Source organism: Salmonella sp. SSDFZ54, from assembly GCF_004010735.1.
Classification (GTDB): Bacteria; Pseudomonadota; Gammaproteobacteria; order Enterobacterales; family Enterobacteriaceae; genus Salmonella; species Salmonella enterica.
This window is the reverse complement of the sequence record NZ_CP034819.1, coordinates 346,029-403,084: the sequence shown is the minus strand read 5'-3', so window position 1 is coordinate 403,084 and position 57,056 is coordinate 346,029. Positions and strand designations below refer to the sequence as shown.

The window sequence follows — 57,056 nt, the reverse complement described above, 5'->3', positions numbered from 1 at the left end:
GAATCCACTCGATTAACGGATCGTGTTCCCGGGGTTCATGAACGAGTTTAAGCATTTCAACAGGGTTGGTAATGCCACTGAACGCGTCGATCGTTTTTCTGTTTTTCCGGATATATTCTTCCTGCTCTTGCCGATAGCGCGCCTGGACGCAGGGCATACAATAGCCCTCCGTGCGGGCAGCCGTTGCTGGCAGGATGAAGTGTGAGCATTGCGGGTTTTTACAAGGAATACGCTCGTCCATGCGGTAGTGCTCCACTGCAAATTCTACGAGTGCTTACTGTACTGTTTTACTAATGATAACGGCAGCGGGCGGTTATCCGAATTCTTTATCTACAATGAACTCGTTTATTTCTACGAGCCTGCTTTTATTCAACGGCCAACCGGATAGGCGATAAACAAACCGGCTATCGTCAAAATACATGACAGTAGGCATAGCAAGATACAGTTAACGCTTTTACGCGGAATATGAATAATAAAGCAGAGTAATGCTATCAGGGCCATGACCACAGGGATGGTCACCATATTGATAACCAGAAGCACGATCAGACCGAAGCTTACCCCTCCGCTATGAGGGATGAATATTCTTTCTTCAAAATATATTTCTAGCGTAATGGCAAGCAGGCAGCCAATAAAACTTATACCCAGATGGGGATGCCATTTGGCGTCACTGGTTACTACTTTCCGTGTATTTGTTTGCATTGTTTTACTTTATAAATAAGTTAAATCCAGTCGCGTACCTGAATAAACTCGCTCAGCGCCGCTTCCGGGCTACCCGCTTCTGGCTGCCAGTCGTATTCCCAGCGCACCAGCGGCGGCATCGACATCAGGATAGATTCAGTGCGCCCGCCGGTTTGCAGACCAAACAGGGTGCCTCTGTCCCACACCAGGTTGAACTCCACGTAGCGCCCGCGGCGATAAAGTTGAAAATTACGCTCCCGCTCTCCCCAGACCATCGCTTTGCGTCGTTCGACAATCGGTAAATACGCCTGGGTGTAGCCGTTACCGACCGCCTGCATAAAGGCGAAGCAGTGGTCGAAATCCGGCGTATTCAAATCGTCAAAAAACAGGCCGCCGATACCGCGCTGCTCGTTACGATGCTTGAGGAAAAAGTAGTCGTCGCACCACTTTTTATAGCGCGGATACACATCGTCGCCAAACGGCTGACACAGGTCGCGGGCGGTGCGGTGCCAGTGAACGGCATCCTCTTCAAAGCCGTAGTAGGGCGTTAAATCGAACCCGCCGCCAAACCACCACACCGGATCGGCGCCCGGTTTTTCGGCAATAAAAAAGCGCACGTTAGCATGGCTGGTGGGAATATACGGATTGTGCGGATGCACCACCAGCGATACGCCCATCGCTTCAAAGCTACGCCCGGCGAGTTCTGGCCGATGCGCGGTGGCGGACGCGGGCATTGCATCGCCGTGAACGTGAGAGAAATTAACGCCCGCCTGTTCGAAAATCCCGCCGTTGCGTAATACCCGGCTGCGTCCGCCGCCGCCCGCTTCGCGTCGCCAGCTATCTTCGACAAAGTTTGCGCCATCCACAGCGGATAACGTTTGGCAAATATCATCCTGCAGGCGTAGCAGAAACTGTTTTACGTGATGTGCATCGGGTTTCATGATTACCGTTTCTTCGTGTGTGCTTTCTGGTTATCAAACCAGTGAAAATAACTGATGATGCCGTTGGCGATCGCCGTAGCGATTTTCTGGCGAAACGCCGTCGTGCCCAGCAGGCGTTCTTCTTCCGGATTGGTAATAAACGAGGTTTCGACCAGTACCGACGGAATTGACGGTGATTTTAGCACCACGAAAGCCGCTTGTTCGGTAGTGCGGCTGTGTAATTTATGTATAGGTTTGATTTTCTTGAGAATATGCGAACCCAGCGTCAGACTGTTTTTAATCGTATCGGTTTGCACCAGATCAAACAAAACTTGTTGTAATAGATGATCCCGGTCAGTGGCTTTTTTACCCGCCACTTCGTCCGCGCGGTTTTCACGCTCGGAGAGATACTTCGCCATGGCGCTACTGGCCCCGCGGTTGGAAAGCGCAAAAACGGAAGCGCCCGCCGCTTTCGGGTTGGTAAAACCATCGGCATGAATGGACATAAACAGATCCGCGCCGTGCTTATGGGCGATTTCCACCCGATCGTACAGCGGAATAAAGGTATCCCCTGTCCGGGTTAAACGCGCATCGATTCCGTGATTTCGCAAAATAGCGCGTACGTTTTTGGCAATTGCCAGTACGACGTGTTTTTCCTGAGAACCGTTGCGGCCAATCGCGCCGGTATCGATGCCGCCGTGTCCGGGGTCGAGCATCACCAACCGTTTACTGCCGGTTTTTTTGGTTTTGGGTTTGCTGTGACCATTACTGGTTTTTAGCGTTTCTTCTTTGGCTATTGCGTGCGACATACCTGACAGCGTCAGGGCCGCCAGACCTGTTTTGAGTACCTGGCGGCGCGAAGTGAGAGTTTTTAGGAGTTTAAAAGTGCTCATACGGCCTGAGTTGTGAAAATTAAGTTCAAGATGTTATATCGTATCGCGTAATCCGTTACGACGGTTGGTGATGAGAATTGTTTTACTTTTCATTTCAATACGTGACACATCGCCATTATGCCATTTTTTCCGCTACATCGCGTCAGATATTGGCTGAATCAGATGTTTGCGCCATAATCTTGGTTTTTCCACCCGAAAAGGCAACGAATACCATGGAAATACGCGTTTTTCGCCAGGAAGATTTCGAAGAGGTGATTACCCTCTGGGAGCGTTGCGACCTGCTGCGTCCATGGAACGATCCTGAAATGGATATTGAACGCAAGGTGAATCACGATGTCAGCTTGTTCCTCGTTGCGGAAGTTAGCGGCGAAGTCGTCGGTACGGTAATGGGCGGTTATGACGGGCATCGCGGCTCGGCGTATTACCTGGGCGTTCACCCGGAGTTCCGCGGGCGCGGCATTGCGAATGCGTTGCTTAACCGGCTGGAAAAAAAACTCATCGCCCGCGGGTGTCCGAAAATCCAAATTATGGTGCGCGATGATAACGACGTTGTGCTGGGCATGTATGAACGTCTGGGGTATGAGCATTCTGACGCCCTAAGTTTGGGTAAACGCCTGATTGAAGATGAAGAGTACTGAGTTTCATCCAGCCGATTATGATGTACACGGACGTTTACGCCTGCCGTTTCTGTTCTGGTGCGTACTGCTACTTCAGGCGCGCGCCTGGGTACTCTTTGTCATTGCCGGTTCATCCCGTGGACAGGGTAATACTTTGTTAAACTTTTTTTATCCCGACCATGATAATTTTTGGCTGGGGCTGTTGCCCGGCGTTCCGGCGGTAGTGGCGTTTTTACTCAGCGGGCGGCGTGAAGCGTTTCCTGGTGTGTGGCGCTGGCTGCGCGGATTCCTGATCCTCGCTCAACTGGTGTCGTTGTGCTGGCTGCCGGTGATGTGGCTGGGTGGCGACCCGGTCAACGGCGTCGGGCTGGCGCTGCTGCTGGCGGACATCGTCGCGCTGATCTGGCTGTTAACCAATCAACGTTTGCGTGCCTGTTTTTCCCTTGAGAAAGAATAACGGCACTTTTTGGCGAACCCGTACTCCAACCAACGTTAATTAATAAAAGAAAGGAAGTGAGATGAAATCGCTGCGTTTGACTTTACTCGCACTGCCGCTGGCGCTGACCGGCTGCTCGACGCTCTCCTCGGTCAACTGGTCTGCCGCAAATCCATGGAACTGGTTTGGTTCCTCGACAGAAGTCACTGAGCAAGGCGTGGGAGCGCTGACCGCCGCCACGCCGCTGGAAGAACCGGCTATTGCAGAGGCATTAGATGGCGATTATCGCCTGCGTAGCGGTATGAAAACCGATAACGGCAACGTGGTGCGCTTTTTCGAAGCGATGAAGGGCGACAATGTCGCGATGGTGATCAACGGCGAGCAGGGAACCGTGAGCCGTATTGATGTGCTGGACAGCGATATCCCAACCGCCGCGGGGGGCAAAATCGGTACGCCGTTTAGCGACCTTTACAGCAAAGCGTTTGGTCACTGCGAGCCGGTTTCCAGCGATAGCCATACCAGCGTCGAATGTAAAGCCGAGGGAAGTCAGCATATTAGCTATGTTTTCTCCGGCGAGTGGAGCGGACCGGAAGGCTTAATGCCTCCTGATGACGTCTTAAAAAACTGGGACGTGCGCAAAATTATCTGGCGTCGTTAATTTGCGCCTGAACAAACCGCTTCGCTTAAAAACAAGGTAAAATAGCCTCCATTAATGCCACGACTGCGTGGCATTCTCATTTTCAGGAGGAATCATGTCTCAGGTTCAAAGTGGCATTTTGCCGGAACATTGCCGTGCGGCAATTTGGATTGAAGCCAATGTAAAAGGCGACCTGGACGCCCTGCGCGCGGCCAGCAGAACATTTGCCGATAAACTGGCGACCTTCGAAGTCAAATTTCCGGACGCCCATCTTGGGGCCGTTGTGGCGTTTGGCAACAATACCTGGCGTGCCCTGAGTGGCGGCGTCGGGGCGGAAGAACTGAAAGATTTTATTCCTTATGGTAAAGGACTGGCGCCAGCCACGCAGTATGACGTGCTGATCCATATCCTTTCCCTGCGCCACGATGTGAATTTTTCTGTTGCTCAGGCGGCGATGGAAGCCTTCGGCGACTGTATCGACGTGAAAGAAGAAGTTCACGGCTTCCGTTGGGTGGAAGAACGCGATCTGAGCGGCTTTGTCGACGGGACAGAGAACCCGGCGGGCGAAGAGACGCGCCGTGAAGTGGCGGTGATCAAAGATGGCGTGGATGCTGGCGGCAGTTATGTGTTCGTGCAGCGTTGGGAACACAATCTCAAGCAACTTAACCGGATGAGTATTCACGATCAGGAGATGATGATCGGGCGTACCAAAGAAGCCAATGAAGAGATTGACGGCGATGCGCGTCCGGCAACATCTCACCTGAGCCGCGTCGATCTCAAAGAAGATGGCAAAGGGCTGAAGATTGTGCGCCAGAGCCTGCCATACGGCACCGCCAGCGGTACTCATGGTCTCTATTTCTGCGCTTACTGCGCACGCCTGCACAATATCGAACAGCAGCTTCTGAGTATGTTCGGCGATACCGACGGTAAACGCGACGCGATGCTGCGCTTCACCAAGCCGGTGACTGGCGGCTACTATTTTGCGCCGTCGCTGGATCGCCTGTTAGCGCTATAAGGTAAAACCCTGTCGGATGGCAGCGCAAACGCTTTATTCGACCTACGATTGGTAGGCCTGATAAGCGCAGCGCCATCAGGCAGAACAGCATAAAAATGCCCATCCCCGCCTCCGCGGGGATTTTTTTACCTAATATTTACCTGAATTAGTGAGCTATTCCTCAGCACTTATTTGTTATTACTGTATTTTCAGTGTTAATGGAGTGTAAGACTCCATATTCAAAAGGAGACATTGAAAATGGGTAAACTCACGGGCAAGACAGCATTGATTACGGGCGCATCGCAGGGCATTGGCGAAGGGATCGCTCGCGTATTCGCACGCCACGGCGCGAACTTAATCTTGCTGGATATCTCCGATGAGATTGAAAAGCTGGCGGATGAGCTGGGCGGGCGCGGGCATCGCTGTACTGCCGTTAAGGCTGACGTCAGAGATTTTGCTTCGGTGCAGGCGGCGGTTGCGCGCGCCAAAGAGACTGAAGGTAGAATTGATATTTTGGTGAATAACGCTGGCGTGTGCCGTCTGGGCAACTTCCTCGATATGAGTGAAGAAGATCGCGATTTCCACATTGATATTAATATTAAAGGTGTCTGGAACGTCACCAAAGCCGTCCTGCCGGAGATGATTAAACGTAAAGATGGCCGCATTGTGATGATGTCTTCCGTCACGGGAGATATGGTGGCGGACCCGGGTGAAACGGCCTATGCGCTGTCAAAAGCCGCCATTGTCGGTTTAACCAAATCGCTGGCGGTAGAGTATGCGCAGTCCGGTATTCGCGTGAATGCCATTTGCCCCGGTTATGTAAGAACGCCGATGGCGGAAAGCATTGCCCGTCAGTCTAACCCTGACGATCCGGAATCGGTATTAACGGAAATGGCAAAAGCTATTCCGCTACGCCGTCTTGCCGATCCGCTGGAAGTAGGGGAACTGGCGGCATTTCTGGCTTCCGATGAGTCCAGCTATCTTACCGGAACGCAAAACGTCATTGATGGCGGCAGTACCCTGCCTGAAAGCGTAAGCGTAGGCGTCTGATTGATGCCGGTCTCCTCCCCGCGCCGCGTGGGGAGGGATTCTCTTATTCCCTTTTCAACTTTCAAATCATCAAACGGTATATAAAACCGTTACTCCTTTAGCGCTGGTTATAAATATGATGACCATAAGAAAGTCATTAAATTTATAAGGGTGCGCAATGGCCGTTAACTTACTGAAAAAGAGACCCCTGACGCTGGCAGCAATGCTGTTACTGGCAGGGCAGGCGCAGGCAACGGAGCTGCTGAACAGCTCATACGATGTCTCCCGCGAGCTGTTTGCCGCCCTTAACCCGCCGTTTGAGCAACAATGGGCGAAGGATAACGGCGGCGATAAGCTGACGATTAAGCAGTCTCATGCCGGGTCATCAAAACAGGCGCTGGCGATTTTGCAGGGACTGAAGGCAGACGTCGTGACCTACAATCAGGTGACCGACGTACAGATTCTCCATGATAAAGGCAAACTGATCCCTGCCGACTGGCAAAGCCGTCTGCCGAACAACAGTTCGCCATTCTATTCCACGATGGGCTTCCTGGTGCGCAAGGGGAACCCGAAAAATATTCACGACTGGAGCGATCTTGTACGTTCCGACGTGAAGCTGATTTTCCCTAACCCAAAAACCTCCGGCAACGCCCGTTACACGTATCTGGCGGCATGGGGCGCAGCGGATAACGCGGACGGCGGCGATAAAGCCAAAACCGAACAGTTTATGACCCAGTTCCTGAAAAACGTCGAAGTGTTTGATACCGGCGGTCGCGGCGCTACGACTACCTTTGCCGAGCGTGGTCTGGGCGATGTGCTGATTAGTTTTGAATCGGAAGTGAACAACATCCGCAAACAATATGAAGCCCAGGGATTTGAAGTGGTGATCCCGAAAACGAACATTCTTGCTGAATTCCCGGTTGCCTGGGTGGATAAAAACGTGCAGGCCAACGGCACAGAAAAAGCCGCCAAAGCTTACCTGAACTGGCTGTATAGCCCGCAGGCGCAGACCATCATTACCAATTACTACTACCGCGTGAGTAACCCGGAAATCATGGGCAAGCAAGCAGATAAATTCCCGCAGACCGAACTGTTCCGCGTGGAAGACAAGTTTGGCACGTGGCCTGAGGTGATGAAAACGCACTTTGCCAGCGGCGGCGAGCTGGACAAACTGTTGGCGGCGGGGCGTAAGTAATGCTTGCCGTTTCTTCCCGACGCGTGCTGCCCGGCTTTACGTTAAGCCTCGGCACCAGTTTGCTGTTTGTCTGCCTGATCCTACTGTTGCCGTTGAGCGCGCTGGTGATGCAGCTCTCACAGATGAGCTGGGCGCAATACTGGGATGTCGTGACCAACCCTCAGGTGGTGGCTGCCTATAAAGTGACGCTACTGGCGGCATTTGTAGCGTCGATTTTTAACGGCGTGTTTGGCCTGTTGATGGCGTGGATTTTGACCCGCTACCGTTTTCCAGGGCGCACGTTGCTGGATGCGCTGATGGATCTGCCGTTTGCGCTGCCGACAGCGGTGGCGGGGTTAACGCTGGCCTCGCTGTTCTCAGTGAACGGTTTCTACGGTCAGTTTCTAGCGCAGTTTGATATCAAAGTGACCTATACCTGGCTCGGTATTGCGGTGGCGATGGCCTTTACCAGCATTCCATTTGTGGTACGCACCGTCCAGCCGGTACTGGAAGAGCTGGGGCCGGAATATGAAGAAGCGGCACAAACGCTGGGGGCCACCCGCCTGCAAAGTTTTCGCAAAGTCGTGCTGCCTGAGCTGTCGCCTGCGCTGATTGCCGGCGTGGCGCTCTCTTTTACCCGTAGCCTTGGCGAGTTTGGCGCGGTGATTTTTATCGCTGGAAATATTGCCTGGAAAACAGAAGTGACCTCGCTGATGATTTTTGTGCGTTTGCAGGAGTTTGATTACCCCGCCGCCAGCGCCATTGCCTCGGTGATCCTTGCGGCGTCACTGCTGCTGCTGTTCTCAATTAACACTCTGCAAAGTCGCTTTGGTCGACGTGTGGTAGGTCATTAATGGCGGAAGTGACTCAATTGAAGCGATACGACGTCCCCCGTATTAACTGGGGAAAATGGTTTCTGATTGGCGTCGGGATGCTGGTTTCGGCGTTTATCCTGCTGGTGCCGATGATTTACATCTTCGTGCAGGCGTTCAGCAAAGGGTTAATGCCGGTACTGCAAAATCTGGCCGATCCGGACATGCTGCACGCCATCTGGCTGACGGTGTTGATTGCCTTGATCGCAGTGCCGGTGAATCTGGTGTTCGGTATTCTGCTGGCGTGGCTGGTGACGCGCTTTAACTTCCCCGGACGTCAGCTACTGCTGACCCTGCTGGATATTCCCTTTGCCGTCTCACCGGTGGTGGCTGGTCTGGTTTATCTGTTGTTTTATGGTTCCAACGGCCCGTTGGGCGGCTGGCTGGATGAGCATAATTTGCAAATGATGTTCTCCTGGCCGGGGATGGTACTGGTCACTATTTTTGTCACCTGCCCGTTTGTGGTGCGCGAACTGGTGCCAGTGATGCTCAGCCAGGGCAGTCAGGAAGATGAGGCGGCGATTTTACTGGGCGCATCCGGCTGGCAAATGTTTCGCCGCGTGACGTTGCCGAATATTCGCTGGGCGCTACTCTACGGCGTGGTGTTAACCAACGCCCGCGCGATTGGCGAGTTTGGCGCGGTGTCGGTGGTGTCCGGCTCGATTCGCGGCGAAACGTTATCGCTACCGTTACAGATTGAATTACTGGAGCAGGACTACAACACCGTCGGCTCCTTTACCGCCGCCGCATTGTTGACGCTAATGGCGATTATTACCCTGTTTTTGAAGAGCATGTTGCAATGGCGTCTGGAGAATCAGGAAAAACGCGCGCAACAGGAGGAAAATCATGAGCATTGAGATCGCCAGAATTAAGAAATCCTTTGGTCGCACTCAGGTACTGAATGATATCTCGCTGGATATTCCTTCCGGCCAGATGGTTGCCTTGTTGGGGCCGTCAGGTTCCGGCAAAACGACGCTGCTGCGCATTATTGCCGGGCTGGAGCATCAGTCCAGCGGTCATATTCGTTTCCACGGTACGGACGTTAGCCGCCTGCACGCGCGTGAGCGTAAAGTCGGTTTTGTGTTTCAGCACTATGCGCTGTTTCGCCATATGACGGTGTTTGACAACATCGCTTTTGGCCTGACGGTGCTGCCGCGACGCGACCGCCCAACTGCGGCGGCGATTAAAACGAAAGTGACGCAATTGCTGGAGATGGTGCAACTGGCGCACCTCGCGGATCGCTTCCCCGCCCAGCTTTCCGGCGGACAAAAACAGCGCGTGGCGCTGGCGCGCGCGCTTGCCGTAGAACCGCAAATTCTACTGTTGGATGAACCCTTTGGCGCGCTGGATGCCCAGGTACGTAAAGAGTTACGTCGCTGGTTGCGCCAGCTACATGAAGAACTGAAATTCACCAGCGTCTTTGTCACCCACGATCAGGAAGAGGCGACGGAAGTGGCGGATCGGGTGGTGGTGATGAGTCAGGGCAATATCGAACAGGCTGATGCGCCGGATCGAGTGTGGCGTGAACCGGCAACTCGCTTCGTACTGGAGTTTATGGGCGAGGTGAACCGCCTGACAGGCACCGTCCGCGGCGGGCAGTTTCACGTTGGCGCGCATCGCTGGCCGCTGGGTTATACGCCCGCGTACCAGGGGCCGGTCGATCTGTTCCTGCGTCCGTGGGAGGTGGATATTAGCCGCCGCACCAGCCTGGATTCTCCGCTACCAGTACAGGTCATTGAGGCCAGCCCGAAAGGTCACTATACACAGTTAGTGGTACAGCCGCTGGGGTGGTATCACGATCCGCTGACGGTGGTGATGGCGGGTGAGGATGTTCCGGTTCGCGGCGAGCGTTTGTTTGTTGGACTGCAAAAAGCGCGTCTGTATAACGGCGACCAGCGTATTGAAACGCGTGAAGAGGAACTTGCTCTGGCGCAATCGGCCTGATAGGTTAATTTGTATAGTTATCGCCCGGTGGCGCTACGCATACCGGGCTTTTTTACGAGCTGAAAACGTGAATACATTAGAACAAACCATCGGCAATACGCCGCTGGTCAAATTACAACGTCTGGGGCCGGATAACGGCAGTGAAATCTGGGTCAAGCTGGAAGGCAATAATCCGGCAGGATCGGTGAAAGATCGCGCGGCGCTATCGATGATTGTCGAGGCGGAAAAGCGCGGGGAAATTAAACCGGGCGATGTCCTGATTGAAGCGACCAGCGGCAACACTGGCATTGCGCTGGCGATGATCGCCGCGCTGAAAGGTTATCGCATGAAGCTGTTGATGCCGGACAACATGAGCCAGGAGCGTCGGGCGGCAATGCGGGCCTATGGCGCGGAACTGATTCTGGTCACTAAAGAGCAGGGAATGGAAGGGGCGCGCGATTTAGCGCTCGCTATGTCTGAACGAGGCGAGGGCAAACTGCTCGATCAGTTTAATAATCCTGATAATCCCTACGCTCACTACACCACCACCGGCCCGGAAATCTGGCGGCAAACGTCAGGTCGCATCACTCACTTTGTCTCCAGCATGGGCACGACCGGCACCATTACCGGCGTGTCGCGTTTTCTGCGCGAGCAGAAAAAGCCGGTGACGATTGTCGGTTTGCAGCCGGAAGAGGGCAGCAGTATTCCGGGCATTCGCCGCTGGCCTGCGGAATATATGCCGGGCATTTTTAACGCCTCGCTGGTAGATGAGGTGCTGGATATTCATCAGAATGATGCCGAAAACACCATGCGTGAACTGGCCGTTCGTGAAGGCATTTTCTGCGGCGTGAGTTCCGGCGGCGCGGTAGCGGGCGCGTTACGCGTCGCACGAGCCACGCCCGGCGCGATAGTGGTGGCGATCATCTGCGATCGCGGCGACCGTTACTTGTCTACCGGCGTGTTTGGTGAAGAGCATTTCAGCCAGGGGGCAGGGATTTAAACTACCAGATTATTCTGCGGACCGATTCGTATTATAGAAACAGGGCGAGCATACTTTGTTAAACGGGCTTAACAATGTCATGTTTACCGCATTTAAATGCGGTGGCTTCAGGATGTGACTCGATTGAGTATCTTAAAAATAAACAAATCGATCGTATTTTGATCTTTTATTATTTGTTTTAACAAAGTGTGCTCGCCGCCCTGATCCGGCGCAAAGGTTTAGCGGGAAAGAGGCTCTGGCAATGGATCTGGGGCATGAAGATGGGCGTGGGTGGTACTGTAAGTATCCCGCATAATCGTGCCATTCACATTTAGAGATCATCCGGCATAATCAATCTGCCAACGAAGGAGATCGCTATGCGTAAAGCCCGTTTTACTGAGCATCAGATCATCACTGTGATTAAGTCGGTTGAAGCTGGACGAACCGTTAAAGATGTCTGCCGGGAGGCCGGTATCTCTGAGGCCACCTACTATAACTGGAAGTCCAGATACGGCGGCATGGAAGCTTCTGATATTAAAAAGATAAAAGATCTTGAGGACGAGAACCGACGCCTCAAACAGATGTTTGCCGACCTGAGCCTTGAGAACCGGGCGCTGAAAGACGTTATCGAAAAAAAGCTTTAAAACCAGCCTTTAAGCGTGAGCTGGTCACTCATCTGATAACGGCATTCGGACTCAGTATCCGTCAGGCCTGCCGGAGCCTGAACCTGAGCAGAACGGTTTATCATTACCGTCCGGATAACACACGTGACGAACCCGTTATTACCGCATTGCAGGCAGCAGCTGAACGGTATCCACGATACGGTTTTCCGAAGCTTTTTCAGGTTCTGCGGCGGCAGGGATACATGTGGAATCACAAAAGGATCCACCGTATTTATTGTCTGCTGAAGCTGAATTTTCGCCGTAAGGGCAAACAACGGCTGCCGGTGCGTAACCCCTCGCCACTGGCCACACCGGAAGCGCTGAACCAGAGCTGGTCTGTCGATTTTATGCATGATGCCCTGGTCTGTGGGCGTCGTTTTCGCACGTTCAATGTCGTTGATGACTTTAACCGTGAGGCGTTGTCGATTGAAATAGATCTGAATCTGCCAGCCCCACGAGTGGTCCGTGTACTCGACAGGATCGCGGCAAATCGTGGCTATCCGGTCATGCTACGCATGGATAATGGTCCGGAATTTATCTCACTTGCACTGGCTGAATGGGCAGAGCAACATGCAGTAAAACTGGAATTTATTCAGCCGGGTAAGCCGACGCAGAACGCTTTTATTGAGCGCTTTAACCGAACATACCGTACAGAAATACTCGATTTTTATCTGTTCAGAACGCTGAATGAAGCGCGGGAAATCACGGAAAGATGGGTGTCAGAATATAACTGTGAACGCCCTCATGAATCACTGAACAATATGACGCCGGAGGAATATCGGCAACACAATCATTTGGCCGGGATCTCAAAAAATGCCTGGAACTAAAACGGGTCTATTTACAGTACGTGGTACAAGTTTTATGGGAAGTGAAGTTAGGTTAATGAAATAACTATTGCCTAATGGTTTAGCGGTAATTTCGTGAACTTCCAGAAGTATAGACAGTTAATGGATAGAGCCAATATTTTTTGTAACTTACACGATAATGAGTATATACATTACGATTGCTGTGTTCATAATAATCACTCTGCTATTTTATTTTTTTCGATTTTTATTCACTCGCGTAAAAATATATGTAATAAGCAAAGGTACAATAATCAAAGCTACATATCCATTTATATAAAAATATACATCAATATAAGTTTTCATATATAAATGAAAGAACAAGAACAAGAACAACATCGTTAAGAAAGAAAATAAATAAAATAACGACACAATAATTCTATTATAGAAAAACAATGTAACGAAGATGATAAAATTTAAACTTAAAATTACCCACCAGTTTATAAATACGGTTTCTGTAACACCCATACCATGAGCATTAACCACATCAGGTATAAATACTAAATTGAGTAGATATATATTTTTATTCAATATCGAATGTAAGAATGACATAAAATTATTCATACAATAGTTAAATTTTGATTTGAATTTTAAGATGGCATATTCAAATGTTTTTATAGTTCTTTCATACAATTTCTCTGATTCATTTATGGATGCTCCCTTAATTTGCATTATTACTAGTGTGCATGAATTCATTTCTATACACCAGTTATAATACAACTAGTTAATCCGATAAGAAACACATATATATAGATCACAATAATTAACCATTTTTTCTTAATGTTAGTAAATAACATCATTAAAATAACTGCAATTAAAATATGCCACCAAACATTCATTATTCCAATAATCAAAGATGTAATCCATAAAACAAAAATACCAACTAATGAATATTTAGATACATCACCCATTGCAATCTCAATGAACAAGATTAGCAATGAAATTGAAAAAAATGATCCAATTAGCAAAATAATTATAGTTCTAATATGCCTCATTCCTTGCATTCCATTGTGTACACTTCATCCTACAAGCATGGATCTTATTCAGTAACTGTTTTATCCGTTTCAGTAATCAGCGCGTGCAAGAAAGGCTGTGCATTTTCATCCGCTTTACCGGGAATTTTAACGATATAGGGCTTTCCGGTGATGGACGACGACGACGCGACTTTATCGATAAACTGTTCGGCGGTGTCGATACGATTGCGCGTGTTGCCCAGTTTTAAGCGCAGGTGCGATACGGCTTCCTCGCAGTTATGCGCATCACCGTTACGAACGAATGTCAGATCCTTTTTCTGCGCCAGCGCATTAAGCATGGCGTTAATGCGCGCTTCTTCATGGGCGTTTAGCTTCGCCCAGGCGGGTAGAGTCAGCAGGAGCGCAACGACGGCGCAGACAATTTTCTTCATGGTAAAATCCTTTTTCATGCGATAATCACTGCACTTCAGACCGTTAGCCGGGTAATAAGTTGCACTCCTGGTGTGGTTATTTCTGTGAGTGCGCCAGCGTGAGTTCATCCAGAAAACGCCACAGCTTTTCATTCATTTGCTGGTAATCCCATGCGCGCATCTCGGCGACCGAGCGGATAAAACGCTTCCCTTGCGCGTCGGCCAGCTCCTGCTGCGAATGTTGGATTAATCCTTCAACCGCCTCGACGGTAAATTCCATATGACACTGGAAGCCGTAGACAAAATTGCCGTACTGCACTATCTGACGTGGACAGCCGGCACTTTCAGCCAGCACGGTCGCCTGATCGGTGAGTCCTGGCATATCGTTGTGCCAGTGGCCGACGGTTAACGTGGAGCCAAAGTGGGCGATAAGCGGATGCCGCAGACCGGCTTCAGTGAGCGTAATAGGGTAGTGACCAATCTCTTTTTCCGGACTTTGGCACACAGCGGTGCCCAGCGCCTCGCCAATGAGCTGCGAACCAAGACAAATGCCGATAACCATTCGCCGGGCCGTAATCGCCTGATTAATTAAGTGCTGTTCGGCGCGAGAGTCAAAGTACGGGCACTCTTCGCGGGTGGTGCGCGGCGACTGCGGACCGCCAAATACCACGAGCATATCGAACTCATCGGCATTGGGCGGTAGCGCTTCTCCGGCATAGACGCGCGACCATGAAATGGTATAACCGCGATCTTCAGCCCATTTCAGATAAGCGCCAGCGGATTCAAACGACTCATGGACAACAAAATGAACTCGCACGTTATTTTCTCCTGTTAGCGATTTAGCGCCTGATGGATATCAGCCGCCAGCGTGTTGATCTCGCCGTCATTTAATGTCGACAGCGTGATACGTAGACCGTGAGACGGCGCGCTTACGCCAAAGGCTTCTCCCTCACGTACCAGCCAGCCGGATTTTGCCAACGTAAACGCGGTAGCCTGGCTATGGGTGTCCAGCGGGAGCCAGGTATTCACGCCGTCGCCGGGAGAAATGGCGATGCCATATTGCTGTAGGGCGCGGGCCAGTTTTTGTTGCCGGGCGGCGTAAAACAGCCGCGTTTGCGCCAGCCTGTGCTGATACTCAGGGTCGGTCAGGCAGGCGTAGACCAGATCCTGTAACAGATGGCTGACCCACTGACTACCGGCATTTAGCCGCAGCCGAAGTTTTGCCGAGGTCGCGCTGTCGCTGGCGACAATAGCAAGACGTAAATCGGGGCCGAGGGCTTTGGAAACGGAGCGTATCACCGCCCAGTGTTGCGTTGTCTGCGCAATAACCGGCTGCCAGGGCGACGAAGAAAGCAGGGCGAAGTGATCGTCGATAATGACCACTACCTGAGGGTAACGCGCCAGTATATTTTGCAGCGCAGCGGCACGGCGAGCGCTCAGGCTACAGCCGGTAGGGTTGTGCGCGCGCGGCGTTAAGATCACTGCCCGCGCGCCCTGGTTTAGCGCCTGTTCCAGCTTTTCAGGCTGCATTCCTTCGCTATCCACACTGACCGGGCTGGCGCTAAAACCGGCATAGCGCAGCATATTGATACTGCTTAAAAAACAGGGATCTTCCACCGCGACGCTGTCGCCCGGCAGCAGATGCGCGCAAAGCAGTCTTTCGATAGCGTCGATAGCTCCGCTGGTGATATCAATTTCGCCTGCGACGGGAGTGGCATCCCGTAGCCAGCGCGCCGCCCAGGCGTGTAGTTCAGGGGAAACGGGCGCATCGCCGTAGAGATGCGGCGTGCGGCTGAGACGGGCAAAATAACGGCTGAGGTCAGGCAGACGCTGCGGATCGGGATTGCCGCCGGAAAGGTCGTGCAGAGGCGTATGCGGATCGCCGCCTTCCAGCGCTACGGGAGACGGACTGCCTTTAATCACCGTCCCATTGCGGCCTAAACTTTGCGCCAGTCCCGCCGTTATCAGCCGTTTATACGCCGCTGCGACGGTATTGCGGTTCACCTTTAATTCGCTTGCCAGCTCCCGTACCGGCGGGAGCGAATCCTCCGCCCGTAACGTGCCGGCGATAATGTGTTGACGGATACTGTCAAAAATTTCGTTAGCGGTTTTTCCGTCGATCATTATTGACCTATGACAAAATGAATTTTAGCATATGACAATGATAATGAGGCGGTAGCCTGCTGTCCAGCGAGAGGAAAATTTTATGGGACAAGAGAGTGATATTCAGTCAGTGCTCTTCGACGACAACCATCGGGCATTACAGACCGATATCGTCGCCGTCCAGTCACAGGTCGTGTACGGCAGCGTAGGCAACAGTATCGCTGTTCCGGCCATTAAAGCGCAGGGATTACGCGTGACGGCGGTCCCGACGGTGCTGTTCAGCAATACGCCGCACTATAAAACCTTTTATGGCGGCATTATTCCCGCCGAGTGGTTTGCAGGCTACCTTACGGCGTTGAATGAGCGCGATGCGCTACGTGAATTAAAAGCGATTACCACCGGTTACATGGGCAGCGCAGACCAAATTGTCTTGCTTTCGAAGTGGCTAATGGCGATCCGGGCTTCGCATCCGGAGGTGTGTATTCTTGTTGATCCCGTCATTGGCGATACCGACAGTGGAATGTATGTGCAGGCGGAAATTCCGCAGGCTTATCGCACACATTTGTTGCCGCAGGCGCAGGGGCTAACGCCGAACGTATTTGAGCTGGAGATGCTGAGTGGTAAACCGTGTCGCACGCTGGAAGAGGCGGTGGCGGCGGCGCAATCGCTGCTTTCCGATACGCTGAAATGGGTGGTTATCACCAGCGCGCCGGGCGAATCTATGGAGACCATAACGGTTGCCGTCGTTACCGCGCAGGTCGTGGAGGTCTTTGCCCATCCGCGGGTGGCGACGGAGTTAAAAGGGACGGGAGATCTCTTCTGCGCCGAGCTGGTCAGCGGTATTGTGCAGGGAAAAAAACTGACGACCGCGGCAAAAGATGCGGCGCAGCGCGTGCTGGAGGTGATGACCTGGACACAGCAGTGTGGCTGTGATGAGTTAATTCTGCCGCCGGCAGGGGAGGCGCGATGAAGAGTTATCGGCTGGTGGTTCGCCAGCAGGGGCGTATCGTGGGGCATTTTGAAACGAGCGGGCTGGACGCGCTGGAAGATATCTGCGTGGCGCGGGCGATGTTTGGCATCACTGGCGGCTATCAGTGCGAGTTGCAAGTGTCCGATTCCGAACGCAGGATGCTGGAGAGTGGCCCGGATGGGATGAAGATCCTGATGCGCGAGAAGTGCTTTCGCCCGGTGACCTCGCAGTTGTAACCCGTGGATTGGCGCTGAAATGTTCGCAACCTTGTAGGCCTGATAAGCGTAGCGCCATCAGGCAGTACGCCGCACCATCGCCGGATGGCGGCGCAAGAACAGGCAAAAAAAATGGCGCCCAAAGGCGCCATTCTTCACTGCGGCAAGAATTACTTCTTAATGCGGATAACCGGAGTTTCACCCACGGTCACGCTACCGGACAGTTTGATCAGTTCTTTGATTTCATCCATGTTGGAGATAACAACCGGAGTCAGGGTAGACTTGGCTTTTTCTTCCAGCAACGGCAGATCGAACTCGATGACCGGATCGCCAACTTTCACGCGCTGACCTTCTTCAGCAATACGCTTGAAGCCTTCGCCTTTCAGCTCAACGGTGTCGATACCGAAGTGAACGAACAGCTCAATGCCGCTATCGGATTCGATAGAGAACGCATGGTTGGTTTCAAAGATTTTGCCGATGGTACCGTCAACAGGGGCGACCATTTTGTTACCGGTTGGTTTGATAGCGATGCCATCACCAACGATTTTTTCAGCAAAAACTACATCCGGCACGTCTTCGATGTTGACGATCTCGCCAGAGAGCGGGGCAACAATCTCAATAGTTCCGGTGTCTTTCTTATCATCAGAAACCAGAGATTTTAGTTTATCGAACAAACCCATGATCTTCTCCTAAGCAGTAAATTGGGCCGCATCTCGTGGATTAGCAGATTGTTTTTTCTTCAATGAACTTGTTAACCAGCGTCATTAACTCGTCCGTTGTCGGTTGAGCAAGAGCCTGCTCTGCTAACACCTTCGCATCTTCGAAGTTCGTGTTACGGATAATCTTCTTAATGCGCGGGATAGAAATGGCGCTCATAGAGAATTCGTCCAGACCCATCCCCAGCAACAGAAGTGTAGCACGTTCGTCGCCTGCAAGCTCACCACACATGCCAGTCCATTTACCTTCTGCATGAGAAGCATCAATAACTTGCTTGATCAAGTTCAGTACGGACGGTGACATTGGCTGGTAAAGGTGTGAAATCATATCATTACCACGGTCAACTGCCAGGGTGTACTGCGTTAAATCATTGGTGCCGATACTAAAGAAATCAACTTCTTTGGCTAAATGACGCGCAATTGTCGCCGCAGCCGGTGTTTCCACCATCACGCCAATCTCAATGCTTTCGTCAAATGCTTTACCTTCGTCACGCAGTTCCTGTTTGTAGATTTCAATCTCTTTGCGCAGCGCGCGAACTTCTTCAACAGAGATGATCATCGGGAACATAATGCGCAATTTACCGAAAGCGGAGGCACGCAGAATCGCGCGAACCTGGTCACGCAGGATCTCTTTGCGATCCATGGCGATACGCACGGCGCGCCAGCCCAGGAACGGGTTCTCTTCTTTCGGGAAGTTCATGTACGGCAGCTCTTTGTCGCCGCCAATGTCCATGGTACGGACGATAACCGCCTGCGAGCCGCATGCTTCAGCGACCGCTTTATAGGCGGCAAACTGCTCTTCTTCCGTCGGCAGCGCGTCGCGATCCATGAACAGGAATTCAGTACGATACAGACCAACGCCTTCCGCGCCGTTACGCTCAGCGCCTTCAACGTCGCGAACGGTACCGATGTTGGCGCAAACTTCAACCTGATGTCCATCCAGCGTGATTGCCGGCAGATCTTTCAGTTTTGCGAGTTCCGCTTTCTCGGTCGCAACCTGCTCCTGGACGGCGCGCAGTTGCTCAATAACATCGTTGGTCGGGTTGACGTAAACCTGGTTGTTTACGGCATCCAGAATCAGATAGTCGCCGTTTTTCACCTGAGAGGTGACGCTACCGGTACCTACGATCGCTGGCAGTTCCAGAGAACGCGCCATGATGGAGGTATGAGACGTGCGTCCGCCCGCGTCGGTGATGAAGCCCAGCACTTTCTGCAGGTTCAGCTGTGCGGTTTCTGACGGCGTCAGGTCAGCGGCAACCAGGATAACTTCTTCCTGAATCGCGCTCAGATCGATAATGGCCAGACCCAGGATGTTGCGCAACAGGCGCTTACCGATATCACGTACGTCAGCCGCACGCTCTTTCAGGTATTCGTCATCCAGTTCTTCCAGGGCAGTGGCCTGACCTTCGATAACTTCATGTGCGGCTGCGTCAGCCGTCATGTGCTTATCTTTAATCAGGGCTATGATTTCCTGCTCCAGCTCCTCATCTTCGAGCAGCATAATATGCCCTTCAAAGATGGCTTCTTTTTCTTCACCGAACGTTTCACCAGCTTTTGTCTTGATCGCTTCCAGTTGCGCAGATGCCTTGGCACGACCGCTCAGAAAACGTTCAACTTCCTGATCAACCTTGTCGGCAGAAATTTTTTTCCGGTCAATGACGATTTCGTCTTCTTTCAGCAGCAGTGCTTTGCCGAAAGCGATACCCGGGGATGCTAAAATGCCTGAAATCATAACCCTACCTTACTTGTGACTGATTTTTAAAAGAACCCGGAAAAAAACTTACTCGAGTTCCGCCATCAGTTTGACCAGATGTTCAACCGCTTTCTGCTCATCTTCACCTTCTGCGGAGATGGTGACGACGGTGCCTTGAGTCAGGCCCAGAGTCTGCAGTTTAAACAGGCTTTTCGCGCTGGCGCTTTTGCCGTTGGAAGTCACAGTAATCTCAGAAGTGAAGCCTTTTGCTTCTTTAACAAACTGAGCAGCAGGGCGGGTGTGCAGACCGTTCGGAGCGGTAATGGTAACTTCTTGCTGGAACATTGTATTTCCCCAACTTATAGGTTTAGTGTTGTGGAACTAAAGTCTAGCCTGGCGGCTCAACTTTAGCCTGTATTGTTAGCGCCGGCGTAAACGGGACGCGACACAAAAGGTGTTCTACGCAATCCGTTGCTGGCAACTTATGGCCGCTGACGTTTCGCTCGTCATTAAACATTATGCCGCGAAAGGAAGATTTGAACCAAATCATAAAATCGATTCAGCTAACGCTTTTCCTGTAACGATTAATTTCGCGCATCAAAATAATTAGTCTGGTTAAATACCAGTTCCGGCAGGGTGAATCAATGCCAGGTGAGGTGAAAGTTTGAAGCAGGCCACAAAAAAGCACCCAAAAAGGTGCTTTTTTACGCGTTTTTAACATGCTGGCATCACTGTTGCAGTTCTTTCTCAGTAAAGAGATCGGCGAACAACGCGGTGCTCAGATAACGCTCACCTGATGAGGGTAGGATAACCACAATATTCTTATTGGTAAAGCTTTCATCTTCCTGCAGCTTAAGCGCTGCAGCAACTGCGGCGCCGGAAGAAATTCCCGCCAGAATACCTTCCTCTTCCATCAGACGGCGCGCGGTAGAAATGGCCTCTTCATTGGTGATGCCAACCACTTTATCAATCAGTTTCAGATCCAGGTTGCCTGGGATGAAGCCTGCGCCGATGCCCTGAATTTTATGCGGGCCCGGTTTGATCTCTTCACCAGCCAGCGCCTGGGCGATAACCGGGGAGTCAGTGGGTTCTACCGCAACGGTGATAAGATCGGTTTTACCCTTCGTCCCTTTGATATAACGCGTGACGCCGGTTAACGTACCGCCAGTGCCGACGCCGGAGATAAACACATCCACCTGACCATCGGTGTCTTCCCAGATTTCCGGGCCGGTGGTTTTTTCATGGATTTCCGGGTTGGCAGGGTTGCTGAACTGCTGGAGCAGGAGATATTTTTGCGGATCGCTGGCGACAATTTCTTCGGCTTTCTGAATAGCGCCTTTCATCCCTTTCGCCCCTTCGGTCAGCACCAGATTCGCGCCTAATGCTTTGAGTAGCTTGCGGCGTTCAATGCTCATGGTTTCCGGCATGGTCAGGGTGAGTTTGTAACCGCGCGCGGCGGCGACATACGCCAGCGCAATACCGGTGTTGCCGCTGGTCGGCTCGACCAGTTCCACGCCAGGTTTCAGTACGCCACGCTTTTCGGCATCCCAAATCATATTGGCGCCGATACGGCACTTGACGCTGAAGCTCGGGTTGCGCGACTCCACCTTCGCCAGAATGCGTCCATTACCGATACGGTTCAGTCGAACCAGCGGCGTATGACCGATAGTCAGCGAGTTATCTTCATAAATCTTACTCATGGCCTGTCCTTAACTGTATGAAATTGGGATACCTTCCCAGCATACCTTCCAGCCAGATATGGGGAAGTAAGGATTTCGCATATCTATATGCTGATGGGAAATAATGGTTATCAGTATGGAATAAGAGACAGCATAAGCCATCTCTTATTTATACATTTTTACGTTATTTCCATAACGCGTGCTTAGCACGCCAGCAATCAACCCACATTGCCGTCGCGCCACAGACGGCGACAGGCATAATGAACAGGTTAAGCACCGGAATCATCGTAAAGAGGCTGGTGAGCGCGCCAAATTGCATATTCGCCACCTTCTGCGTGCGCAACGCGGCGCGCATCGTTTTAAACGGCACTTTGTGGTTATCAAACGGGTAGTCGCAATACTGGATCGCCAGCATCCAGGCGCTGAACAAAAACCACAGCACCGGCGCGATGGTTTGGCCAATGCCAGGAATAAAATAGAGAACCAGCAGCACAATAGCACGCGGCAGATACCACGCCAGCTTTTGCCATTCACGTTTCATAATGCGCGGTACATCTTTCATGATGCCGAGTATGCCGGTATCTGGCGGCGTGGCGCCGGTTAACCGCGCCTCAAGCTGTTCGGCTAAAAGGCCGTTAAACGGCGCGGCGATCCAGTTGGCGAGGGTAGAGAAAAAATAGCCAAAGACCAACAGAACAGAGATAACTGCAATCGGCCACAGCAGATAGCTCAGCCATTGCAGCCAGTCCGGCACATGACTCATCAACGAAGGTATCCAGGCGTCAAGCTGGGTAAACAGCCACCAAAATGCGCCGCCCATCAGCACAATGTTGACCAGCAGAGGTAAAATAACAAAGCGGCGGATTCCCGGTAGGGTGACTAACTTCCATCCTTGCGAGAAATAATAGACGCCGCTACGTGGTACGGTTGTGGATGATGAAACCATATTCAGGACATACTCCTTTTTCTTAAAGCCCTGGGTAAACGTGGGATATCTTACCCGGTTATCAGACGGTGGATAGTTCGGAAATGTTCGAAAAAACAGCAAAAAGCACATTTTCCTTCATCTTTATGCTGCGAAAGCCAACAGTACACTTGCACTTGACGTAATCGGCAAATACTCTTAGTGAGTAAATGTTTGCCGTGGTGGCAAGGTGTTAGAACAACAGAGAATATAATGATGCAGGATTTGCGTCTGATATTAATCATTGTTGGCGCGATCGCCATAATCGCTTTACTGGTACATGGTTTCTGGACCAGCCGTAAAGAACGATCTTCTATGTTCCGCGATCGTCCACTAAAACGCATGAAATCGAAACGCGACGACGACTCGTATGACGACGATGTCGAAGAAGACGAAGGCGTGGGTGAAGTTCGTGTTCACCGCGTAAATCATGCCCCCGGCCAGTCGCAGGAGCATGATGCCCCTCGTCAGTCGCCGCAACACCAGTACCAGCCGCCTTATGCGTCTGCGCAACCGCGTCCAGCGGCGCCGCCGCAGCCGCAAGCGCCGATGCAACAGCCGGTTCAGCAACCGGTCCAACCTGCGCCGCAGCCTCAGCAGGTTCAGCCATCTGCGCCGCCGGTACAGCCGCCGCAACAGCAGCCTGCACCGCCGTCGCAAGCGCCGCAGCCTGTTGCGCAGCCCGCGCCGCCGCCATCAGCGCAAACCTTCCAGCCTGCGGAACCTGTGGTTGAGGCGGAACCGGTAGTGGAAGAAGCGCCGGTTGTGGAAAAACCGCAGCGTAAAGAGGCGGTCATCATTATGAACGTCGCGGCCCATCATGGCAGCGAGCTTAATGGTGAAGTGTTACTGAACAGTATTCAGCAGTCAGGCTTTAAATTTGGCGATATGAATATTTTCCATCGTCATTTGAGCCCGGACGGCAGCGGCCCGGCCTTGTTCAGTCTCGCGAATATGGTCAATCCGGGAACGTTCGATCCTGAAATGACGGACTTCACTACGCCTGGCGTCACTATCTTTATGCAGGTACCGTCTTACGGCGATGCGCTGCAGAATTTCAAGCTGATGCTGCAATCCGCGCAGCATATCGCTGATGAGGTCGGTGGCGTCGTGCTGGATGACCAGCGTCGGATGATGACACCGCAGAAACTGCGCGAATATCAGGACCGCATCCGCGAGGTGATGGACGCTAACGCCTGAGGTTAACGCAGGTGTGACATTTTTAACGTAACCCCCGCCTGTCGGGGGTTTTTTATCATTGATGGTGTGATATGGAACCAATCGAACAACAACTGACAGAACTGCGAACCACGCTTCGCCATCATGAATATCTGTATCATGTGATGGATGCGCCGGAGATTCCCGACGCCGAATATGACCGCCTGATGCGGGAACTGCGAGAGCTGGAGGCGCAACGTCCGGACCTTATCACGCCGGATTCGCCCACGCAGCGCGTTGGCGCGGCGCCGCTGACGGCATTCAACCAGATTCGCCATGAAGTACCGATGCTGTCGCTCGATAACGTATTTGATGAAGAAAGCTTCCTGGCGTTTAACAAGCGAGTGCAGGATCGTCTAAAAAGCACGGAAAATGTCATCTGGTGCTGCGAGCTAAAACTGGATGGCCTGGCGGTCAGCATTCTGTATGAAAACGGCGTGCTGGTGAGCGCTGCGACGCGTGGCGACGGCACCACCGGTGAAGATATCACTTCAAACGTGCGCACGATTCGCGCCATTCCGTTAAAGCTGCACGGCGATAATATTCCGGCGCGTCTTGAAGTTCGCGGAGAGGTATTTTTACCGCAGGCCGGGTTCGAAAAGATCAATGAAGATGCGCGCCGTACTGGCGGCAAAGTGTTTGCTAATCCGCGTAACGCGGCGGCGGGCTCGTTGCGTCAGCTCGATCCGCGTATTACGGCGAAGCGACCGCTAACATTTTTCTGCTACGGCGTCGGTATTCTGGAAGGCGGCGAGTTGCCGGATACGCATCTGGGACGTTTGCTGCAATTTAAAGCGTGGGGGTTACCGGTCAGCGATCGCGTGACGCTGTGCGATTCTCCCCAGGCGGTACTGGATTTTTATCGCAACGTCGAAAAAGATCGCCCCACGCTCGGTTTTGATATCGACGGCGTGGTGATTAAGGTCAACTCGCTGGCTTTGCAGGAACAGCTGGGCTTTGTGGCCCGCGCGCCGCGCTGGGCGGTGGCGTTTAAATTTCCTGCTCAGGAGCAGATGACTTTTGTGCGCGACGTTGAGTTTCAGGTCGGGCGTACCGGGGCGATTACGCCGGTGGCGCGTCTGGAACCGGTTCAGGTGGCTGGTGTGCTGGTCAGCAATGCCACGTTGCATAATGCCGATGAAATTGAGCGACTTGGCTTGCGCATTGGCGATAAGGTGGTTATCCGTCGGGCAGGCGATGTGATCCCTCAGGTGGTCAACGTGGTTCTGTCCGAACGCCCTGAAGAGACGCGTCCGATTGTGTTTCCAACGCACTGTCCGGTGTGCGGATCGGACGTAGAGCGCGTCGAAGGCGAAGCCGTTACCCGTTGTACCGGCGGGCTGATTTGCGGCGCGCAGCGTAAAGAGTCGTTGAAACATTTTGTGTCGCGCCGGGCAATGGATGTAGACGGGATGGGCGATAAGATCATCGACCAACTGGTGGAAAGGGAGTATGTCCATACGCCAGCGGATCTGTTCCGTCTGACGGCGGGTAAACTGACCGGCCTGGACCGAATGGGGCCAAAGTCCGCGCAAAATGTTGTAAACGCGCTGGAAAAAGCCAAAGCGACGACCTTTGCGCGTTTTCTCTATGCGCTGGGCATCCGTGAAGTGGGTGAAGCGACGGCGGCGGGGCTGGCGGCTTATTTCGGCACGCTGGAGGCGCTACAGGCCGCCACCATTGACGAGTTGCAGAAAGTACCTGACGTGGGGATTGTGGTCGCTACGCACGTCTTTAACTTTTTTGCCGAAGAGAGTAATCGTGACGTGATTGGGCAGCTACTGGCGGAAGGGGTCCACTGGCCCGCGCCGGTAGTCATTAATGTGCAAGAGATCGATAGCCCGTTTGCCGGTAAAACCGTGGTACTAACCGGTAGCCTGAGCCAGATGTCCCGCGATGACGCTAAAGCGCGTTTAGTGGCGCTGGGCGCGAAAGTGGCAGGCAGCGTATCGAAGAAAACCGATCTGGTGATTGCCGGTGAAGCGGCGGGTTCCAAACTGGCCAAAGCGCAGGAACTGGGCATCAATGTCATTGATGAAGCGGAAATGATCCGCTTACTGGGTGCCTGAGATGGAAAAAGAGCAGTTGGTTGAAATCGCCAACACCGTGATGCCGTTCGGCAAATATCAGGGACGTCGATTGATCGACCTTCCGGAAGAGTATTTGCTGTGGTTTGCCCGTAAAGATCAATTTCCGGCGGGTAAACTGGGGGAATTGATGCAAATCACGCTGCTGATTAAAACCGAGGGGCTGACGCAACTGGTGCAGCCCCTGAAACGCCCGCTTTAAGCTTTCGCGGCGCGGCTTTCCTGCTGCGCCTGTAACTTCTCGGTCTGGCGTTTGTAGCGCCGCGCCAGCCCTGCGCAGACCATCAGTTGGATCTGGTGGAAGATCATCAGCGGTAATACCATCATACCCAGCACTGACGTCGGAAACAGAATATTGGCCATCGGGATCCCGTTGGCCAGGCTTTTTTTCGAACCGCAGAAAACAATAGTGATTTCGTCGGCTTTATTGAAGCCGCATTTACGGGCGACAAAGACGTTAATAGCGATGACGATCGCCAACAGTATGAGACTGACCACGACGATAAACAGCAGCGATCCCCAGCCGACTTTGTGCCAGATGCCATTGACCACCGCTTCGCTGAACGCCGAGTAGACCACCAGCAAAATAGAGGTCTGATCTGTTTTCGCGATCCACTTTTTGTTGCGCGCGACCCAGTTGCCGATCCACGGGCGAGACAGGTGTCCCAGCACAAAAGGCAGCAGCAGTTGCAGCATAATTTTGCCCACCTCTTCCAGACTGCCCTGCGCGCCATGAATATTCATTACCAGACCGACCAGCAGCGGCGACAGGAAAATGCCCAGCAGACTGGACGCAGACGCTGAGCACACCGCGGCCGCGACGTTACCGCCCGCGAGTGAAGTAAATGCAATCGCCGACTGCACGGTGGCGGGCAAAATGCACAGATACAGAAAGCCACTGTAGAGCATAGGGTCGACATTGACAGGCGCCCACCAGGCAAACAGTACGCCGAGGACAGGAAAGAGCACAAAAGTGCTGCACATGACCCACAGATGCAACCGCCAGTGGCTGCCGCCAGCGATGATCGCTTCACGTGAAAGCTTCGCGCCATGCATAAAAAACAGCAGAGCGATGGCCGCTGTCGTAATGCCTTCAACGACAGGCACAAAGCTGCCTTCCGCCGGGAAAAAAGAGGCCAGTAGTACCACGGTGATAAGTGTCAGCGTGAAAGGGTCAAGGATACGAAAAAGTTTCATAAAAACTCCTGAAAGTCGGTGCAGCTATTTTGCGTTTTTCGCTTTGAGAAATAAAATTGATTTATTGCATCTATATATGAATCTAGTCGATGAACTATTCACTGCGTCAACTGCGTATTTTTATTACCGTCGCCCAGGCCAAAAGTTTCAGTCGGGCAGGGGACTGGATTGGACTGAGCCAGTCTGCGGTCAGTCATAGCGTAAAAGAGCTGGAGCGGCAAACCGGCGTCAGACTGCTGGATCGCACTACGCGTGAGGTGGTGCTGACCGAGGCGGGGCAACAACTGGCGACGCGTCTGGAGCGGGTGCTTGATGAACTGAACAGCATACTGCGCGATGCAGGCAGAGTAGGGACACAATTAACCGGCACCGTGCGCGTTGCCGCGAGCCAAACCATTTCTGCGCATCTTATTCCGCAATGCATTGCCCAAAGTAATTCACTTTATCCCGCTATTGATTTTGTATTGCACGATCGTCCGCAGCAGTGGGTGCTGGAGAGCATCCGCCAGGGAGAAGTGGATTTTGGCATCGTTATCGATCCCGGCGCAGCGGTGGATTTACAGTGTGAAGCCATCTTATCAGAGCCTTTTTTACTGTTGTGTCGCCAGGATCATCCGCTGGCGCATCAGGAATGGGTAAGCTGGCAGGATCTTAAACAGGCGTCGCTGGTCTTACAGGATTACGCTTCCGGTAGCCGACCGCTGATTGATGCGGCGCTGGCCCATTTTGCTATTGAGGCGGATATCGTGCAGGAGATTGGTCACCCGGCCACGCTGTTTCCAATGGTGGAAGCGGGAATCGGCATCAGCGTGCTGCCCGCGCTGGCGTTACCGCTCCCGCAGGGCAGCCACTTACAGGTTAAACGGCTGACGCCCGTAGTTGAAAGGCAGCTCATGCTGGCGCGGCGAAAAAACCGATCGCTCTCCACGGCGGCGCAGGCGTTGTGGGACGTGGTGCGTACTCAGGCCAGCGAATTAACCGCCGCGAGGGCGAAAGATCCGCTGTATCAGCTATAAATATCTATCTGTCCGTGTGTGAGGTGCGGTCTTGCCCTGCCATTTTTGACAGGGCAGTGTGTTAAAACAGGTATTTGATGGAATAAATAATGCCATCCTGCAGGAAGGATTCTCCTAACTTATTATCAGCGTAACGATATTGTACTCCTGCGGTCAGGTGAGGAGTCGCATTCCACCACAGCGCTACTGCGCCATTAATGCCATCTTTCCCGCCATTGCCCGCAGCGTAGGACGCATCGCGGTCAAACTCATACTTATTCCAGTTCGTTACGCTGAATTTCTCACTACCCAACGAGAAGCTATAGCCGGCCACCCAACCTAATACATAACCATTATCGCCTGTGTAGTAGGTCTGATCGGTATAACGTTTGGCAAAGAAGGGTTTAAACCAGTAACCGTTACCTGTGAAGTTATAGCCTAAACCATAGAGAAACATGTCATCATGGAAATTAGCGCGATGAGGTGAACCGTACGTCCCGTAGGCATGGAGATAGAGGTTTAATCCTGTATCGCCCAGATAAATACGGTTGGTATTTTTAAAGGTGTAACGCTGTTCGCTGCCTGGTTTAGCGTGGCGGCCATTGTAAAAATTTTCCCAGTCGAAGAACCCGTACATTTCTCCCCAGCTAAAATTCGCTCCGCCTTCCAGTTCCAGGTACCCAAAATCATCTTTATGGGATTTTTTACTGGTTTTTTCCGTGGTGTCTGATGTCCAGTCGAGGTAATGGAGGCCGATATCGGCGAACCCGCCTTTAAATTCCGCATGGGTGAGTGCGGGAATAATGAGTAAAGAAGAAAGCGTCAGAGTAAGAATTTTTTTCATAGCATATTTCCCTATGCCGATAATTATTAATGGGTTAATTAAAAAGAGGCAATTTATAAATATGAAAGCGGCATATTGTTAATATGAAGTGCAAGCAAAAACCAATACTGTTTTCCCTCTGTATTAATACAGAAGCGATCTAAATCTATCGATATTAAATGGCTATTGATGACACGTGAAAAGTGTATTGGTCAGCAAGGGGCGATGGTCGTTATAAAAAGGAGTCAAATTAAATCCGATAGAACAAGGAAACTTATGCCTCACGCTCTTTTTTCTCATAATCCTGAGTATTGTGTTGATATTATTCATGCACATAAACCGGCATTTACCCCGCGCGTCGCGTTTATTTTAGGCTCCGGGTTGGGTGCTCTGGCGGATCAAATCGAAGATGCGGTAGCCATTTCTTACGAGAAATTGCCGGGATTTCCCGTCAGCACCGTACACGGCCATGCTGGTGAACTGGTGCTCGGCCATCTGGCGGGGGTTCCGGTGGCCTGTATGAAAGGCCGCGGACATTTTTATGAAGGGCGTGGAATGGCGGTGATGACCGATGCCATTCGCACGTTGAAATTACTGGGCTGTGAAGTGTTGTTCTGCACCAATGCGGCAGGATCTCTGCGCCCGGAAGTGGGGCCGGGTAGCCTGGTTGCGCTTAGCGATCACATTAATACGATGCCCGGTACGCCGATGGTGGGGCCAAACGATGATCGTTATGGCGATCGCTTCTTCTCGCTGGCTAATGCTTATGACGCAGATTATCGCGCCATGCTTCAGTCCGTTGCGGCAGAGGAGGGATTCCCCCTCACTGAAGGCGTATTTGTTTCTTATCCGGGTCCGAACTTCGAAACGGCGGCAGAAATCCGCATGATGCAGATTATTGGCGGCGATGTGGTCGGAATGTCCGTTGTCCCTGAGGTGATTAGCGCACGTCATTGTGGTCTCAAAGTTGTTGCCGTCTCAGCGATCACCAATCTGGCGGAAGGGCTGGGCGATGTAAAACTCTCCCATGCGCAAACGCTGGCGGCGGCTGAACTTTCCCGGCAGAACTTTATCAATCTGATTTGCGGCTTTTTACGTAAGCTGGCCTAAACACAATGACTACGGCCCCGTATTGGGGCTTTATCTCACGGCAAGGAATAAAAAATGGGTATTACGTCCCGCTTAAAAGTCATGTCGTTCTTGCAATATTTTATCTGGGGGAGCTGGCTGGTTACCCTGGGCTCTTACATGATCAACACTCTGGATTTTACCGGCGCGAATGTCGGTATGGTCTACAGCTCAAAAGGACTGGCAGCGATTATCATGCCGGGCATTATGGGGATCATTGCTGATAAATGGCTGCGCGCTGAGCGAGCCTATATGCTTTGCCATCTGGTTTGCGCGGGGGCGTTATTGTACGCCACCACCGTTACCGATCCCCAGACGATGTTCTGGGTGATGTTGGTTAATGCGATGGCGTATATGCCAACGATTGCATTATCCAATAGCGTTTCGTACTCCTGTCTGGCGAAAGCAGGTCAGGATCCGGTAACGTCATTTCCGCCCGTGCGCGTTTTCGGCACAATAGGTTTTATTGTTGCGATGTGGACGGTGAGCCTGATGGGGCTGGAACTGAGCAGTGCGCAATTATACATCGCTTCTGGCGCATCGTTATTGCTGGCCCTGTATGCGCTGACGTTACCGAAAATTCCGGTAGCCGAGAAGAAGGCGAACACCACGCTTGTCAGTAAGCTCGGACTGGATGCTTTTGTTCTGTTTAAAAATCCACGCATGGCAATCTTCTTTTTGTTTGCGATGATGTTGGGGGCGGTGCTGCAAATTACCAATGTCTTCGGTAATCCGTTCCTGCATGATTTTGCCCGTAATCCTGAGTTTGCCGATAGTTTTGTGGTGAAGTATCCCTCTATCTTGCTTTCAGTTTCGCAGATGGCGGAAGTGGGCTTTATCCTCACCATTCCGTTCTTCCTTAAACGCTTTGGTATTAAAACGGTAATGCTGATGAGCATGCTGGCGTGGACGCTGCGTTTCGGCTTCTTTGCCTTTGGCGATCCATCCCCGTTTGGCTTTGTGCTATTGCTGCTGTCGATGATTGTTTATGGCTGCGCATTTGATTTCTTCAACATCTCAGGGTCAGTATTTGTAGAGCAGGAGGTGGACTCAAGTATTCGCGCCAGCGCGCAGGGGCTGTTTATGACCATGGTTAATGGCGTGGGGGCGTGGATTGGGTCTCTTTTAAGCGGTATGGCCGTGGATTATTTTTCTATTGATGGCGTAAAAGATTGGCAAACCATCTGGCTGGTTTTTGCCGCCTACGCTCTGGCATTGGCCGTTATTTTTGCATTGTTCTTTAAATATCAGCACCATCCAGAAAAACTGTCGACCAAATCATTAGCACATTAATTTTATTTGACTGGCGAGAGGATGTTCGCCAGTCCATTTTTATGAACAAGGACACAGTATGAAAGAAATTATTCTCTCCTCCGGTATTGGATTTGGTATTGGCGCATTTTTTACTTTATGCCGTATACCTATTCCCGCACCAAATGTTTTACCCGGGGTATTATCTATTGTATTTATGTATATTGGGTATCTTGTCGTTAAATCTATTTTTTACTAGGTAATATGGTAAATTCCAGACGTTATCCCTTATTCCTGGAGTGCGATAGTGATGGAACGAGCCCATCGTATTGATCTAAAGCTATTACGTTATTTCCTCGCTGTTGCAGAAGAATTGCATTTTGGCCGGGCTGCTGCCCGGTTAAATATGTCACAACCTCCCTTGAGTATCCATATCAAAGAACTTGAACAGCAACTGGGTACATTGCTGTTTATCCGTCATTCCCGCAGCGTTGCATTAACCCATGCCGGGAAAGTTTTGATGGAAGAGTCACGTCGCTTGTTAGCCAATGCAAATCAGGCTCTGGCGCGAGTGGAGCAGATTGGTCGCGGTGAAGCGGGGCGCATTGAACTGGGTGTGGTTGGTACGGCGCTGTGGGGAAGAATGCGTCCTGCGATGCGTCACTTTTTGAAAGCGAATCCCAATGTTGAAGTACTTTTTCGCGAAAAGTCTCCAGGTATGCAAATGGCGTTGTTAGAGCGTCGGGAACTTGATGCAGGGATCTGGCGTATGGCTATCGAACCAGCAGTCGGTTTTACCAGCATACGTTTGCATGAATCTGCATTCATGGTTGCAGTTCCGGAAGATCACGATCTGGCATCCAGAGATTCTGTGCCGTTGGCGGCGTTGCGCAATGAATATTTTGTTACGTTGCCTTCCGTACATTCTGATTGGGGATTTTTACAACGTGTATGCCAACAGGCGGGTTTCTCGCCAATGATTATTCGGGAAGTGGTTGAGCCGCAAACGGTGTTGGCGATGATCAGTATGGGGATCGGGATTACGTTGATGGCTGATGGCTATGCGCAAATGAGCTGGCCGGGTGTGGTGTTCCGTCCGTTAGAGGAACGTATTCCGGCGGATTTGTATATTGTGTATGACCAGCAGCAGGCAACGCCAGCACTGGAGAAACTGGTGGCGGCGTTGACGGTATGATGTCTGTGCCGGATGGCGACTAACGTCTTATCCGGCCTACGTGTGCGGTGTCGTCTGTAGGCCTGATAACCGCAGCGCATCAGGCAAGACCCGAACCTGCGGCAGGTTCGAATCTTATAAATCGCAGATAGCAAAAAAGCGCCTTTAGGGCGCTTTTTTACATTGGTGGGTCGTGCAGGATTCGAACCTGCGACCAATTGATTAAAAGTCAACTGCTCTACCAACTGAGCTAACGACCCGAAGTGGTGGGTGATGACGGGATCGAACCGCCGACCCCCTCCTTGTAAGGGAGGTGCTCTCCCAGCTGAGCTAATCACCCACTTCGGTACTTCACACAATAAGAAATTTAGCTGGCGAGAAAGTGGTGGGTGATGACGGGATCGAACCGCCGACCCCCTCCTTGTAAGGGAGGTGCTCTCCCAGCTGAGCTAATCACCCACTTCTCAATTTCTTATCTACACGGCGGAGACTACATAAAGTAGTTGGTGGGTGATGACGGGATCGAACCGCCGACCCCCTCCTTGTAAGGGAGGTGCTCTCCCAGCTGAGCTAATCACCCCCGCTGTGTGGAGTCGCATTATAGGGAGAGTTGAAAATGAGTCAACGCATTTTCTAAAGTTTTTGTTTGTTCGTCGTAAAATTAAACAAAACGATCGTGAATTACCCCGCACTGCATGATTTCTATACGGAAATAGCAAAGCGCAGCGTTCTGACCGGATCAACATTGAGGAATCAAGCCACAGTGATAGAATACAAGGCTATTCATCTTTCCAGGATTTGCCGGTTGTCGGCATCTTTATAAACGTAAGGCCATTTCATGAAAATCAAAACTCGCTTCGCGCCTAGCCCGACAGGTTATCTGCACGTCGGCGGCGCGCGTACTGCTCTTTATTCCTGGCTTTTCGCACGTCACCACGGCGGTGAGTTCGTGCTGCGTATTGAAGACACCGATCTTGAGCGTTCCACGCCGGAAGCCATTGAAGCCATCATGGATGGTATGAACTGGCTGAACCTGGAATGGGACGAAGGCCCATATTTCCAGACCAAACGTTTTGATCGCTATAACGCGGTGATTGACGAGATGCTGGAGGCGGGAACGGCCTATAAATGCTACTGCTCTAAAGAGCGTCTGGAGCAACTGCGTGAAGATCAGATGGCGAAAGGCGAGAAGCCGCGTTATGACGGGCGCTGCCGCCACAGTCACGAACATCATGCCGACGATGAGCCATGCGTGGTGCGCTTTGCTAACCCGCAGGACGGTTCCGTTATTTTTGATGATCAGATCCGTGGGCCGATCGAATTCAGCAATCAGGAGCTGGACGATCTGATCATTCGTCGTACCGACGGTTCGCCGACCTACAACTTCTGTGTGGTGGTGGACGACTGGGATATGGAAATTACCCATGTGATTCGTGGCGAAGACCATATCAACAATACTCCGCGCCAGATTAACATTCTGAAAGCGTTAAACGCGCCGGTGCCGATGTACGCGCATGTGTCGATGATTAACGGCGACGACGGTAAAAAGCTGTCTAAACGTCACGGTGCGGTGAGCGTGATGCAGTATCGCGATGACGGTTATCTGCCGGAAGCGTTGCTGAACTATCTGGTGCGTCTGGGCTGGTCCAGCGGCGATCAGGAGATCTTCACCCGCGAAGAGATGATCAAGCTGTTCTCCCTCGGTGCGGTGAGCAAGTCTGCGAGCGCGTTCAACACTGATAAACTGCTGTGGCTGAACCACCACTATATCAATACGCTGGCGCCGGAATATGTGGCGACACATTTGCAGTGGCATATCGAGCAAGAAAATATCGACACCCGTAACGGCCCGCAGCTTGCTGAACTGGTGAAGTTGCTGGGCGAGCGCTGCAAGACTCTGAAAGAGATGGCGCAGAGCTGCCGCTACTTCTATGAAGACTTCAGCGAGTTTGACGCCGATGCGGCGAAAAAACACCTCCGTCCGGTGGCGCGTCAGCCGCTGGAAGTGGTGCGCGACAAGCTGTCGGCGATTACGGACTGGTCAGCAGAAAACGTCCACCACGCGATTCAGGCCACGGCGGATGAGCTGGAAGTGGGGATGGGTAAAGTAGGGATGCCGCTACGTGTGGCTGTGACCGGTGCCGGGCAGTCGCCTGCGCTGGATGTCACCGTACATGCGATTGGTAAAACCCGCAGCATTGAGCGTATCAACAAAGCGCTGGGCTTTATCGCCGAGCGTGAAAGTCAGCAGTAACGCCAGCTGAAACAGAATAAACGGCAGGGCAGACGCCTGCCGTTTATTATTTGTTAGTCCGCCTCATTGATACCTAAACGCGTCAGAAATCCGCGAATACCTTCCCGCGATAAAAACAGCGCCAGTTTTTCCTGTTCCTGAGCAGACATATTTTCAACGGCATCAATAATTTGGCGATAAGCGTGACTGTGCGCCGCGTTCGCATATTCTGCGAAAGCCTCTTCCGCCTGATAAAACGCAGGCAGTTTGCGAAAAGCCGGAATATTGAGAATAAACTCCCGCACGCTGGCATCAATATGGATGAGTCTTGCGCGTCCGCCTTTGACGCCGGGAAATTTTTCGGTTTTCCAGTGTTGTTCTCTGATCCAGCGATTGACGGTTTGTCTGGCCACGCCGAGGCATTCAGCCAGCTCTTCAGTGGTCATTTTACTGCGTAATCTTTTCATATTATTTGCTATCGCGTATCCCTAAGCGTTGTAACAAACCGGTAATCCCTTCACGCACGAGGAGAGAGGTAAACTGTTTCTGCTCGGATGAGGTCATCTCTTTGGCGAGCGTCATGAGCAGCGCTTCAAGCGATGCGTTGCTGGCAGGCGTGAATGTGTCTGCGTGATGGTCAACTGAACGTTCAGCGCTGCGGATATATTCACGAACCTGTTCGTTTACATGAACCAGACGGGCTTTACCGCCCTGGACGCCAGGTTTGGGCGATGTTGCCCAGCCTTCTTTCCGTACCCATTTATTGATGGTTTGTCGGCTGTAACCGGTGAGATTAGCGAGTTCTTCTGGCGTCATCCGTTCCTTGAACATAACGATTCCCTGAATAGTCGTGGGGTTAATTAGTGGTTCATTTTATAGCACCATTTTAGTCGAAACCGTGACGTGTTTAACTACTGAATGCGAGTTGTGCCGCAATGTCCTTTATTTGAATGCTTTTTCAGCGATTGAATTCGGCAAGTTCATTTTGCCGTTGACACATGCCGAGGGAATTCATATGATGCCGCCCGTCAACTCGACAAGCTTTACGTAGTGGGGCTATAGCTCAGCTGGGAGAGCGCTTGCATGGCATGCAAGAGGTCAGCGGTTCGATCCCGCTTAGCTCCACCAAATTTACTCCCGATAAATTTGGCGTATACGTAAAAGCACTATGGGGCTATAGCTCAGCTGGGAGAGCGCTTGCATGGCATGCAAGAGGTCAGCGGTTCGATCCCGCTTAGCTCCACCAATATTCGAACCCTCGCTGAAAAGCGGGGGTTTTTGCTTTTTGTCACAAAATTTATGGCCTCTGATCTGCTCTTCAGGTGCGTTTGTTTGCCGCTGCTTTTGCGGTCAATATGAGCTTTTGTTAGATTGCTTCATAATGCGAATATACTTATTATTCATGCGCCTTATATAATGATGTGAGCATTAAAGCAATGCCGGATAAGTGTAACGTATTAAAAAATATAAAAATATTCTTACTGGCCTTCTGCCTGACCGTTCCGGCTATTCTGCTATCTCGTCTCATTTCTCCCCGCGCCACAATTGATTCCAGCTATATCTTTCTGGCCTGGCTACCGCTCTGCGTCATGTTTTCCGTGCTGTTTTTATTTGGCCGCCGTGGCGTCGCGCCGATGGTAGGCGGAATGATGTTGACTAATGAATGGAATTTTCATTTACCTCTGCCACAGGCGATGGTGTTGCTATTTTGCCAGATGTTTCCCGTGTTGCTGGTTTGCGCTATCGTACGCTGGCAGCTGGGCGCGCGCTGGCGCTACGGAATACCCAACCAAGGCATCTGGCTACGCGTTTTCTGGTTAGGGTTAATGACGCCGTTTGGCATAAAAATCAGTATGCATCTGGCGGGGCACTACCTGGCTTTCCCAGTGACCATCTCCACCTTCTTTGGCACCGGCACCGCTATTTTCTCGATTGTTGATTTATTGAGTCTGATTTCTGCCGCGCTTATTTTTACCCTCTTTTTCTATTATCCGCTGCGGATGATAGTCAGCCCGCACTATATTCGTATTTTCTGGCGGAGGGATGTCGCTCCTTATCTCGCCAAAGAAAAACGCCTGTTTACGCTTCTCTGGTTTGCCACTCTGGCGACGCTATTAGCGGTGCTGTGTACGCCTTTCGAGACAAAGTATATTGCTGGCTATCTGGTGCCAGTTCTGTTCATTGGATTTACCATCGGCGTGGGGAAAATCAGCTATCCGCTGTTGAATTTTAGTTGGGCTCTCACTGCGCTATTCCTGCTTAGCTATAACCGCAATTTTCTGCAGGGCGTGGGCTCAGAATATTCGCTGGCATTTATCCTTTCAGTTCTCATTTCTTTTAGTATTTGTTTGTTGTACATGGCGCGGATTAATCAGCGTAGCGAATGGTTGAATCGACAGTGGCACTCGCAGGCATTGACCGATCCGTTGACGCAACTGCCTAACCTGCGCGCGCTGGAGCAGTTTCTTTTACAGGATGCCGGGCAAAGCGTGTGTTATCTACGCATGGAAAACCTGGAATTTCTGAGCCGTCATTACGGTATGCAGATGTGCGTGCATTGCGAACGCGAGGTGTTTCGCGTGTTGCAGCCGCTGCTGCTGGAAAAGGAGAAAATTTTCCATCTGCCGGGCAGTGAATTATTGCTGGTATTGACGGGACCGGAGACGGAAGCCCGCCTGCAATATATGCTCAATGTGCTTAATAACCGCAAAATTTACTGGAACAATACCGGTCTGGACATGGAATACGGCGCATCGTGGGGAACATTCGATGGTCGCCAGGAAACCTTGCAACCGTTGTTGGGGCAGTTAAGCTGGCTGGCGGAGCAATCCTGCTCGCACCGTCGGGTGCTTGCACTGACCCAGAGTATTGAAGCCGCTTCCGGGCAGACGACGGAACGGGTGCTACGGTTGCAGAAAATCCGTCAGGCGCTGGAGCGTGGTGCGCTGGTTTTGTATGCGCAACCCATTCGCGACGCGCAGGGAAAAGGGTATGACGAGATTCTGACGCGGCTTCGGTGCGACGACGGTATCATGATGCCCAATCAGTTCATTCCGCTTATCGCCCAGTTTAACCTGAGCGTACGGTTTGATATGCAGGTGATGGAAGCGCTCCTGCAATGGTTGTCCGCGCATCCTTCGGCGGAGCAGGGGGCGCGTTTTTCGGTTAATTTGATGCCGCTGACGCTGCTGCAAAAAGAGACGGCGTCGCGCATTATGCAGCTTTTTAAACGCTATGGCGTCCCGCCTGCTTCGGTCATCATCGAAATTACTGAAGAACAGGCCTTCTCTCATTCCGAAATCAGTATGCACAATATCAACCAGCTGCGTAAGTTTGGCCTAAAAATCGCCATTGATGATTTCGGTACCGGCTATGCAAACTATGAACGGCTAAAACGCCTCAAGGCGGACATCATTAAAATCGACGGCTGTTTCGTAAAAGATATCCTGACGGACTCCCTGGATGCAATGATCGTGAAATCCATCACTGATTTAGCGAAAGCAAAATCGTTGAGCGTCGTGGCTGAGTTTGTTGAAACGCCTGCGCAGCGCGATCTGCTATTGCAGCTTGGCGTACATAGTTTGCAGGGATATCTGATTGGCCGCCCGCGCCCGTTAGGCAAATAAGCGGCATAAAAAAACCGGGGATAGCTCCCCGGTTTCTACATTAAACGCAGACTTACAGTACCAGCGCCGCGATAGAGGCGGACAGTACGCTCACCAGCGTAGAACCGTAAACCAGTTTCAGACCAAAACGGGAAACCACGTTGCCTTGCTCTTCGTTCAGGCCTTTAATCGCGCCCGCAATAATACCGATGGAAGAGAAGTTCGCGAAGGACACCAGGAAGACGGAGATAATGCCTTCAGCGCGTGGAGAGAGGGTAGAGGCGATTTTCTGCAGATCCATCATCGCCACGAATTCGTTGGAAACCAGTTTGGTCGCCATGATACTTCCTACCTGCAGCGCTTCACTGGACGGTACGCCCATTACCCATGCGACCGGGTAGAAGATGTAACCCAGAATGCCCTGGAAGGAGATGCTGTAGCCGAACCAACCGGTAACCGTTGCGAACAGCGCGTTCAGCGCCGCGATCAGCGCGATGAAGCCGATCAGCATCGCCGCGACGATAATCGCCACTTTAAAACCTGCCAGAATGTACTCGCCCAGCATTTCGAAGAAACTTTGGCCTTCATGCAGGTTCGACATCTGAATATTTTCTTCGCTGGCATCAACGACATAGGGGTTGATCAGCGAGAGTACGATAAAGGTGCTGAACATGTTCAGAACCAGCGCTGCGACCACATATTTAGGGTCCAGCATAGTCATATACGCGCCCACGATAGACATGGAAACGGTAGACATTGCGGTCGCCGCCATGGTGTACATGCGGTTACGGGACATTTTGCCGAGGATATCTTTATAAGCGATAAAGTTCTCAGACTGGCCGAGGATCAGCGAGCTGACGGCGTTAAAAGACTCCAGTTTGCCCATACCGTTTACTTTGGACAACAGGAAACCAATAGCGCGGATGACCACTGGCAGAACGCGGATATGCTGAAGAATACCGATCAACGCGGAAATAAAGACGATCGGGCACAATACTTTCAGGAAGAAGAACGCCAAACCTTGATCGTTCATACTGCCAAAGACGAAGTTTGTCCCTTCGTTGGCAAATCCGAGCAGTTTTTCAAACATCTCGGAGAAACCTTTTACGAAGCCAAGGCCAACATCCGAGTTCAGGAAGAACCAGGCCAGTAATACTTCGATAACAAGTAACTGAATGACGTAACGAATGCGAATTTTTTTACGGTCGCTGCTAACCAGCAGTGCGAGTACCGCAACAACGGCAAGCGCCAGGACAAAATGAAGGACGCGGTCCATATTTGCTCCAAATATGAGGCAGGTTTAATTTTCGTGCACATTCTATGCAACAGCCGTAAAGAAAACGAGATCCAACACACACTATAATAAGGACCTGTGACGAGATTCAAAATTAGTGATCTGTAATACACTTTTACTGTACTGAATATGAAAATGAAAAGTTATATCAGTGTGCTAATCTTGTAATGTTAAGCCAAACTGTTCTGATACAGGTCGTCATCGTATCGGTCTATCGTTTCACACTATCAAAGTAATCACCCGTACCCATTGAAATGCACTTGATAATCATTATCAATAAACATAGCATGAAACATAGCAAAGGCTATGTTTTTGAGGCAAAAGATGACTGACAATCGCGTAGAGAATAGCAGCGGACGGGCGGCGCGCAAGCTAAGGCTCGCATTAATGGGACCTGCGTTCATTGCCGCGATTGGTTATATCGATCCTGGTAACTTCGCGACCAATATTCAGGCCGGCGCCAGCTTTGGCTACCAGCTACTCTGGGTGGTGGTCTGGGCGAACCTGATGGCGATGCTGATTCAAATCCTCTCGGCAAAACTCGGAATCGCCACGGGCAAGAACCTGGCGGAGCAAATTCGCGACCATTATCCGCGCCCGGTAGTCTGGTTTTACTGGGTACAGGCGGAAATCATCGCGATGGCCACCGATTTAGCTGAATTTATCGGCGCGGCAATAGGTTTTAAGCTGATCCTGGGCGTCTCTTTATTACAGGGCGCGGTATTGACCGGTATCGCGACGTTTCTGATTTTAATGTTACAACGCCGCGGTCAAAAACCGCTTGAAAAAGTCATCGGCGGTTTACTGCTTTTTGTCGCCGCCGCTTACATTGTGGAACTGTTTTTCTCTCAGCCTGATATGGCGCAGCTCGGCAAAGGAATGGTTATCCCGGCGCTACCGAACCCGGAAGCCGTATTCTTAGCCGCCGGCGTGCTTGGCGCGACGATTATGCCGCACGTGATTTATCTGCACTCGTCATTAACACAGCATCTGCACGGCGGAACGCGGCAACAACGGTACTCAGCAACGAAATGGGATGTCGCTATTGCCATGACGATTGCCGGTTTTGTCAATCTGGCAATGATGGCGACCGCCGCGGCGGCGTTTCATTTTAGCGGCCACACCGGCATCGCCGACCTCGATCAGGCATACCTGACGCTGGAACCGTTACTAAGCCATGCGGCGGCAACGGTGTTTGGTCTTAGTCTGGTAGCGGCAGGGCTTTCCTCCACCGTGGTAGGGACTCTGGCGGGGCAGGTGGTGATGCAAGGGTTTGTCCGTTTTCACATTCCGCTGTGGGTACGGCGCACCATTACCATGCTGCCCTCATTTATTGTGATTTTGATGGGGCTGGACCCTACCCGAATTCTGGTGATGAGCCAGGTGCTGCTGAGTTTTGGTATTGCGCTGGCGCTGGTGCCGCTCCTGATTTTCACCAGTAACGCTACGCTAATGGGCGAGCTGGTGAACACGCGGCGGGTAAAACAGATTGGCTGGATAATTGTCGTGCTGGTCGTCGCCCTGAATATTTGGTTGCTGGTTGGAACGGTGATGGGGTTGTCATAAAGACAGAAAGATAGCAGGCCCGATGCGTGGGCGTCATCGGGCTGTTATTCAGCAGGAGGCTTAGTGATGATGTTTGTGACCCCGGCCTCGCCCGCGATGATCGTCGCGATCGCGCCAGCCTTCCCGATAACCGCGTTCATACGCTTTACGCTTATCCCAGCCGCGATGATAGCCGTTGTCATGGCGCCACCAGCGATTTTTACGCCATTCATAATGGTTGTGCCAGTAATCACGGTCGCGCCAGCGACCACCGTCCCAGTAGTTACCGTAATCATCGCGATCGCCAATCTGTAATTTTATTGAGGGCAACAGGGTGATTTCGCCCGCATTCGCGGCAAGCGGTGTAAAAGCCAGCAAGGCTGCCGCCAGAATCAGTGACCTGAACATACTTTCTCTCCTTCACGATCGAGCCGTCGCCGGCCTGTTAATGCAATATTACAAAGCAGTAAAGATTTGTTTCATCGCCTTAACTCTTAAATCATGAAGGAGAGCATTTTTTGCTAAAACCGGCCCTCCAGAATAGCGTCAATTTCTGCACATTCCGCCGCCGAAAAACGGCGATTGGCCAGCATTCCCACGGCGTCTTCGATTTGCGACGGTTTGCTGGCGCCAATCAGTACCGAGGTAACGTTATCGTTACGCAGCACCCAGGCGAGCGCCATCTGAGACAATTTTTGGCCCCGTCGCGCAGCCAGTTCATTCAACTGGCGAACTTTTTCCAGTTTGTCGGCGGTAATCTGTTCTGGTTTAAGGAAACGGCTTCCGCTCGCCGCGCGGGAATCTTCCGGAATGCCATTCAGATAACGGTCAGTGAGCTGCCCGCCCGCCAGCGGCGAGAAGGCAATACTGCCGACGCCTTTTTCCTGCAACAGCGCCAGCAGCCCGTCCTCTACCCAACGCTCAAAAAGCGAATATTTAGGCTGATGAATCAGGCAAGGCGTGCCGAGATCCTCCAGAATATCGATAGCTTGTCTGGCCAGATCGGCAGGATAGTTAGAGATCCCCACATACAACGCTTTGCCCTGGCGCACAAGGTGATCTAACGCTTTCATCGTCTCTTTAAGCGGCGTTTCGGGATCGGGACGATGGTGATAAAAGATATCGACATACTCCAGCCCCATACGTTTCAGGCTTTGATCGAGGCTGGCGATAAGGTATTTCCGTGAACCCCAGTCGCCATAAGGGCCATCCCACATGGTGTAGCCCGCTTTGGTGGAGATGATCAATTCATCGCGCCACGGTAAAAAATCTTCCTGCAGAATGCGGCCAAAATTGCATTCTGCGGAGCCCGGCGGCGGCCCATAATTATTGGCGAGATCAAAGTGGGTAATGCCCAGATCGAACGCGCGTTGCAGCAGCGCCCGGCTATTTTCTATCCGTGTCGCATCGCCGAAGTTGTGCCATAACCCCAGCGAAATAGCGGGAAGTTTGACGCCGCTACGCCCGCAGCGACGATACTCCATTGTGTGATAACGATTTTCATCGGGCTGATAAATCATGACCTTTCCCCCTGTGGCGTGAATAAATAGTGTATACGGTTACACTCGCCAGGCGGTATCCGGATTTTACTGTTTGCCGCTGTAAACATTGTTTTCCAGGCTTTCATCCCCGTCGTGCTGGACAGCCATCGGCATTCCTTAATACTCAACATAATGTCAACGTCAAAAGGAAAGCTGTCATGCAAAACCCCTATACCGTGGCCGACTATTTGCTGGACAGACTGGCAGGATGCGGCATTGGCCATCTTTTTGGCGTACCGGGCGATTATAACTTGCAGTTTCTTGACCATGTGATTGACCACCCGACCTTGCGTTGGGTGGGATGCGCCAATGAGCTGAACGCCGCTTATGCCGCGGACGGTTATGCGCGCATGTCGGGCGCTGGAGCGCTACTCACCACCTTTGGCGTGGGAGAACTTAGCGCTATTAACGGTATCGCGGGCAGTTACGCGGAATATGTCCCGGTCTTGCATATCGTCGGCGCGCCCTGTAGCGCTGCGCAGCAACGTGGCGAATTGATGCACCATACCCTCGGTGACGGCGATTTTCGTCATTTTTATCGCATGAGTCAGGCGATATCCGCTGCCAGCGCAATATTGGATGAACAGAACGCCTGTTTCGAGATTGACCGCGTATTGGGTGAAATGCTTGCCGCACGCAGGCCAGGATACATCATGCTGCCCGCCGACGTGGCGAAAAAAACGGCCATCCCGCCTACGCAGGCGCTGGCGTTGCCCGTGCATGAAGCGCAAAGCGGCGTGGAGACGGCTTTTCGTTACCACGCCCGTCAGTGCCTGATGAACAGTCGGCGCATTGCTCTATTGGCCGACTTTCTTGCCGGGCGTTTTGGTTTACGACCACTGTTGCAGCGCTGGATGGCGGAAACGCCCATCGCTCATGCGACACTACTGATGGGGAAGGGGCTTTTTGATGAACAGCACCTGAACTTCGTTGGCACCTATAGCGCTGGCGCCAGCAGCAAAGAAGTGCGTCAGGCCATAGAGGACGCCGATAGGGTTATCTGCGTCGGCACCCGTTTTGTCGATACCCTTACGGCCGGATTTACCCAACAATTGCCGGCGGAACGCACGCTGGAGATTCAGCCTTACGCGTCGCGCATCGGCGAAACCTGGTTCAACCTCCCGATGGCGCAGGCGGTGTCTACGCTGCGCGAACTGTGCCTGGAATGCGCTTTTGCGCCGCCGCCGACGCGTTCCGCCGGACAGCCAGTGCGGATTGATAAGGGAGAACTGACCCAGGAAAGCTTCTGGCAAACCTTACAGCAGTATCTCAAACCCGGCGATATTGTCCTTGTCGACCAGGGGACCGCCGCCTTTGGCGCTGCCGCGCTGTCGCTTCCTGACGGCGCGGAAGTTGTGGTTCAGCCGCTGTGGGGGTCTATCGGCTATTCCTTGCCCGCCGCGTTTGGCGCGCAAACCGCCTGTCCCGATCGGCGGGTGATTCTGATTATCGGCGATGGCGCGGCGCAGCTCACGATTCAGGAGATGGGCTCGATGTTACGCGACGGGCAGGCGCCGGTCATCCTGCTGCTCAACAATGACGGCTATACCGTAGAGCGCGCCATTCACGGCGCGGCCCAGCGGTATAACGACATCGCGAGCTGGAACTGGACGCAGATACCACCGGCGCTAAACGCGGCGCAACAGGCGGAGTGCTGGCGGGTGACGCAGGCTATCCAACTGGCAGAGGTCCTCGAACGGTTGGCGCGCCCACAACGTCTGTCATTTATTGAAGTGATGTTGCCAAAAGCCGATCTGCCGGAATTACTGCGTACCGTGACCCGGGCGCTGGAAGCCCGCAACGGGGGATAATGGCCCCCGCTGCGCCGGATTAGGGTTCGTGACGGTTGGCGGCCAGCAACGGTTTTCCCGCCAGCAATAGCCAGGCGGGGAGCATCACAATGCAGAGCAGCGGCAGCAGATTGGTATCCGGTACGACGACTGCCGCCATAAACAGACTGAGCCAGCCGTCGCGCGTCACTACCAGCACTAAGCCAAGAATCGCGCAGGAGACGGTAATCGCCGCGGGTACGGCCTCAACATGGGCATGGAGCATGAGCCCCAGCGCCGCGCCGATAAACACAGCCGGAAAAATGCGCCCGCCGCGAAAGCCGCTCGCCGCCGCGATGACCAGCGCAGCGAGTTTGACGACGGCTAAGGTAAAATAATCTCCCGCGCCCAACGTCTGGCTAAACGCCATTTGTTGCATTTCGTCCAGGCCTTTAAACAGGGTAAGCGGCCCGCCAATGACGCCCAGAATACCCAGTATAAAACCGCCAATGCCGAGAATCAGGACCGGATTTTTCAGTCGGTGCAGCAACTCATGCAGACGCGGAAGGCACCAGACGGCGACCATCCCGGCGGCAATGGCGATCGCCGCGACGATCGCTCCGCTGGCAATGTCCACCAGCCGCATCTGCGTGTAATGGGCGATGGGTAACGAAAAATGCGGATGAAAGAACAGGCTGGTGGTGAGTGACCCCGCCGCTGCCGCCATTAACGGCGCAAATAGGCGATCCCACATGGGAATATCGTTAGAGCCGCTAAGCGTTTGCGAAAAAATCAGCGCTGCGGCGACGGGCGTGCCGAACAGCGCGCCGATGGTGCCCGCAGAGGCCAGAATCGTCCAGTCTAACGCCGTGATACGCGGAAACAGGCGGGAGCCGAAAGCCGCCGCCAGCGCGATATTTATTGTCATTATCGGATGCTCTGGCCCCAAACTTACCCCACCAGCAAGGCCGATGATTAAGGCGAGAAGCAGCCCGGGCAGCGCAGATGGCGAGACCGGCATACTGATTAACGGTTCGATGGCCGGATCGGGGCCAGCGTGTCCAGGACTGTAACGGATAATTAAACCCACCACGATCCCGGTTAGCGTGAGCATACCCACTATCCAGAACGGCGAATCATAAGCGATGCCGATGCTGGTGGGCAGTCGTTGCCAAAGAAATTGCTGAAAAACCGACGCGACTTTCATCGCCGCGATTAAAACCAGGCTTGACGCTACGCCAATAATCAGCGCGGGGAGCGACAGCAGCAGCATCGTTCGGGCACGCGGGTGGAACATAATCTCTTCCTTACACGGGGTCGTATACCTATTTTGCACAGCCTGCCCGACGGCATTGCTGCAATTGGTGCTGAAACAAGAAAGTAATTCTGTGATGAAGATCTATATTTATAGGCAGTCAGCCTGATGGCCGTTGTTGTTATGCCCCCATGAATTTACAGTGTGACAAAGACTTATTTTGACTTTAGCGGAGCAGTAGAAGAATGACAAAGTATGCTTTAGTAGGAGATGTAGGCGGCACGAATGCGCGTCTTGCCCTGTGTGATATCGCCAGTGGAGAAATCTCGCAGGCCAAAACGTATTCCGGCCTGGATTATCCGAGTCTTGAGGCCGTGGTGCGCGTTTATCTCGATGAGCATAGCGTCAGCGTGGAAGATGGTTGTATCGCCATAGCCTGCCCGATTACCGGTGACTGGGTAGCGATGACTAACCATACCTGGGCTTTTTCTATTGCGGAAATGAAAAAAAATCTCGGCTTTAGCCATCTGGAAATCATCAACGATTTCACCGCCGTGTCGATGGCGATCCCGATGCTGAAAAAAGAGCATTTAATTCAGTTCGGCGGCGGCGAACCGGTAGACGGCAAACCTATTGCGGTGTATGGCGCGGGAACCGGCTTGGGCGTGGCGCATCTGGTGCATGTGGATAAGCGTTGGATTAGCCTTCCGGGCGAAGGCGGGCATGTCGATTTTGCGCCTAATAGCGAAGAAGAAGCTATGATTCTGGAAATATTGCGCGCCGAAATTGGCCACGTTTCCGCCGAGCGCGTGCTGTCTGGCCCGGGGCTGGTGAATCTTTACCGGGCGATTGTTAAGTCCGACAACCGTCTGCCGGAAAATCTGCGCCCGAAAGATATTACCGAACGCGCCCTGGCGGATAGCTGTATCGATTGTCGCCGCGCGTTGTCGCTCTTTTGCGTCATCATGGGGCGATTTGGCGGCGACCTGGCGTTAACCATGGGGACATTTGGCGGCGTTTATATCGCTGGCGGTATTGTCCCGCGCTTCCTGGAATTTTTTAAAGCGTCCGGCTTCCGTGGGGGCTTTGAAGATAAAGGCCGCTTTAAAGATTATGTACACAGTATTCCGGTCTATCTGATTGTCCATGATAATCCTGGCTTGTTAGGCTCCGGCGCGCATCTGCGCCAGACATTAGGCCATATTCTATAAGTCAGATGGCGGCATAAACGCCTTATCCGGCCTACAAAAGTGTGTCATCTGTAGGCCTGATAAGCGCAGCGTCATCAGGCAATTAATCATTCTCTTGCCAGTCTCAAACCGCGTGCCTCACGCGGTTTTTTTCATTGCTTTTCCTGTGCATGAATGATTCAACTGTCTGAATTATTTCACTTTACTCTTGCTGAGCGAAAGGTCAAACACCGGCGCGTTGAGTCATCATGTCATGGCGGTTAGTCAGGCGAAAACAGGGATTTATTTTACTATACGTATCCGGTTCGCTGCCTTATTTACGGTTTCATCGCGGCATCTTGCTGGAAAGGATCCTCATTTTCGGGTAAATGTCCCTGAAAAACACCGCAATATGACATGATCGAATACCATTATCATTAGTAAGGATTTTGGTTAAAGAGGAAAAACCACAAAATCAAAAGGGGATTATTTGAGATAAGGTTTATTGACAGGAAATTATCGTCGGCTGCGCCACATTAGGTAAATTCAATGATATCAAGTTGTTAATAATATGATTTGTTTGATGCTATAACTGACATGCTTAAAAGGTAAATTTTTACGCTTGTTCCTCTTTTTTCGTCGCTAAAAAATATTTTCATTAGCCTCTCGACAGGAAGAAAATTTTCAGGCTATTTTCTAAAGGAGCCACCATCGTGGCAGCGTCGCTCGGACGGTCCGGGCGCTAACGTTAATCTGAGGATATTATGGCTGACTTCCGCCCTGAACGTCGCTTTACGCGTATCGATCGCCTTCCGCCCTATGTTTTTAACATCACCGCTGAACTCAAAATGGCTGCGCGTCGGCGCGGCGAAGATATTATTGATTTCAGTATGGGTAATCCTGATGGCGCAACCCCTCCCCACATTGTCGAAAAACTTTGCACCGTCGCGCAGCGTCCGGATACGCACGGTTATTCCACGTCTCGCGGCATACCGCGTTTACGCCGCGCGATTTCTCACTGGTATCAGGAACGTTATGATGTCGATATCGATCCGGAAACCGAAGCGATTGTGACCATCGGTTCCAAAGAGGGACTGGCGCATTTAATGCTGGCGACGCTGGATCATGGTGATACGGTTCTGGTGCCGAACCCGAGTTACCCGATTCATATCTATGGCGCCGTTATCGCCGGGGCGCAGGTGCGTTCGGTTCCATTGGTAGAGGGAGTGGATTTCTTCAACGAGCTGGAGCGCGCTATTCGCGAAAGTTATCCGAAACCGAAAATGATGATTTTGGGTTTTCCGTCTAACCCTACGGCCCAGTGCGTCGAACTGGAATTTTTTGAAAAAGTGGTCGCTCTGGCTAAACGTTATGATGTGCTGGTGGTGCACGATCTGGCGTATGCCGATATCGTGTACGACGGCTGGAAAGCGCCATCCATTATGCAGGTGCCTGGCGCGCGCGACGTGGCGGTCGAATTTTTCACGCTGTCGAAAAGCTATAATATGGCGGGCTGGCGTATTGGGTTTATGGTGGGCAATAAAACCCTGGTCAGCGCGCTGGCGCGCATTAAAAGTTATCACGATTATGGCACCTTTACCCCGCTTCAGGTGGCGGCTATCGCCGCGCTGGAAGGCGATCAGCAGTGCGTGCGCGATATCGCCGAGCAGTATAAACGTCGTCGCGATGTGCTGGTGAAGGGGCTGCATGAGGCGGGCTGGATGGTTGAAATGCCGAAAGCCTCAATGTACGTCTGGGCGAAAATCCCGGAGCAATATGCGGCGATGGGATCGCTTGAGTTTGCCAAGAAGCTGCTGAATGAGGCGAAGGTTTGCGTTTCTCCAGGGATAGGCTTTGGTGATTATGGCGACACCCATGTACGCTTTGCATTAATAGAGAATCGCGACCGCATTCGCCAGGCCGTCAGAGGGATTAAAGCGATGTTCCGCGCCGATGGCGTGCTGCCGTCACATCCAAAACCCGTTGAGGCGAGCACGGAGTAGAAAAGCAAACAGGAGCCCCATGGCTCCTGTTTTTCTTTGCATTGTACTTTTAAATCATCAGGGCGAAAGTACCGGCCCAAACGATGACCATAAATGAAATGCCCATAAAGAAATATTTCACGTTTCATCTCTCCGCGTACCTGTCGTACGCCTAAATGAACTTACACTTACCTGATTATAGAGAGTTGATGCCGGACAATACGAAATTGAGAATTATTCGTGTTTCGACCGCCTGCATCACCTCAGAATTCTGCGCGTCATCGCTCCAGACGGCGCTAATGTACGCCTAAAAATGAGGTGAAACAAGAGGCATTTTCTTATTTACTTTTAGTAACTTACAAGTGTCGGGAATCGGCGACAGTTTAATTTCTGACAGTGATGAATCGCTATTGAGCGACGCCGCCGACACAGTAAAAAAACGCCTGTAAACAGGAGACTTATCGCTAAAAGCAGGAATGAGTAATTTACGATGTGAATATTATGGCAATGCGAAATGACAAAATAAAAGGCCTTGCGGCCTTTTTCAGATGTAGAGTGACGCTTCCCCCAACGGGCGAGTCTTGAAACGGCGATGAATCCAGAGATATTGCTCCGGGGCGCGCATGATCTCTTTCTCAATAATTTTATTCATATAGGCAGCGGCTTGATTTTCATCTGCCGGGTAACCTTCCATTTCAGGGGTAATATACAGACGATAACCCGAGTTATCGGATTTCCTTACCATTGTAACGGTCAACATGGCGGCGCCAGACAGCCTGGACAGTACATAGGTGCCGTTGGTGGTGGCGACGTTTTCAACCGCGAAAAATGGCGCAAAGGAGCTGCCTTTAGGGCCGTAGTCCTGGTCGGGAGCAAACCAAATGGCTTCCCCTTTTTTTAGCGCGCCCACAATGCCGCGCAGATTGTTTCTGCCGATCATCGCTTTATTTGAGCGCATACGGCCGCGCGTCTGCACCCACTCCATGAGCGGATTGTTATGCGGACGATAGGTCGCCATCATCGGCTGGCAGAGACCCATTACCCGGCCTCCCAATTCCAGCGACATAAAATGCACGCCAACGACCATTACGCCGCGATTTTGCGCCTGCGCACGGGTAAGGTTGTCCAGCCCGTCCACATCAAACCATTTGCGAACCCGGCTATCAGGCCAGAACCAGGCCATGCCCGTTTCAAGCAGCGCCATGCCAAGAGAGTGGAAATTCTCGGCGATCAGTTTTTCCCTTTCTTCCCGGGAGAGGGTCGGAAAACAGAGTTCAATATTTTTCTGGGCGATCGACTCACGTCGCTTCAGGAAGGGGCGCGCCAGCTTACCGGTGCGGGTGCCCAGAAAACGCAAAACCGGGTAGGGAAGCTGCACCAGTAACCAGAGGACGCCAACGCCAAACCACGTCAGCCAGTAGCGCGGGTGCAAAAACGCGCGTGAAAATTTGCTTTGAGGAAACATAAAATACCTTCTGTAGATACGAAAATAATGTATCGCAGAAGAGTCATTATCCGCAGCGGTACACTCTGAAATACGCATCATCCTTCAAGTTGCGTTCGCTTATCCGAAGCACTTACTTGAGTAAGCCCATCAGGGTAACTTGAATGATTTACGTATAGTTAGGCCATCATGTACGACAATGGTTCCCGTAAGGAGTGTAAAACTAAGTCAGTACTAAACCACGAGGGCATGAACGCCAGGCAGGCTAATGTACCACCAGTTATTTACTCGCGCCCAGAAATTCTTTATCAAGAAGCGTAAATATTTCTCCCGTAGCAAAAATAAGCTAATCATTATTTTTAATGCATTGTTTTTACAGTGATAATTTTATTTCAGACGAAGGTTATTGAAAAATGATTAGAAAAATAAAATGTGAGATAAATGTTATGGAAATGACGTGCTGATAAGGTTTATCTTAAAGGAGAAGTGAGAGGGACCGTAAGGCTATATGGAAGCCTTGCCATAGACAGGAGGTATTATAGATGATCTATTTATGGACATTTCTTGCAATAAGTATACTTGCCGTGAGTTGCTATATCGGTCAGGTGATGGGGGCTTTTTCTGCGGTTTCTTCTTTTACGGGAATGGTTATCCTTGCCGCGCTGATTTATTTACTCAATGTATGGCTGCAGGATGGCGATGACATCGTTAGCGGATTATTGCTTTTTCTCGCACCGGCATGTGGGTTAATTATTCGCTTTATGGTGGGATACGGTAAGCGTTAGTCAGTACATACCCTTCATACTTCAAGTTGCTGATGTGTTGGCTATGGATTACTCGGCCCATTCATGGGCCTCGCCCTGACGGGACGTCGCTCACCCCAGTCACATCGTTATCTATGCTCCAGGGGACTCACTCCCTTGCCGCCTTTAAGCAACTCGAATTATCTTGGGTATACACGATGTCAGTGAATAGATAGCGCCGATAATATCGGCGCTTCTGTTCCCCGGGAAGGCTAATCGTTTATTGCGCGTCCGCAAGCTGCAGTGAGTCCTGATTATGTAACGCATTCTGGCGCTGGCGTTCCAGTTCCAGCGCGCCGCGATGGGAGAGGTAACAGAATAGAATGCAGCACACGATGCCGCCCATCAGAAGATAAAATCCGCCGTACCAGCCCAGTTTATCCACCATGACGCCAAACAGGCTGGTGCCCAACGAGGCGCCGAAAATATAGCTCATGAACCCACGTAAACCGACGGCGGAACCTACGGCAAAGCTGGGGACTATCTCCATTGTCTGTACGGACGCGAGGAATTGCGGGACGTAAATCAGACAACCTACAATGGCGGCGAAAATCGTTACCATCAGCAAAGATTCACTTTTCCAGTATCCGATCAGACAGACAAAAATCAGCGCCATGCAAATCATGGCTAACGGCATTCTGCGGCCCTTAAACAGTTTATCTGACAGCCAGCCTGCCAGTAGCGTAGAGGGAATTGCCGCCCACTCGAAAAAGAGAAACGCGACGCTCATCTGTTCTTTTGAAAAGTGTTTTACTGTCAACAGATAGATAGGCAACCAGCTAATCATGCCAAACCGCACCATATAGACGAAGACATCCACCAGCGAAATATACCAGGCATTTTTATTGCGCAGCACATAAGTACAGAAAATTTGCCATGCGCTCATATTTTCCGGCGCTTTTGCCGTATTCTTCGTTTTCAGTACGACTTTTTCTTCCGGCATCATCTGTTCCAGGGAGGGAAGACCTTCTTCGCGCGGCGAACCTTTTCCCAAGACCAGAACAATTAAGGCAAAAATGACGGCGACGCAGGCCGGAACGATATAACTGGCGCTTTGCCAGTGTTCGCTGCCCAATATCGCAAAAGCCGCACCGACGATAGGCGCGACGATCCCGCCGCCAACGTTATGCGAGATATTCCAGAAGGCGCCTACGCGTCCGCGTTCCCGACGAGGGAACCAGTTTGCAATAGTAATAAACGAGGGGCCGACGCCCATGCCCTGAAAAAGGCCATTGAAGACCACCAGAGCGGCAAATATCCAGAATGCGCTACTGAATCCCAGCCCAACGTTAACAATCGCGCAGAGTACCAGACCGCACGCCATGAAGACTTTTGGGCTGGCTTTATCCGCCAGACTGCTCATTACGCCTTTACTGATTCCGTAAGCAATAAGCATACAGCTACTCAGCAGGCCGATTTGCGTAGCGCTGAGATCCAATTGCTCTTTTAAATAAGGCGTCGATAATGTGAAATTGTTTCTGACTATATAGTAAGCGAGATACCCCAGAAATACGCTTAACAATGCCTGTATACGATATCGACCATACGTAGCCTGGACTTTTTCCGGTGGGACTTTATGCGCCGATTGCCCTGTTTTTAATATTGTTAACATGGAGTCACCTGTATTTTATAGTGAGATGAACATCAGGAGGTTTTGTCGGTAGAGTGAAAGGAGTGACAATAAAATTCAAGTCGAAGAAATGTGTCAAAATTGACTCAATTGGGTGAATTTAAAGGTTGTTTTTGACCCATTCTGAAGGGTGTGGTGAAACTTTAATTATTGACATGGCCGTTTTATCGTTAGCATGTGCGGATATTAACAAATTTGCTGCCAGTGATCTGATACGCTTTATTGATGTTTTCGGGCGACGGACCCGTTATTATTCAAATAACGTTGTTCTGGATGCCAACAGAAATAAAAGGGTAAGTTTTGTCTCAATATTTTCTTTATGTGATATCGATATTTATGAACGGGATCACAAATCGACTTTTCTCATGCTGTAGTCGTTTCGCCAGAGTGGGCGCTTTTACGCTATGGCTGGCGGCAATGTTCGGTTCTTGCCAGGCGTACAGCCGCGAGCTGGTGATGGCAACGACCTTTTCACCCAGCGCGACCGCCTGGATTATCCAGCGCTGGCAGACGGAGCCGGGTTCCGTCATGATTCGTACGCTCAACCGTACCAGCGGTTCTTTAGAGCAATTACTTGATACGGCGAATGCGGAAAATGTCGATCTGATCCTGACGTCATCCCCCATGCTGTTGCAACACCTTCAGGAGCACCAAAAGCTGGCGCTATTGGATAGCGCGCCTGCCGCCAGCCAGAAGCTGGTGCCGCGTTCTATCCGCTCAACTTCAGTGGCGGTAGCGGTATCCGGATTTGGGCTATTGATCAATCGTTCAGCGCTCGCTGCGCGCCATCTTCCGCCGCCTGCCGACTGGCAGGATATGGGCCTGCCCAGTTACCAGGGCGCTCTATTAATGAGCAGTCCGTCACGTTCAGACACCAATCATTTGATGGTGGAGTCGCTGTTGCAGCAAAAAGGCTGGACGGCAGGATGGGCGACGCTGCTGGCAATCTCGGGTAATTTGGTCACGATTTCCTCTCGCAGTTTCGGCGTAGCGGATAAAATCAAAAGCGGGCTTGGCGTTGCCGGGCCGGTCATTGATAACTATGCTAATTTGCTACTTAACGATCCTAATCTTGCTTTTACCTATTTCCCGTATTCTGCGGTGTCGCCCACTTACGTCGCGGTGTTGAAAAACAGCCGTCATGCAGATGAAGCGCGTGCTTTTATTCATTACTTATTAAGTCCGAAAGGGCAAAGGATACTGGCTGACGCGAATACCGGTAAGTATCCCGTCGCACCGCTTAGCGCCGATAATCCTCGCGCCGCGCAACAACAGCGTTTGATGGCCCAGCCGCCGTTGAACTATCGTCTGATCCTGAAGCGTCAGCAACTGGTACAACGCATGTTTGATACCGCGATCAGTTTTCGACTTGCGCAGCTTAAAGATGCATGGCGAGCGTTGCACAGCGCAGAAACGCGGCTTAAACGCCCCTTACCTGAAATCAGAGCCTTATTGACCAGCGTCCCGGTGGATGCGGCAAGCAGCGAAGATGAAACCTGGCTGGCGCAGTTTGATAATAAAAGCTTTGCCGAACAAAAAATGATGGAGTGGCAGATCTGGTTTCTGAACAATCAGCGGCTGGCGATTCACAAACTGGAAGAGCTGAAATGAAGGGGAGATTATTGCAACGGCTTCGTCAGCTCAGTATCAGCAACAGTTTACGGGGCGCATTTTTAACTGGCGCATTACTGACGCTGATTGTCAGTATGGTCAGCCTTTATTCCTGGCATGAGCAAAGTTCGCAGGTTCGCTATTCGCTTGATGAATATTTTCCTCGCATCCACTCCGCTTTTTTAATTGAGGGGAACCTGAATCTGGCCGTGGATCAACTCAATGAATTTTTGCTGGCGCCGAACACGACGGTACGTTTGCAGTTACGTACGCAGATTATTCAGCATCTGGATAAGATTGAGCGTCTCAGTCAGGGGCTTCAGCTTGCTGAGCGCCGGCAACTGGCCGTCATTTTACAGGATAGCCGGACCTTGCTGGCGGAGCTGGACAACGCCCTCTACAACATGTTTTTGGTGCGGGAGAAAGTCAGTGAGCTTTCCGCTCGCATCGACTGGCTCCATGATGATTTCACCACGGAGCTAAATTCGCTGGTACAGGATTTTACCTGGCAGCAAGGGACGCTACTCGATCAAATTGAGGCGAATCAGGGCGATGCAGCGCAGTATTTGCAACGTTCGCGCGAGGTGCAGAACGAGCAGCAGCAGGTATATACCCTGGCGCGAATTGAAAATCAGATTGTTGACGACCTGCGCGACAGATTGAATGAGCTCAAGTCCGGCAATAATGACGGGATGCTGGTGGAGACCCATATTCGCTATCTGGAAAACCTAAAAAAAACGGCGGATGAGAATATTCGTGCGCTCGATGACTGGCCCAGTACGATCACGCTGCGGCAAACCATCGACGAACTATTGGAAATCGGGATGGTAAAAAATAAGATGCCCGATACCATGCGCGATTATGTTGCGGCGCAAAAAGCCTTACTGGACGCCAGCCGCGCCAGAGAGGCTACGCTAGGGCGCTTTCGCACGCTGCTTGAGGCGCAGTTAGGTAGTAGTCACCAGCAAATGCAGACGTTCAATCAACGCCTGGAACAGATTGTTCGCGTTAGCGGCGGGCTTATTTTAGTGGCGACGCTCCTGGCGTTGCTGCTGGCCTGGGGACTCAACCACTATTTTATCCGTTCCCGGCTGGTAAAGCGTTTTACCGCGCTTAATCAGGCTGTGGTACAGATAGGGCTGGGGAGAACCGACTCGACTATCCCGGTTTACGGGCGCGATGAGCTAGGACGGATAGCCCGTTTGCTACGTCATACGCTGGGCCAGCTCAATATGCAACGCAGGCAGCTTGAACAAGAGGTCGCCGAGCGCAAAGAGATAGAAGCCGACCTGCGCGCCATGCAGGATGAGTTGATTCAGACGGCGAAACTGGCGGTAGTCGGCCAGACCATGACCACGCTGGCGCATGAAATTAACCAGCCGCTGAATGCGCTTTCAATGTATTTATTTACGGCGGGACGCGCGATTGAACAAGGTCAGAGCGGACAGGCGAGAAATACGCTCACCAAAGCGGAAGGGCTCATTAACCGGATTGACGCCATTATTCGTTCGCTGCGGCAGTTTACCCGCCGGGCGGAGCTGGAAACGCCATTGTATCCCGTTGATCTGCGCCAAACCTTCGTGGCGGCATGGGAGTTATTAGCCATGCGCCACCAATCCCGGCAGGGAGCGCTTTCACTGCCAACCGACACCGTATGGGTTAGCGGCGATGAAGTGCGTATTCAGCAGGTTCTGGTGAATGTGCTGGCGAATGCGCTTGACGCCTGTTCGCATGATGCGGCGATCGCGGTGACATGGCAGACGCAGGGAGAGGCGCTGGAGGTTTATATTGCAGATAACGGCCCTGGCTGGCCTGGGGCGCTGTTGCCCTCTTTACTCAAGCCGTTTACCACTAGTAAAGCTGTCGGGTTGGGTATTGGGCTGTCGATTAGCGTGTCGCTGATGGCGCAAATGAAGGGCGACCTGCGTCTGGCGTCGACGCTAACGCATAACGCTTGCGTGGTGCTGCAATTCTCGGTAACGGATGTCGATGATGTTGAATGATGAATGTTCTATTTTGCTGATTGATGATGACGTTGATGTACTTGACGCCTATACCCAAATGCTTGAGCAGGCAGGCTACCGCGTGCGTGGCTTTACCCATCCTTTCGAGGCCAAAGAGTGGGTAAAAGCGGATTGGGAGGGGATCGTTTTGAGCGATGTATGTATGCCGGGGTGTTCCGGTATCGATCTTATGACGCTGTTTCATCAGGATGACGATCAACTGCCAATCTTATTGATTACCGGACATGGCGATGTACCGATGGCGGTTGATGCGGTGAAAAAGGGCGCCTGGGATTTTCTGCAAAAACCCGTCGATCCGGGCAAACTGTTGATATTAATTGAAGACGCGCTACGCCAGCGTCGGTCGGTCATTGCACGGCGGCAATATTGCCAGCAGACGTTACAGGTTGAATTGATTGGGCGCAGCGAGTGGATGAATCAGTTTCGACAACGGTTACAACAACTGGCGGAAACGGACATTGCCGTATGGTTTTACGGTGAGCATGGCACTGGACGTATGACTGGCGCCCGTTATCTCCATCAACTGGGGCGTAACGCGAAAGGGCCGTTTGTACGCTATGAACTGACGCCGGAGAATGCCGGGCAGTTGGAGACATTCATCGACCAGGCGCAAGGAGGCACGCTGGTGTTGAGTCATCCCGAATATCTGACACGCGAACAGCAGCACCATCTGGCGCGTTTACAAAGCCTGGAGCATCGGCCTTTTCGTTTGGTGGGCGTTGGCAGCGCTTCGCTGGTGGAGCAGGCGGCAGCTAACCAGATTGCGGCCGAGCTTTACTACTGTTTCGCCATGACCCAAATCGCCTGCCAGTCTCTTTCTCAGCGACCGGATGATATCGAGCCGTTATTTCGCCATTATCTTCGAAAAGCCTGCCTGCGACTCAATCATCCAGTGCCG

Annotated in this window: 54 protein-coding genes and 6 tRNA genes (2 of these 60 cut by a window edge); 33 read left to right on the top strand and 27 right to left on the bottom strand. The window is 51.8% G+C overall.

What is annotated here, in order from left to right; all coding sequences use genetic code 11:
• The 4 genes from EOS97_RS01940 to amiA form a co-directional block, all read right to left on the bottom strand.
• On the bottom strand, positions 1-241 hold the 5' portion of the coding sequence (locus EOS97_RS01940; RefSeq protein ID WP_000344437.1) for a DUF1963 domain-containing protein. Its footprint begins 1,037 nt before the window's first position; the window shows 241 of its 1,278 coding nt (coding positions 1-241); the start codon lies at positions 239-241; its stop codon lies off the left edge, out of view.
• A 128-nt stretch (positions 242-369) separates the two neighbouring features.
• Positions 370-699 carry a hypothetical protein gene (locus tag EOS97_RS01935; protein WP_001194344.1) on the bottom strand — a complete coding sequence of 110 codons (330 nt, stop codon included), beginning with the start codon at positions 697-699 and terminating at the stop codon, positions 370-372.
• Between the two features lie 20 nt (positions 700-719).
• Positions 720-1,619 carry an oxygen-dependent coproporphyrinogen oxidase gene (hemF, locus tag EOS97_RS01930; RefSeq protein ID WP_000801342.1) on the bottom strand — a complete coding sequence of 300 codons (900 nt, stop codon included), beginning with the start codon at positions 1,617-1,619 and terminating at the stop codon, positions 720-722.
• Between the two features lie 2 nt (positions 1,620-1,621).
• The gene (gene amiA, locus EOS97_RS01925) at positions 1,622-2,491 is read right to left on the bottom strand and encodes an N-acetylmuramoyl-L-alanine amidase AmiA (RefSeq protein WP_000102880.1); all 870 of its coding nucleotides are present in this window, start codon (positions 2,489-2,491) and stop codon (positions 1,622-1,624) included.
• 212 nt (positions 2,492-2,703) lie between these two features.
• Here amiA and EOS97_RS01920 point away from each other — a divergent pair, with 212 nt between their 5' ends.
• From EOS97_RS01920 to EOS97_RS01870, 11 genes are all read left to right on the top strand, one after another.
• Positions 2,704-3,129 (top strand): GNAT family acetyltransferase, encoded by a 426-nt coding sequence (locus EOS97_RS01920; protein ID WP_000406008.1) that lies wholly within the window; start codon positions 2,704-2,706, stop codon positions 3,127-3,129.
• Positions 3,116-3,565 carry a DUF2919 domain-containing protein gene (locus EOS97_RS01915; RefSeq protein ID WP_000842935.1) on the top strand — a complete coding sequence of 150 codons (450 nt, stop codon included), beginning with the start codon at positions 3,116-3,118 and terminating at the stop codon, positions 3,563-3,565. The genes EOS97_RS01920 and EOS97_RS01915 overlap by 14 nt, the downstream gene beginning before the upstream one ends.
• Before the next feature lie 61 nt (positions 3,566-3,626).
• Positions 3,627-4,202 carry an RpoE-regulated lipoprotein gene (locus EOS97_RS01910; RefSeq protein ID WP_000838968.1) on the top strand — a complete coding sequence of 192 codons (576 nt, stop codon included), beginning with the start codon at positions 3,627-3,629 and terminating at the stop codon, positions 4,200-4,202.
• A 94-nt stretch (positions 4,203-4,296) separates the two neighbouring features.
• Entirely contained in the window at positions 4,297-5,196 is a 900-nt protein-coding gene (yfeX, locus tag EOS97_RS01905) for a porphyrinogen peroxidase (RefSeq protein ID WP_000084583.1), read from the top strand.
• Positions 5,197-5,433: 237 nt separating this feature from the next.
• Positions 5,434-6,225 carry an SDR family oxidoreductase UcpA gene (gene ucpA / locus EOS97_RS01900; protein WP_000517460.1) on the top strand — a complete coding sequence of 264 codons (792 nt, stop codon included), beginning with the start codon at positions 5,434-5,436 and terminating at the stop codon, positions 6,223-6,225.
• A gap of 157 nt (positions 6,226-6,382) precedes the next feature.
• On the top strand, positions 6,383-7,399 hold the full coding sequence (cysP, locus tag EOS97_RS01895; RefSeq protein WP_000290278.1) for a thiosulfate/sulfate ABC transporter substrate-binding protein CysP: 1,017 nt from the start codon (positions 6,383-6,385) through the stop codon (positions 7,397-7,399).
• Complete coding sequence (cysT, locus tag EOS97_RS01890; protein WP_000881745.1) at positions 7,399-8,232, top strand: sulfate/thiosulfate ABC transporter permease CysT; 834 nt, start codon at positions 7,399-7,401, stop codon at positions 8,230-8,232. The genes cysP and cysT overlap by 1 nt, the downstream gene beginning before the upstream one ends.
• Positions 8,232-9,107 carry a sulfate/thiosulfate ABC transporter permease CysW gene (gene cysW, locus EOS97_RS01885; protein ID WP_000852705.1) on the top strand — a complete coding sequence of 292 codons (876 nt, stop codon included), beginning with the start codon at positions 8,232-8,234 and terminating at the stop codon, positions 9,105-9,107. Before cysT ends, cysW begins: the two co-directional genes overlap by 1 nt.
• Positions 9,097-10,194, top strand: coding sequence for a sulfate/thiosulfate ABC transporter ATP-binding protein CysA (cysA, locus tag EOS97_RS01880; protein WP_000021076.1), 1,098 nt, complete (start codon positions 9,097-9,099; stop codon positions 10,192-10,194). Before cysW ends, cysA begins: the two co-directional genes overlap by 11 nt.
• A gap of 67 nt (positions 10,195-10,261) precedes the next feature.
• Entirely contained in the window at positions 10,262-11,173 is a 912-nt protein-coding gene (gene cysM / locus EOS97_RS01875) for a cysteine synthase CysM (RefSeq protein ID WP_001093889.1), read from the top strand.
• Positions 11,174-11,529: 356 nt separating this feature from the next.
• Positions 11,530-12,641 (top strand): IS3 family transposase gene (locus tag EOS97_RS01870; RefSeq protein WP_095055964.1). Its coding sequence is split into 2 segments (ribosomal slippage): positions 11,530-11,791 and positions 11,791-12,641, totalling 1,113 coding nucleotides; the frame shifts between segments, so codons are not numbered across the junction.
• Positions 12,642-13,695: 1,054 nt separating this feature from the next.
• On the opposite strand, the gene EOS97_RS01865 is transcribed toward EOS97_RS01870, so the two are convergent.
• From EOS97_RS01865 to ptsJ, 3 genes are read right to left on the bottom strand one after another with little or no spacing between them, the layout of a single operon-like run.
• Positions 13,696-14,079, bottom strand: coding sequence for a YfeK family protein (locus EOS97_RS01865; protein ID WP_000710728.1), 384 nt, complete (start codon positions 14,077-14,079; stop codon positions 13,696-13,698).
• A 58-nt stretch (positions 14,080-14,137) separates the two neighbouring features.
• On the bottom strand, positions 14,138-14,857 hold the full coding sequence (locus EOS97_RS01860) for a GMP synthase (protein WP_001263759.1): 720 nt from the start codon (positions 14,855-14,857) through the stop codon (positions 14,138-14,140).
• A gap of 14 nt (positions 14,858-14,871) precedes the next feature.
• Positions 14,872-16,164, bottom strand: coding sequence for a transcriptional regulator PtsJ (ptsJ, locus tag EOS97_RS01855; RefSeq protein WP_000565112.1), 1,293 nt, complete (start codon positions 16,162-16,164; stop codon positions 14,872-14,874).
• An 82-nt stretch (positions 16,165-16,246) separates the two neighbouring features.
• Between ptsJ and pdxK the strand changes: the two genes are divergently transcribed.
• Positions 16,247-17,113: a pyridoxine/pyridoxal/pyridoxamine kinase gene (gene pdxK / locus EOS97_RS01850; RefSeq protein WP_000529620.1), complete on the top strand. Its 867-nt coding sequence runs from the start codon at positions 16,247-16,249 to the stop codon at positions 17,111-17,113.
• Entirely contained in the window at positions 17,110-17,349 is a 240-nt protein-coding gene (locus EOS97_RS01845) for a hypothetical protein (RefSeq protein WP_000844541.1), read from the top strand. Before pdxK ends, EOS97_RS01845 begins: the two co-directional genes overlap by 4 nt.
• Before the next feature lie 149 nt (positions 17,350-17,498).
• Here EOS97_RS01845 and crr read toward each other — a convergent pair whose 3' ends face one another.
• From crr to cysZ, 5 genes are all read right to left on the bottom strand, one after another.
• Positions 17,499-18,008, bottom strand: coding sequence for a PTS glucose transporter subunit IIA (gene crr / locus EOS97_RS01840; protein WP_000522253.1), 510 nt, complete (start codon positions 18,006-18,008; stop codon positions 17,499-17,501).
• Positions 18,009-18,048: 40 nt separating this feature from the next.
• Positions 18,049-19,776 (bottom strand): phosphoenolpyruvate-protein phosphotransferase PtsI, encoded by a 1,728-nt coding sequence (ptsI, locus tag EOS97_RS01835; RefSeq protein WP_000623118.1) that lies wholly within the window; start codon positions 19,774-19,776, stop codon positions 18,049-18,051.
• A gap of 48 nt (positions 19,777-19,824) precedes the next feature.
• Positions 19,825-20,082, bottom strand: a complete 258-nt coding sequence (gene ptsH / locus EOS97_RS01830; RefSeq protein ID WP_000487600.1) for a phosphocarrier protein Hpr — start codon at positions 20,080-20,082, stop codon at positions 19,825-19,827.
• A 383-nt stretch (positions 20,083-20,465) separates the two neighbouring features.
• Entirely contained in the window at positions 20,466-21,437 is a 972-nt protein-coding gene (gene cysK / locus EOS97_RS01825) for a cysteine synthase A (protein WP_000036904.1), read from the bottom strand.
• A 163-nt stretch (positions 21,438-21,600) separates the two neighbouring features.
• The gene (gene cysZ / locus EOS97_RS01820; RefSeq protein WP_000255008.1) at positions 21,601-22,362 is read right to left on the bottom strand and encodes a sulfate transporter CysZ; all 762 of its coding nucleotides are present in this window, start codon (positions 22,360-22,362) and stop codon (positions 21,601-21,603) included.
• Between the two features lie 231 nt (positions 22,363-22,593).
• Here cysZ and zipA point away from each other — a divergent pair, with 231 nt between their 5' ends.
• From zipA to EOS97_RS01805, 3 genes are all read left to right on the top strand, one after another.
• On the top strand, positions 22,594-23,580 hold the full coding sequence (gene zipA / locus EOS97_RS01815) for a cell division protein ZipA (RefSeq protein ID WP_000983126.1): 987 nt from the start codon (positions 22,594-22,596) through the stop codon (positions 23,578-23,580).
• Positions 23,581-23,651: 71 nt separating this feature from the next.
• Complete coding sequence (ligA, locus tag EOS97_RS01810) at positions 23,652-25,667, top strand: NAD-dependent DNA ligase LigA (RefSeq protein ID WP_000433279.1); 2,016 nt, start codon at positions 23,652-23,654, stop codon at positions 25,665-25,667.
• Position 25,668: 1 nt separating this feature from the next.
• Positions 25,669-25,887 (top strand): DUF3820 family protein, encoded by a 219-nt coding sequence (locus EOS97_RS01805; RefSeq protein WP_001519708.1) that lies wholly within the window; start codon positions 25,669-25,671, stop codon positions 25,885-25,887.
• Here the strand turns inward: EOS97_RS01805 and EOS97_RS01800 are convergent.
• Positions 25,884-26,882, bottom strand: a complete 999-nt coding sequence (locus tag EOS97_RS01800) for a bile acid:sodium symporter family protein (protein ID WP_000765580.1) — start codon at positions 26,880-26,882, stop codon at positions 25,884-25,886. The genes EOS97_RS01805 and EOS97_RS01800 overlap by 4 nt on opposite strands.
• Before the next feature lie 89 nt (positions 26,883-26,971).
• On the opposite strand from EOS97_RS01800, the gene EOS97_RS01795 reads away from it, so the two are divergent.
• Positions 26,972-27,898 carry a LysR family transcriptional regulator gene (locus tag EOS97_RS01795; RefSeq protein ID WP_001109837.1) on the top strand — a complete coding sequence of 309 codons (927 nt, stop codon included), beginning with the start codon at positions 26,972-26,974 and terminating at the stop codon, positions 27,896-27,898.
• 61 nt (positions 27,899-27,959) lie between these two features.
• On the opposite strand, the gene EOS97_RS01790 is transcribed toward EOS97_RS01795, so the two are convergent.
• Positions 27,960-28,721, bottom strand: coding sequence for an outer membrane protein OmpK (locus tag EOS97_RS01790; protein WP_000722927.1), 762 nt, complete (start codon positions 28,719-28,721; stop codon positions 27,960-27,962).
• Positions 28,722-28,976: 255 nt separating this feature from the next.
• Between EOS97_RS01790 and xapA the strand changes: the two genes are divergently transcribed.
• Genes xapA through EOS97_RS01770 form a run of 4 tightly spaced genes read left to right on the top strand, consistent with a single transcriptional unit; the run spans position 28,977 to position 32,274 of the window.
• Positions 28,977-29,810: a xanthosine phosphorylase gene (gene xapA, locus EOS97_RS01785; protein ID WP_001119755.1), complete on the top strand. Its 834-nt coding sequence runs from the start codon at positions 28,977-28,979 to the stop codon at positions 29,808-29,810.
• 54 nt (positions 29,811-29,864) lie between these two features.
• On the top strand, positions 29,865-31,121 hold the full coding sequence (locus EOS97_RS01780) for a nucleoside permease (RefSeq protein WP_000513243.1): 1,257 nt from the start codon (positions 29,865-29,867) through the stop codon (positions 31,119-31,121).
• A 58-nt stretch (positions 31,122-31,179) separates the two neighbouring features.
• Positions 31,180-31,338, top strand: coding sequence for a XapX domain-containing protein (locus tag EOS97_RS01775; RefSeq protein ID WP_000658727.1), 159 nt, complete (start codon positions 31,180-31,182; stop codon positions 31,336-31,338).
• Between the two features lie 51 nt (positions 31,339-31,389).
• A complete protein-coding gene (locus EOS97_RS01770) occupies positions 31,390-32,274 on the top strand; it encodes a LysR family transcriptional regulator (RefSeq protein ID WP_000438884.1) in 885 nt (294 codons plus the stop codon).
• A gap of 163 nt (positions 32,275-32,437) precedes the next feature.
• Here the strand turns inward: EOS97_RS01770 and EOS97_RS01765 are convergent.
• The 4 genes from EOS97_RS01765 to EOS97_RS01750 form a co-directional block, all read right to left on the bottom strand.
• Positions 32,438-32,513: transfer RNA gene (locus EOS97_RS01765), tRNA-Lys, on the bottom strand.
• Positions 32,514-32,517: 4 nt separating this feature from the next.
• Positions 32,518-32,593: transfer RNA gene (locus EOS97_RS01760), tRNA-Val, on the bottom strand.
• Between the two features lie 43 nt (positions 32,594-32,636).
• A tRNA-Val gene (locus EOS97_RS01755) sits at positions 32,637-32,712 on the bottom strand.
• A gap of 45 nt (positions 32,713-32,757) precedes the next feature.
• Positions 32,758-32,833: transfer RNA gene (locus EOS97_RS01750), tRNA-Val, on the bottom strand.
• A gap of 258 nt (positions 32,834-33,091) precedes the next feature.
• Here EOS97_RS01750 and gltX point away from each other — a divergent pair.
• Positions 33,092-34,507: a glutamate--tRNA ligase gene (gltX, locus tag EOS97_RS01745; protein WP_000695623.1), complete on the top strand. Its 1,416-nt coding sequence runs from the start codon at positions 33,092-33,094 to the stop codon at positions 34,505-34,507.
• A 53-nt stretch (positions 34,508-34,560) separates the two neighbouring features.
• On the opposite strand, the gene EOS97_RS01740 is transcribed toward gltX, so the two are convergent.
• Complete coding sequence (locus EOS97_RS01740; RefSeq protein ID WP_000826514.1) at positions 34,561-34,953, bottom strand: YfeC-like transcriptional regulator; 393 nt, start codon at positions 34,951-34,953, stop codon at positions 34,561-34,563.
• A 1-nt stretch (position 34,954) separates the two neighbouring features.
• The gene (locus EOS97_RS01735) at positions 34,955-35,317 is read right to left on the bottom strand and encodes a YfeC-like transcriptional regulator (RefSeq protein WP_000472034.1); all 363 of its coding nucleotides are present in this window, start codon (positions 35,315-35,317) and stop codon (positions 34,955-34,957) included.
• 221 nt (positions 35,318-35,538) lie between these two features.
• Between EOS97_RS01735 and EOS97_RS01730 the strand changes: the two genes are divergently transcribed.
• From EOS97_RS01730 to EOS97_RS01720, 3 genes are all read left to right on the top strand, one after another.
• Positions 35,539-35,614 (top strand) — tRNA-Ala (locus EOS97_RS01730).
• Between the two features lie 42 nt (positions 35,615-35,656).
• Positions 35,657-35,732 (top strand) — tRNA-Ala (locus tag EOS97_RS01725).
• Positions 35,733-35,922: 190 nt separating this feature from the next.
• Complete coding sequence (locus tag EOS97_RS01720) at positions 35,923-38,112, top strand: sensor domain-containing phosphodiesterase (RefSeq protein ID WP_127836212.1); 2,190 nt, start codon at positions 35,923-35,925, stop codon at positions 38,110-38,112.
• A 52-nt stretch (positions 38,113-38,164) separates the two neighbouring features.
• Here EOS97_RS01720 and nupC read toward each other — a convergent pair whose 3' ends face one another.
• Positions 38,165-39,367, bottom strand: coding sequence for a nucleoside permease NupC (nupC, locus tag EOS97_RS01715; protein WP_000376347.1), 1,203 nt, complete (start codon positions 39,365-39,367; stop codon positions 38,165-38,167).
• A 342-nt stretch (positions 39,368-39,709) separates the two neighbouring features.
• Between nupC and EOS97_RS01710 the strand changes: the two genes are divergently transcribed.
• Positions 39,710-40,951, top strand: coding sequence for an Nramp family divalent metal transporter (locus EOS97_RS01710; protein ID WP_000131734.1), 1,242 nt, complete (start codon positions 39,710-39,712; stop codon positions 40,949-40,951).
• Between the two features lie 60 nt (positions 40,952-41,011).
• Here the strand turns inward: EOS97_RS01710 and ypeC are convergent, their stop codons facing one another.
• Positions 41,012-41,338, bottom strand: coding sequence for a DUF2502 domain-containing protein YpeC (ypeC, locus tag EOS97_RS01705; RefSeq protein WP_000490091.1), 327 nt, complete (start codon positions 41,336-41,338; stop codon positions 41,012-41,014).
• Positions 41,339-41,451: 113 nt separating this feature from the next.
• Positions 41,452-42,450 (bottom strand): L-glyceraldehyde 3-phosphate reductase, encoded by a 999-nt coding sequence (mgrA, locus tag EOS97_RS01700; protein ID WP_000640278.1) that lies wholly within the window; start codon positions 42,448-42,450, stop codon positions 41,452-41,454.
• 179 nt (positions 42,451-42,629) lie between these two features.
• On the opposite strand from mgrA, the gene EOS97_RS01695 reads away from it, so the two are divergent.
• Positions 42,630-44,282: an alpha-keto acid decarboxylase family protein gene (locus tag EOS97_RS01695; protein ID WP_001180853.1), complete on the top strand. Its 1,653-nt coding sequence runs from the start codon at positions 42,630-42,632 to the stop codon at positions 44,280-44,282.
• Positions 44,283-44,301: 19 nt separating this feature from the next.
• Here EOS97_RS01695 and EOS97_RS01690 read toward each other — a convergent pair whose 3' ends face one another.
• Complete coding sequence (locus EOS97_RS01690) at positions 44,302-45,537, bottom strand: ion channel protein (RefSeq protein ID WP_000468920.1); 1,236 nt, start codon at positions 45,535-45,537, stop codon at positions 44,302-44,304.
• A 203-nt stretch (positions 45,538-45,740) separates the two neighbouring features.
• Between EOS97_RS01690 and glk the strand changes: the two genes are divergently transcribed.
• Positions 45,741-46,706 (top strand): glucokinase, encoded by a 966-nt coding sequence (gene glk, locus EOS97_RS01685; protein ID WP_000170381.1) that lies wholly within the window; start codon positions 45,741-45,743, stop codon positions 46,704-46,706.
• A 722-nt stretch (positions 46,707-47,428) separates the two neighbouring features.
• The gene (alaC, locus tag EOS97_RS01680; RefSeq protein ID WP_000763118.1) at positions 47,429-48,667 is read left to right on the top strand and encodes an alanine transaminase; all 1,239 of its coding nucleotides are present in this window, start codon (positions 47,429-47,431) and stop codon (positions 48,665-48,667) included.
• Positions 48,668-48,716: 49 nt separating this feature from the next.
• Here alaC and ypdK read toward each other — a convergent pair whose 3' ends face one another.
• Both ypdK and lpxP read right to left on the bottom strand, forming a co-directional pair.
• A complete protein-coding gene (gene ypdK, locus EOS97_RS01675) occupies positions 48,717-48,788 on the bottom strand; it encodes a membrane protein YpdK (protein WP_010723117.1) in 72 nt (23 codons plus the stop codon).
• 402 nt (positions 48,789-49,190) lie between these two features.
• Positions 49,191-50,111, bottom strand: coding sequence for a kdo(2)-lipid IV(A) palmitoleoyltransferase (gene lpxP, locus EOS97_RS01670; RefSeq protein ID WP_127836108.1), 921 nt, complete (start codon positions 50,109-50,111; stop codon positions 49,191-49,193).
• Between the two features lie 521 nt (positions 50,112-50,632).
• On the opposite strand from lpxP, the gene EOS97_RS01665 reads away from it, so the two are divergent.
• Positions 50,633-50,875 (top strand): YfdY family protein, encoded by a 243-nt coding sequence (locus EOS97_RS01665; protein WP_000639886.1) that lies wholly within the window; start codon positions 50,633-50,635, stop codon positions 50,873-50,875.
• A 238-nt stretch (positions 50,876-51,113) separates the two neighbouring features.
• On the opposite strand, the gene pgtP is transcribed toward EOS97_RS01665, so the two are convergent.
• The gene (gene pgtP / locus EOS97_RS01660; RefSeq protein ID WP_000955747.1) at positions 51,114-52,505 is read right to left on the bottom strand and encodes a phosphoglycerate transporter PgtP; all 1,392 of its coding nucleotides are present in this window, start codon (positions 52,503-52,505) and stop codon (positions 51,114-51,116) included.
• A gap of 435 nt (positions 52,506-52,940) precedes the next feature.
• Here pgtP and pgtC point away from each other — a divergent pair, with 435 nt between their 5' ends.
• The 3 genes in view from pgtC to pgtA are tightly spaced (each overlapping or abutting the next) and all read left to right on the top strand, a layout consistent with a single transcriptional unit that may run on beyond the window.
• Positions 52,941-54,134 carry a phosphoglycerate transport regulator PgtC gene (gene pgtC / locus EOS97_RS01650; protein WP_000467983.1) on the top strand — a complete coding sequence of 398 codons (1,194 nt, stop codon included), beginning with the start codon at positions 52,941-52,943 and terminating at the stop codon, positions 54,132-54,134.
• On the top strand, positions 54,131-56,137 hold the full coding sequence (pgtB, locus tag EOS97_RS01645) for a two-component system sensor histidine kinase PgtB (RefSeq protein ID WP_051129189.1): 2,007 nt from the start codon (positions 54,131-54,133) through the stop codon (positions 56,135-56,137). The genes pgtC and pgtB overlap by 4 nt, the downstream gene beginning before the upstream one ends.
• Positions 56,127-57,056: the 5' portion of a two-component system response regulator PgtA gene (pgtA, locus tag EOS97_RS01640; protein ID WP_000930843.1), read on the top strand. 318 nt of this gene lie beyond the right edge of the window; only the first 930 of its 1,248 coding nucleotides appear in the window; it begins with the start codon at positions 56,127-56,129; its stop codon lies off the right edge, out of view. Before pgtB ends, pgtA begins: the two co-directional genes overlap by 11 nt.

Bases quoted from the DNA above. Each gene is read 5' to 3' on its own strand.
- EOS97_RS01710 (WP_000131734.1), top strand. From the start codon at position 39,710: ATGACTGACAATCGCGTAGAGAATAGCAGCGGACGGGCGGCGCGCAAG.
- EOS97_RS01805 (WP_001519708.1), top strand. From the start codon at position 25,669: ATGGAAAAAGAGCAGTTGGTTGAAATCGCCAACACCGTGATGCCGTTC.
- pdxK (WP_000529620.1), top strand. From the start codon at position 16,247: ATGGGACAAGAGAGTGATATTCAGTCAGTGCTCTTCGACGACAACCAT.
- pgtC (WP_000467983.1), top strand. From the start codon at position 52,941: ATGTTCGGTTCTTGCCAGGCGTACAGCCGCGAGCTGGTGATGGCAACG.
- EOS97_RS01865 (WP_000710728.1), bottom strand. From the start codon at position 14,079: ATGAAAAAGGATTTTACCATGAAGAAAATTGTCTGCGCCGTCGTTGCG.
- cysW (WP_000852705.1), top strand. From the start codon at position 8,232: ATGGCGGAAGTGACTCAATTGAAGCGATACGACGTCCCCCGTATTAAC.
- ptsH (WP_000487600.1), bottom strand. From the start codon at position 20,082: ATGTTCCAGCAAGAAGTTACCATTACCGCTCCGAACGGTCTGCACACC.
- EOS97_RS01845 (WP_000844541.1), top strand. From the start codon at position 17,110: ATGAAGAGTTATCGGCTGGTGGTTCGCCAGCAGGGGCGTATCGTGGGG.
- gltX (WP_000695623.1), top strand. From the start codon at position 33,092: ATGAAAATCAAAACTCGCTTCGCGCCTAGCCCGACAGGTTATCTGCAC.
- EOS97_RS01695 (WP_001180853.1), top strand. From the start codon at position 42,630: ATGCAAAACCCCTATACCGTGGCCGACTATTTGCTGGACAGACTGGCA.
- ptsJ (WP_000565112.1), bottom strand. From the start codon at position 16,164: ATGATCGACGGAAAAACCGCTAACGAAATTTTTGACAGTATCCGTCAA.
- EOS97_RS01790 (WP_000722927.1), bottom strand. From the start codon at position 28,721: ATGAAAAAAATTCTTACTCTGACGCTTTCTTCTTTACTCATTATTCCC.
- zipA (WP_000983126.1), top strand. From the start codon at position 22,594: ATGATGCAGGATTTGCGTCTGATATTAATCATTGTTGGCGCGATCGCC.
- lpxP (WP_127836108.1), bottom strand. From the start codon at position 50,111: ATGTTTCCTCAAAGCAAATTTTCACGCGCGTTTTTGCACCCGCGCTAC.
- ypeC (WP_000490091.1), bottom strand. From the start codon at position 41,338: ATGTTCAGGTCACTGATTCTGGCGGCAGCCTTGCTGGCTTTTACACCG.
- hemF (WP_000801342.1), bottom strand. From the start codon at position 1,619: ATGAAACCCGATGCACATCACGTAAAACAGTTTCTGCTACGCCTGCAG.
- cysT (WP_000881745.1), top strand. From the start codon at position 7,399: ATGCTTGCCGTTTCTTCCCGACGCGTGCTGCCCGGCTTTACGTTAAGC.
- EOS97_RS01770 (WP_000438884.1), top strand. From the start codon at position 31,390: ATGGAACGAGCCCATCGTATTGATCTAAAGCTATTACGTTATTTCCTC.
- EOS97_RS01740 (WP_000826514.1), bottom strand. From the start codon at position 34,953: ATGAAAAGATTACGCAGTAAAATGACCACTGAAGAGCTGGCTGAATGC.
- cysA (WP_000021076.1), top strand. From the start codon at position 9,097: ATGAGCATTGAGATCGCCAGAATTAAGAAATCCTTTGGTCGCACTCAG.
- EOS97_RS01780 (WP_000513243.1), top strand. From the start codon at position 29,865: ATGGGTATTACGTCCCGCTTAAAAGTCATGTCGTTCTTGCAATATTTT.
- ucpA (WP_000517460.1), top strand. From the start codon at position 5,434: ATGGGTAAACTCACGGGCAAGACAGCATTGATTACGGGCGCATCGCAG.
- EOS97_RS01915 (WP_000842935.1), top strand. From the start codon at position 3,116: ATGAAGAGTACTGAGTTTCATCCAGCCGATTATGATGTACACGGACGT.
- EOS97_RS01665 (WP_000639886.1), top strand. From the start codon at position 50,633: ATGATCTATTTATGGACATTTCTTGCAATAAGTATACTTGCCGTGAGT.
- EOS97_RS01795 (WP_001109837.1), top strand. From the start codon at position 26,972: ATGAACTATTCACTGCGTCAACTGCGTATTTTTATTACCGTCGCCCAG.
- EOS97_RS01920 (WP_000406008.1), top strand. From the start codon at position 2,704: ATGGAAATACGCGTTTTTCGCCAGGAAGATTTCGAAGAGGTGATTACC.
- cysZ (WP_000255008.1), bottom strand. From the start codon at position 22,362: ATGGTTTCATCATCCACAACCGTACCACGTAGCGGCGTCTATTATTTC.
- ligA (WP_000433279.1), top strand. From the start codon at position 23,652: ATGGAACCAATCGAACAACAACTGACAGAACTGCGAACCACGCTTCGC.
- crr (WP_000522253.1), bottom strand. From the start codon at position 18,008: ATGGGTTTGTTCGATAAACTAAAATCTCTGGTTTCTGATGATAAGAAA.
- cysK (WP_000036904.1), bottom strand. From the start codon at position 21,437: ATGAGTAAGATTTATGAAGATAACTCGCTGACTATCGGTCATACGCCG.
- alaC (WP_000763118.1), top strand. From the start codon at position 47,429: ATGGCTGACTTCCGCCCTGAACGTCGCTTTACGCGTATCGATCGCCTT.
- cysP (WP_000290278.1), top strand. From the start codon at position 6,383: ATGGCCGTTAACTTACTGAAAAAGAGACCCCTGACGCTGGCAGCAATG.
- pgtP (WP_000955747.1), bottom strand. From the start codon at position 52,505: ATGTTAACAATATTAAAAACAGGGCAATCGGCGCATAAAGTCCCACCG.
- pgtB (WP_051129189.1), top strand. From the start codon at position 54,131: ATGAAGGGGAGATTATTGCAACGGCTTCGTCAGCTCAGTATCAGCAAC.
- EOS97_RS01910 (WP_000838968.1), top strand. From the start codon at position 3,627: ATGAAATCGCTGCGTTTGACTTTACTCGCACTGCCGCTGGCGCTGACC.
- glk (WP_000170381.1), top strand. From the start codon at position 45,741: ATGACAAAGTATGCTTTAGTAGGAGATGTAGGCGGCACGAATGCGCGT.
- EOS97_RS01775 (WP_000658727.1), top strand. From the start codon at position 31,180: ATGAAAGAAATTATTCTCTCCTCCGGTATTGGATTTGGTATTGGCGCA.
- EOS97_RS01690 (WP_000468920.1), bottom strand. From the start codon at position 45,537: ATGTTCCACCCGCGTGCCCGAACGATGCTGCTGCTGTCGCTCCCCGCG.
- EOS97_RS01935 (WP_001194344.1), bottom strand. From the start codon at position 699: ATGCAAACAAATACACGGAAAGTAGTAACCAGTGACGCCAAATGGCAT.
- xapA (WP_001119755.1), top strand. From the start codon at position 28,977: ATGCCTCACGCTCTTTTTTCTCATAATCCTGAGTATTGTGTTGATATT.
- mgrA (WP_000640278.1), bottom strand. From the start codon at position 42,450: ATGATTTATCAGCCCGATGAAAATCGTTATCACACAATGGAGTATCGT.
- nupC (WP_000376347.1), bottom strand. From the start codon at position 39,367: ATGGACCGCGTCCTTCATTTTGTCCTGGCGCTTGCCGTTGTTGCGGTA.
- ptsI (WP_000623118.1), bottom strand. From the start codon at position 19,776: ATGATTTCAGGCATTTTAGCATCCCCGGGTATCGCTTTCGGCAAAGCA.
- EOS97_RS01800 (WP_000765580.1), bottom strand. From the start codon at position 26,882: ATGAAACTTTTTCGTATCCTTGACCCTTTCACGCTGACACTTATCACC.
- EOS97_RS01735 (WP_000472034.1), bottom strand. From the start codon at position 35,317: ATGTTCAAGGAACGGATGACGCCAGAAGAACTCGCTAATCTCACCGGT.
- EOS97_RS01720 (WP_127836212.1), top strand. From the start codon at position 35,923: ATGCCGGATAAGTGTAACGTATTAAAAAATATAAAAATATTCTTACTG.
- amiA (WP_000102880.1), bottom strand. From the start codon at position 2,491: ATGAGCACTTTTAAACTCCTAAAAACTCTCACTTCGCGCCGCCAGGTA.
- yfeX (WP_000084583.1), top strand. From the start codon at position 4,297: ATGTCTCAGGTTCAAAGTGGCATTTTGCCGGAACATTGCCGTGCGGCA.